This is a genomic window from Thermus sp. KWY1, assembly GCF_057547025.1.
In genome coordinates this window covers 1-54,399 of the sequence record NZ_BAAJPG010000005.1, presented here as the reverse complement: position 1 = coordinate 54,399, position 54,399 = coordinate 1, and the positions used below count along the sequence as shown (strand labels likewise).

54 protein-coding genes, 1 pseudogene and 2 riboswitches (1 of these 57 only partly in view) are annotated in these 54,399 nt (G+C 65.1%); of the genes and pseudogenes, 24 read left to right on the top strand and 31 right to left on the bottom strand.

Annotation, left to right across the window (positions count from 1 at the left end; translation table 11 throughout):
• From paaI to AC27GT_RS01380, 4 genes are all read left to right on the top strand, one after another.
• On the top strand, positions 1-363 hold the 3' portion of the coding sequence (gene paaI / locus AC27GT_RS01395) for a hydroxyphenylacetyl-CoA thioesterase PaaI (RefSeq protein WP_487223416.1). It extends 75 nt beyond the left edge of the window; 363 of the gene's 438 nt are visible here — the last part of the coding sequence; its start codon lies off the left edge, out of view; the stop codon is at positions 361-363.
• 19 nt (positions 364-382) lie between these two features.
• Positions 383-1,720 carry a phenylacetate--CoA ligase family protein gene (locus AC27GT_RS01390; RefSeq protein ID WP_487223415.1) on the top strand — a complete coding sequence of 446 codons (1,338 nt, stop codon included), beginning with the start codon at positions 383-385 and terminating at the stop codon, positions 1,718-1,720.
• Positions 1,721-1,722: 2 nt separating this feature from the next.
• A complete protein-coding gene (locus AC27GT_RS01385) occupies positions 1,723-2,145 on the top strand; it encodes a thioesterase family protein (RefSeq protein WP_287930011.1) in 423 nt (140 codons plus the stop codon).
• A 96-nt stretch (positions 2,146-2,241) separates the two neighbouring features.
• A complete protein-coding gene (locus AC27GT_RS01380; protein ID WP_487223414.1) occupies positions 2,242-3,039 on the top strand; it encodes an SDR family NAD(P)-dependent oxidoreductase in 798 nt (265 codons plus the stop codon).
• Here AC27GT_RS01380 and AC27GT_RS01375 read toward each other — a convergent pair.
• The 3 genes from AC27GT_RS01375 to AC27GT_RS01365 all read right to left on the bottom strand — a co-directional run bounded on the left by AC27GT_RS01375 (position 3,036) and on the right by AC27GT_RS01365 (position 7,312).
• Complete coding sequence (locus AC27GT_RS01375) at positions 3,036-4,949, bottom strand: cobyric acid synthase (protein ID WP_015716955.1); 1,914 nt, start codon at positions 4,947-4,949, stop codon at positions 3,036-3,038. The genes AC27GT_RS01380 and AC27GT_RS01375 overlap by 4 nt on opposite strands.
• A gap of 180 nt (positions 4,950-5,129) precedes the next feature.
• Positions 5,130-6,125 (bottom strand): pyridoxal phosphate-dependent aminotransferase, encoded by a 996-nt coding sequence (locus AC27GT_RS01370; protein WP_054392270.1) that lies wholly within the window; start codon positions 6,123-6,125, stop codon positions 5,130-5,132.
• Positions 6,126-6,172: 47 nt separating this feature from the next.
• The gene (locus AC27GT_RS01365) at positions 6,173-7,312 is read right to left on the bottom strand and encodes an MFS transporter (RefSeq protein ID WP_015716957.1); all 1,140 of its coding nucleotides are present in this window, start codon (positions 7,310-7,312) and stop codon (positions 6,173-6,175) included.
• 108 nt (positions 7,313-7,420) lie between these two features.
• Here AC27GT_RS01365 and ppdK point away from each other — a divergent pair, with 108 nt between their 5' ends.
• Positions 7,421-10,027, top strand: coding sequence for a pyruvate, phosphate dikinase (ppdK, locus tag AC27GT_RS01360; RefSeq protein WP_041438236.1), 2,607 nt, complete (start codon positions 7,421-7,423; stop codon positions 10,025-10,027).
• Positions 10,028-10,181: 154 nt separating this feature from the next.
• Here the strand turns inward: ppdK and AC27GT_RS01355 are convergent, their stop codons facing one another.
• Genes AC27GT_RS01355 through AC27GT_RS01295 form a run of 13 tightly spaced genes read right to left on the bottom strand, consistent with a single transcriptional unit; the run spans position 10,182 to position 22,099 of the window.
• Entirely contained in the window at positions 10,182-10,934 is a 753-nt protein-coding gene (locus AC27GT_RS01355) for a LamB/YcsF family protein (RefSeq protein ID WP_015716959.1), read from the bottom strand.
• A gap of 50 nt (positions 10,935-10,984) precedes the next feature.
• Positions 10,985-12,286 (bottom strand): TRAP transporter large permease, encoded by a 1,302-nt coding sequence (locus AC27GT_RS01350; RefSeq protein ID WP_015716960.1) that lies wholly within the window; start codon positions 12,284-12,286, stop codon positions 10,985-10,987.
• Positions 12,283-12,768: a TRAP transporter small permease gene (locus tag AC27GT_RS01345; protein WP_015716961.1), complete on the bottom strand. Its 486-nt coding sequence runs from the start codon at positions 12,766-12,768 to the stop codon at positions 12,283-12,285. Before AC27GT_RS01345 ends, AC27GT_RS01350 begins: the two co-directional genes overlap by 4 nt.
• Positions 12,765-13,721, bottom strand: coding sequence for a TRAP transporter substrate-binding protein (locus tag AC27GT_RS01340; protein WP_015716962.1), 957 nt, complete (start codon positions 13,719-13,721; stop codon positions 12,765-12,767). Before AC27GT_RS01340 ends, AC27GT_RS01345 begins: the two co-directional genes overlap by 4 nt.
• 24 nt (positions 13,722-13,745) lie before the next feature.
• Entirely contained in the window at positions 13,746-14,735 is a 990-nt protein-coding gene (locus AC27GT_RS01335; protein ID WP_487223413.1) for an ABC transporter substrate-binding protein, read from the bottom strand.
• A gap of 25 nt (positions 14,736-14,760) precedes the next feature.
• Complete coding sequence (locus tag AC27GT_RS01330) at positions 14,761-15,528, bottom strand: ABC transporter permease (RefSeq protein ID WP_015716964.1); 768 nt, start codon at positions 15,526-15,528, stop codon at positions 14,761-14,763.
• Entirely contained in the window at positions 15,515-16,288 is a 774-nt protein-coding gene (locus AC27GT_RS01325) for an ABC transporter ATP-binding protein (protein WP_015716965.1), read from the bottom strand. Before AC27GT_RS01325 ends, AC27GT_RS01330 begins: the two co-directional genes overlap by 14 nt.
• On the bottom strand, positions 16,285-16,833 hold the full coding sequence (locus tag AC27GT_RS01320; protein WP_015716966.1) for a peroxidase-related enzyme: 549 nt from the start codon (positions 16,831-16,833) through the stop codon (positions 16,285-16,287). Before AC27GT_RS01320 ends, AC27GT_RS01325 begins: the two co-directional genes overlap by 4 nt.
• Complete coding sequence (locus tag AC27GT_RS01315; protein ID WP_015716967.1) at positions 16,827-17,636, bottom strand: cyclase family protein; 810 nt, start codon at positions 17,634-17,636, stop codon at positions 16,827-16,829. Before AC27GT_RS01315 ends, AC27GT_RS01320 begins: the two co-directional genes overlap by 7 nt.
• Positions 17,637-17,692: 56 nt before the next feature.
• The gene (locus tag AC27GT_RS01310; protein ID WP_015716968.1) at positions 17,693-18,490 is read right to left on the bottom strand and encodes an ABC transporter permease; all 798 of its coding nucleotides are present in this window, start codon (positions 18,488-18,490) and stop codon (positions 17,693-17,695) included.
• Positions 18,483-19,418 (bottom strand): ABC transporter permease, encoded by a 936-nt coding sequence (locus AC27GT_RS01305; RefSeq protein WP_015716969.1) that lies wholly within the window; start codon positions 19,416-19,418, stop codon positions 18,483-18,485. Before AC27GT_RS01305 ends, AC27GT_RS01310 begins: the two co-directional genes overlap by 8 nt.
• Entirely contained in the window at positions 19,419-20,903 is a 1,485-nt protein-coding gene (locus AC27GT_RS01300; RefSeq protein ID WP_015716970.1) for an ABC transporter substrate-binding protein, read from the bottom strand. It abuts the gene before it with no gap.
• A 38-nt stretch (positions 20,904-20,941) separates the two neighbouring features.
• Positions 20,942-22,099: a M20 family metallopeptidase gene (locus tag AC27GT_RS01295; protein ID WP_487223412.1), complete on the bottom strand. Its 1,158-nt coding sequence runs from the start codon at positions 22,097-22,099 to the stop codon at positions 20,942-20,944.
• A 60-nt stretch (positions 22,100-22,159) separates the two neighbouring features.
• On the opposite strand from AC27GT_RS01295, the gene AC27GT_RS01290 reads away from it, so the two are divergent.
• On the top strand, positions 22,160-22,951 hold the full coding sequence (locus AC27GT_RS01290) for an SDR family NAD(P)-dependent oxidoreductase (protein ID WP_487223411.1): 792 nt from the start codon (positions 22,160-22,162) through the stop codon (positions 22,949-22,951).
• A 12-nt stretch (positions 22,952-22,963) separates the two neighbouring features.
• Here AC27GT_RS01290 and AC27GT_RS01285 read toward each other — a convergent pair whose 3' ends face one another.
• Complete coding sequence (locus AC27GT_RS01285) at positions 22,964-23,734, bottom strand: class I SAM-dependent methyltransferase (RefSeq protein WP_487223410.1); 771 nt, start codon at positions 23,732-23,734, stop codon at positions 22,964-22,966.
• A gap of 88 nt (positions 23,735-23,822) precedes the next feature.
• Here AC27GT_RS01285 and AC27GT_RS01280 point away from each other — a divergent pair, with 88 nt between their 5' ends.
• The 3 genes from AC27GT_RS01280 to nikC are packed head-to-tail and all read left to right on the top strand — an operon-like array spanning position 23,823 to position 27,260.
• Positions 23,823-25,385, top strand: coding sequence for an ABC transporter substrate-binding protein (locus AC27GT_RS01280; protein ID WP_487223409.1), 1,563 nt, complete (start codon positions 23,823-23,825; stop codon positions 25,383-25,385).
• A 50-nt stretch (positions 25,386-25,435) separates the two neighbouring features.
• Positions 25,436-26,443: an ABC transporter permease gene (locus AC27GT_RS01275; RefSeq protein ID WP_015716975.1), complete on the top strand. Its 1,008-nt coding sequence runs from the start codon at positions 25,436-25,438 to the stop codon at positions 26,441-26,443.
• On the top strand, positions 26,436-27,260 hold the full coding sequence (gene nikC / locus AC27GT_RS01270) for a nickel transporter permease (RefSeq protein ID WP_015716976.1): 825 nt from the start codon (positions 26,436-26,438) through the stop codon (positions 27,258-27,260). Before AC27GT_RS01275 ends, nikC begins: the two co-directional genes overlap by 8 nt.
• Here nikC and nagA read toward each other — a convergent pair.
• Genes nagA through AC27GT_RS01255 form a run of 3 tightly spaced genes read right to left on the bottom strand, consistent with a single transcriptional unit; the run spans position 27,257 to position 30,049 of the window.
• A complete protein-coding gene (gene nagA / locus AC27GT_RS01265) occupies positions 27,257-28,330 on the bottom strand; it encodes an N-acetylglucosamine-6-phosphate deacetylase (RefSeq protein ID WP_148228646.1) in 1,074 nt (357 codons plus the stop codon). The two genes, nikC and nagA, sit on opposite strands and share 4 nt — an antisense overlap.
• 4 nt (positions 28,331-28,334) lie before the next feature.
• Complete coding sequence (locus AC27GT_RS01260; RefSeq protein ID WP_054391774.1) at positions 28,335-29,375, bottom strand: anhydro-N-acetylmuramic acid kinase; 1,041 nt, start codon at positions 29,373-29,375, stop codon at positions 28,335-28,337.
• Positions 29,372-30,049, bottom strand: coding sequence for a GntR family transcriptional regulator (locus AC27GT_RS01255; protein ID WP_015716979.1), 678 nt, complete (start codon positions 30,047-30,049; stop codon positions 29,372-29,374). Before AC27GT_RS01255 ends, AC27GT_RS01260 begins: the two co-directional genes overlap by 4 nt.
• A 53-nt stretch (positions 30,050-30,102) precedes the next feature.
• Between AC27GT_RS01255 and AC27GT_RS01250 the strand changes: the two genes are divergently transcribed.
• The 7 genes from AC27GT_RS01250 to lysA are packed head-to-tail and all read left to right on the top strand — an operon-like array spanning position 30,103 to position 37,690.
• A complete protein-coding gene (locus AC27GT_RS01250) occupies positions 30,103-31,080 on the top strand; it encodes a serine hydrolase domain-containing protein (protein ID WP_015716980.1) in 978 nt (325 codons plus the stop codon).
• Entirely contained in the window at positions 31,077-31,937 is an 861-nt protein-coding gene (locus tag AC27GT_RS01245) for an N-acetylmuramic acid 6-phosphate etherase (protein WP_015716981.1), read from the top strand. Before AC27GT_RS01250 ends, AC27GT_RS01245 begins: the two co-directional genes overlap by 4 nt.
• Complete coding sequence (locus tag AC27GT_RS01240; protein ID WP_054391775.1) at positions 31,934-33,445, top strand: glycoside hydrolase family 3 N-terminal domain-containing protein; 1,512 nt, start codon at positions 31,934-31,936, stop codon at positions 33,443-33,445. The genes AC27GT_RS01245 and AC27GT_RS01240 overlap by 4 nt, the downstream gene beginning before the upstream one ends.
• Positions 33,442-34,716 (top strand): ABC transporter substrate-binding protein, encoded by a 1,275-nt coding sequence (locus tag AC27GT_RS01235; protein WP_015716983.1) that lies wholly within the window; start codon positions 33,442-33,444, stop codon positions 34,714-34,716. Before AC27GT_RS01240 ends, AC27GT_RS01235 begins: the two co-directional genes overlap by 4 nt.
• Before the next feature lie 22 nt (positions 34,717-34,738).
• Positions 34,739-35,701 (top strand): carbohydrate ABC transporter permease, encoded by a 963-nt coding sequence (locus AC27GT_RS01230; RefSeq protein WP_015716984.1) that lies wholly within the window; start codon positions 34,739-34,741, stop codon positions 35,699-35,701.
• A complete protein-coding gene (locus tag AC27GT_RS01225; protein ID WP_015716985.1) occupies positions 35,698-36,525 on the top strand; it encodes a carbohydrate ABC transporter permease in 828 nt (275 codons plus the stop codon). The genes AC27GT_RS01230 and AC27GT_RS01225 overlap by 4 nt, the downstream gene beginning before the upstream one ends.
• 1 nt (position 36,526) lies before the next feature.
• Positions 36,527-37,690: a diaminopimelate decarboxylase gene (lysA, locus tag AC27GT_RS01220; RefSeq protein WP_487223408.1), complete on the top strand. Its 1,164-nt coding sequence runs from the start codon at positions 36,527-36,529 to the stop codon at positions 37,688-37,690.
• 5 nt (positions 37,691-37,695) lie between these two features.
• On the opposite strand, the gene AC27GT_RS01215 is transcribed toward lysA, so the two are convergent.
• The 8 genes from AC27GT_RS01215 to AC27GT_RS01180 all read right to left on the bottom strand — a co-directional run bounded on the left by AC27GT_RS01215 (position 37,696) and on the right by AC27GT_RS01180 (position 44,234).
• Entirely contained in the window at positions 37,696-38,259 is a 564-nt protein-coding gene (locus AC27GT_RS01215; protein WP_267260919.1) for a hypothetical protein, read from the bottom strand.
• On the bottom strand, positions 38,234-39,535 hold the full coding sequence (locus AC27GT_RS01210; protein WP_015716988.1) for a HAMP domain-containing sensor histidine kinase: 1,302 nt from the start codon (positions 39,533-39,535) through the stop codon (positions 38,234-38,236). The genes AC27GT_RS01215 and AC27GT_RS01210 overlap by 26 nt, the downstream gene beginning before the upstream one ends.
• Positions 39,532-40,188 carry a response regulator transcription factor gene (locus AC27GT_RS01205; RefSeq protein WP_487223407.1) on the bottom strand — a complete coding sequence of 219 codons (657 nt, stop codon included), beginning with the start codon at positions 40,186-40,188 and terminating at the stop codon, positions 39,532-39,534. The genes AC27GT_RS01210 and AC27GT_RS01205 overlap by 4 nt, the downstream gene beginning before the upstream one ends.
• Complete coding sequence (locus tag AC27GT_RS01200) at positions 40,185-40,625, bottom strand: hypothetical protein (protein WP_487223406.1); 441 nt, start codon at positions 40,623-40,625, stop codon at positions 40,185-40,187. The genes AC27GT_RS01205 and AC27GT_RS01200 overlap by 4 nt, the downstream gene beginning before the upstream one ends.
• Positions 40,626-40,636: 11 nt before the next feature.
• Positions 40,637-41,428, bottom strand: coding sequence for a cytochrome c3 family protein (locus tag AC27GT_RS01195; protein ID WP_487223405.1), 792 nt, complete (start codon positions 41,426-41,428; stop codon positions 40,637-40,639).
• The gene (locus AC27GT_RS01190; RefSeq protein WP_487223404.1) at positions 41,425-41,943 is read right to left on the bottom strand and encodes a YceI family protein; all 519 of its coding nucleotides are present in this window, start codon (positions 41,941-41,943) and stop codon (positions 41,425-41,427) included. Before AC27GT_RS01190 ends, AC27GT_RS01195 begins: the two co-directional genes overlap by 4 nt.
• A gap of 92 nt (positions 41,944-42,035) precedes the next feature.
• Positions 42,036-43,472 (bottom strand): DUF5666 domain-containing protein, encoded by a 1,437-nt coding sequence (locus AC27GT_RS01185; RefSeq protein WP_015716992.1) that lies wholly within the window; start codon positions 43,470-43,472, stop codon positions 42,036-42,038.
• A 75-nt stretch (positions 43,473-43,547) separates the two neighbouring features.
• A complete protein-coding gene (locus tag AC27GT_RS01180) occupies positions 43,548-44,234 on the bottom strand; it encodes a gamma-glutamyl-gamma-aminobutyrate hydrolase family protein (RefSeq protein ID WP_126205022.1) in 687 nt (228 codons plus the stop codon).
• Positions 44,235-44,324: 90 nt separating this feature from the next.
• On the opposite strand from AC27GT_RS01180, the gene AC27GT_RS01175 reads away from it, so the two are divergent.
• The 8 genes from AC27GT_RS01175 to AC27GT_RS01140 all read left to right on the top strand — a co-directional run bounded on the left by AC27GT_RS01175 (position 44,325) and on the right by AC27GT_RS01140 (position 51,040).
• Positions 44,325-46,463: an alpha-amylase family glycosyl hydrolase gene (locus AC27GT_RS01175; protein ID WP_287930335.1), complete on the top strand. Its 2,139-nt coding sequence runs from the start codon at positions 44,325-44,327 to the stop codon at positions 46,461-46,463.
• Positions 46,464-46,570: 107 nt separating this feature from the next.
• Positions 46,571-46,633: riboswitch (Fluoride riboswitch) on the top strand.
• A gap of 43 nt (positions 46,634-46,676) precedes the next feature.
• Positions 46,677-47,846 (top strand): cation:proton antiporter, encoded by a 1,170-nt coding sequence (locus AC27GT_RS01170; protein ID WP_015716995.1) that lies wholly within the window; start codon positions 46,677-46,679, stop codon positions 47,844-47,846.
• Between the two features lie 32 nt (positions 47,847-47,878).
• Positions 47,879-48,298, top strand: coding sequence for a universal stress protein (locus AC27GT_RS01165; protein WP_015716996.1), 420 nt, complete (start codon positions 47,879-47,881; stop codon positions 48,296-48,298).
• Complete coding sequence (locus AC27GT_RS01160) at positions 48,298-48,699, top strand: hypothetical protein (RefSeq protein WP_015716997.1); 402 nt, start codon at positions 48,298-48,300, stop codon at positions 48,697-48,699. Before AC27GT_RS01165 ends, AC27GT_RS01160 begins: the two co-directional genes overlap by 1 nt.
• Before the next feature lie 71 nt (positions 48,700-48,770).
• Positions 48,771-48,971: a hypothetical protein gene (locus tag AC27GT_RS01155; RefSeq protein WP_487223403.1), complete on the top strand. Its 201-nt coding sequence runs from the start codon at positions 48,771-48,773 to the stop codon at positions 48,969-48,971.
• A gap of 4 nt (positions 48,972-48,975) precedes the next feature.
• The gene (locus tag AC27GT_RS01150) at positions 48,976-49,311 is read left to right on the top strand and encodes a DUF190 domain-containing protein (protein ID WP_038071658.1); all 336 of its coding nucleotides are present in this window, start codon (positions 48,976-48,978) and stop codon (positions 49,309-49,311) included.
• The gene (locus AC27GT_RS01145) at positions 49,308-50,426 is read left to right on the top strand and encodes an MFS transporter (protein ID WP_015717000.1); all 1,119 of its coding nucleotides are present in this window, start codon (positions 49,308-49,310) and stop codon (positions 50,424-50,426) included. Before AC27GT_RS01150 ends, AC27GT_RS01145 begins: the two co-directional genes overlap by 4 nt.
• A 5-nt stretch (positions 50,427-50,431) precedes the next feature.
• Positions 50,432-51,040 carry a hypothetical protein gene (locus tag AC27GT_RS01140; protein WP_015717001.1) on the top strand — a complete coding sequence of 203 codons (609 nt, stop codon included), beginning with the start codon at positions 50,432-50,434 and terminating at the stop codon, positions 51,038-51,040.
• A 7-nt stretch (positions 51,041-51,047) separates the two neighbouring features.
• On the opposite strand, the gene AC27GT_RS01135 is transcribed toward AC27GT_RS01140, so the two are convergent.
• From AC27GT_RS01135 to AC27GT_RS01125, 3 genes and pseudogenes are all read right to left on the bottom strand, one after another.
• Positions 51,048-52,508 carry a MutS-related protein gene (locus AC27GT_RS01135; RefSeq protein WP_015717002.1) on the bottom strand — a complete coding sequence of 487 codons (1,461 nt, stop codon included), beginning with the start codon at positions 52,506-52,508 and terminating at the stop codon, positions 51,048-51,050.
• A complete protein-coding gene (locus AC27GT_RS01130; protein WP_126205294.1) occupies positions 52,505-54,052 on the bottom strand; it encodes a MutS-related protein in 1,548 nt (515 codons plus the stop codon). The genes AC27GT_RS01135 and AC27GT_RS01130 overlap by 4 nt, the downstream gene beginning before the upstream one ends.
• A gap of 32 nt (positions 54,053-54,084) precedes the next feature.
• Positions 54,085-54,147, bottom strand: a riboswitch (Fluoride riboswitch).
• 56 nt (positions 54,148-54,203) lie between these two features.
• Positions 54,204-54,399, bottom strand: a pseudogene (locus AC27GT_RS01125) (transposase); the annotation flags it as partial.

Here is a 54,399-nt window from a genome sequence, read left to right as displayed (position 1 = left end):
CTGGCCCCGGGGGAGGCGGTGGTGGCCGGGGTGGTGGGGGAGGCGCACTTAAACCTCCACGGCACCGCGCATGGAGGATTCCTCTATGCCCTCGCCGATAGCGCCTTCGCCCTGGCCTCCAACTCCCGGGGGCCTGCCGTGGCCCTATCCTGCCGCATGGATTACTTCCGTCCCCTTTCCGCCGGGGCGCGGGTGGAGGCGAGGGCCCAGGAGGTCAACCTCTCCCGGCGCACCGCCACCTACCGGGTGGAGGTGGTGTCCGAAGGGAAGCTGGTGGCCTTATTCACGGGAACGGTGTTTCGCCTGGGAGGAGATGCCTTTCCCGGTGCAGGGGAAGGGCTACCTTCCGGGCAGAACCCTTGATGCAAGGAGGTGGAGGGAGATGTACCAACCGGAATTGGAAACCCTGTCCAGGGAAAAGCTCAGGGCTTTGCAGGAGGAAAGGCTTAGCAACATCGTGGCCTACGTGTACGAGAGGGTGCCCTTCTACCGGCGGCTTCTGGACGAGGCAGGGGTGGACCCGAAGGGAGTGCGGACCCTCGAGGACCTCCCTAAGCTCCCCTTTACCAAGAAGGACCACCTCAGGGAAAACTACCCCTTTGGCCTCTTTGCCGTGCCCCGGGAAAAGCTGGCGCGCATCCACGCCAGCAGCGGCACCACCGGCAAGCCCACCGTGGTGGGCTACACCAAAAACGACCTCCAGGTCTTTGCGGAGGTGGTGGCCCGCTCCCTGGCCGCGGCGGGGGCTAGGCCGGGGATGATGCTCCACAACGCGTATGGCTACGGGCTTTTCACCGGGGGCTTGGGTCTGCACGGGGGGGCGGAGGCCTTGGGAATGACGGTGGTCCCCGTTTCCGGCGGCATGACGGAGCGGCAGCTCATGCTCATTCAGGACTTCCGCCCGGAGGTGATCTCCTGCACCCCCTCCTACGCCCAGACCCTGGCGGAGGAGTTCAGGAAGCGGGGGGTTTCCCCGAAGGAGCTCTCCCTGGAATACGCCGTGCTGGGCGCTGAGCCCTGGACCGAGACCATCCGGAAGCAGGTGGACGAGGGGCTTGGGGTGAGGAGCACCAACATCTACGGGCTTTCCGAGATCATCGGTCCCGGGGTTGCCAACGAGTGCGTGGAGGAACGGCAGGGGAGCCACATCTGGGAGGACCACTTCCTGCCCGAGGTGGTGGACCCGGATAGCGGCGAGCCCCTTCCCGAGGGCAAGGTGGGGGTTTTGGTCTTCACCACCCTCACCAAGGAGGCCATGCCCCTCTTGCGGTACTGGACCGGGGACCTCACCTTCCTCACCTACGAGGCCTGCTCCTGCGGCCGCACGCACGTGCGCATGGGCCCCATCCTGGGCCGCACCGACGACATGCTCATCATCCGCGGGGTCAACGTGTACCCCACGCAGGTGGAGGCGGTGCTTTCGGGCATACCCGAGGTGGAGCCCTACTACCAGATCGTGGTGCGGCGGGAGGGTACCCTGGACGAGGCCGAGCTCAAGGTGGAGGTTTCCGAAGCCTTCTTCCAGGAGATCGGGCGCAAAGCCCTTTCCGATGAGGTCATCGAGGCGGACCACCGCCTCCACGCCCTCAGGGAGAAGGTGGCCCACAAGATCAAGGACAGCATCGGGGTGAGCATGAAGGTGACCCTCCTGGCCCCGGGGGAGGCCCCGAGGAGCGAGGGGGGGAAGCTGAGGCGGGTTGTGGATCTGAGAAAGAAGTAGCCATGCGTCCCATTCCCCCTGGCTTCCAGGCGGTTTTTGAGACCGTGGTCACCCCCGAGATGACCGTGAACTTCGAGGAGCTCGGCCCAGTCCATCCCGTTTACGCCACCTACTGGATGGCCAAGCACATGGAGCTGGCCGGACGCAAGATCATCCTCCCCTTCCTGGAGGAGGGGGAGGAGGGAATCGGCAGCTACGTGGAGGTGCGCCACCTGGCCTCGGCGCTTCCGGGAATGCGGGTGAGGATCGTCGCTTACCACGAGCGCACGGAGGGGAACCGGGTTTACGCCAACATGGAGGCCTACAACGAGCTTGGGGACCTGATTGGCCGGGGGCGCACGGAACAGGTGATCCTCCCCAAGGAGAAGGTGGAGGCCCTCTTCGCCCGGCTGCGGGAGAGGTGGGAGGCTAGGGGAAGGGTCTAGCTGCCTAGATCTGGTCCAAGAGGTCCCCGGGATACCCCCGGGATGCCCCGAGCCCTTTCGGAGGGCTCGGGGTGTACCCTGGAAATAGGGGTTCAGATGAGGTTGGCAGGCAAGGTGATGGTGGTCACTGGGGCGGGAAGTGGCTTAGGGCAGGCGCTCACCCTGGAGCTGCTATACCGGGGTGCCCGGGTGGCGGCGGTGGACCTAAGGCGGGAGGGCCTCGAGGCCACCAGGGAGCAGGCAGGGGCCAAAGGGGCCAGTTTAAGCCTTCACCAGCTGGATATCACCGATAGGGAACGGGTGGAAGCCCTTCCCCAGGAGGTGGTGGCCATACATGGAGCCGTGGATGGCCTCATCAACAATGCAGGCATCATCCAGCCTTTCAAGCGCTTGCAGGACCTGGACTACGCCACCATAGAACGGGTGATGCGGGTAAACTTCTACGGTACCCTCTACATGATAAAGGCCTTTTTACCCCTGCTTTTGGCCCGGCCTGAGGCCCATCTGGTCAACGTGTCCAGCATGGGGGGATTTCTGCCCGTACCGGGGCAGACAGTCTATGGAGTCTCTAAGGCTGCCCTCAAGCTGCTCACCGAGGGGCTTTGGGCGGAGCTCCAAGGTACCTCCGTGCGGGTTACCCTGGTTTTGCCGGGGGCCATGCGCACGGCTATTGCCGAGCACTCGGGGGTTGAGGCACCGAGGGTGGGTGGGGAAGCCAGGATCCCTATCCTGGAGCCAGCGAAGGCGGCGAAGATGCTACTGGATGGAGTGGAGCGGGATGCCTTCCGCATACTCCTGGGCCAGGATGCCAGGAGCATGGATGTGCTTTACCGGATCAACCCCCTTTGGGCTACCCGGGTGATCCAAAAACGCATGCGCCACCTGCTCTCCTAAAGCTTCAGGGGTCTGCCTGCAATAAGCAGGTAGACCTCCTGGGCCGCCTTCGCCAGCAGGGCGTTCACCTCTCCCAAGAGGTCCCGGTAGCGCCGGGCCAGGGGGTTTGTGGGAACGATCCCCATCCCCACCTCGTTGGAGATGACGATGACCCGCTTGCCGCTGGAGGAGACCGCTTCCAGGAACTGCCGGGCTTCCGCGAGAGGATCGCGGTCCCTCTCCAGAAGGTTGGAAACCCAAAGGGTGACGCAGTCCACCACCACCGTGGGGTAACGGGCCCTCTTAAGGGCTTCCACCAGGTCCAAAGGTTCTTCCAGGGTTTCCCAGGTGGGGGGACGTTCCGCCTGGTGGCGGGCGATCCTCTCCGCCATCTCCCCATCCCGGGCCTCCGCGGTGGCGATGAGGGTGGCCCAGGGGCCGGCAAGCCTTTGGGCGTGGCGGCTTTTCCCGCTCCTGGCCCCGCCCAGGAGGAGGATGAGGCCGGGGGGAGGTGGGGGGTCAAGGGATTCCGCTTTCCCCCTGGGCGCTGGGGAAGGGTTTGGCCTAAGCCCTAGGTGGCGGTGGAGGTGCTCGAGGTCCAGGTGCTCCTCTAAGGCGTCGGCCAGCTGGTCCAGGACTGCCTCCAGGGCCTTGGCCTCCTGGCCGAAGAGGGCCCGCTGCACCCCAGGATTTTCCAAAAGGCCGTGAAGCCAGGTGGCGAGAAGGGGCCCCTCCTGGTGCGCCAAGGGGATCCCCTGGCCGTGGTGGATCTCGTAGCCCTGGGCCCTCAGGCCGTTCAACCTGGCCCAGAAGCCGGAAAGCCCCCGGAAGACCACCCCGGCCGGGCGTACGGTTTTCTCCCTGAGCATCCGCACCTGGAAGGGAAGGAGGCCTAGGCCTGGGAAAACCCCCTTGGCCTCCACCCCCTCCTCGTCAAGGATGGCCTGGGCCAGCATCTCCGCTCCCCCGCAGATGGCCAGCACAGGTTTTCCCGCCTCGAGGTGGGCCCGCAGGAGGGGTAGGAAGCCCTGGAGCCAGGCCAGGTCCTTGGCGGGCAGGCGGCTTCCCGGCAGGATTAGGAGCTCGGCTCCCTGGGCCTCCTCGGGGGTACGGGCGTGCACAGGCTGGGCGAGTTCCGAAAGAGGCCAGAACTCGTCCAGGTTGGAGGCATGGGGGTAGCGGAGGATGGCCACCTTTGGGCCCAGGCTCTTTCTCGGGTGGTGGCGGAATCCATCCTCCTCGGGCAACTCCAGGGGAAGCATGGGCAGCGTGCCTAGGACCGGGATTCCCGTCCAGCCCTCCAGGAGGCGGTAGGCGGGTTCCAGCAAGCGGATGTCCCCCCGGAACTTGTTGAGGACGAAGCCAAGGAGCCTCTCGCGGTGCTCCCCCAGCAGGGCCCAGGTGCCGTAGAGGGCGGCCAGGGACCCTCCCTGGTCCACGTCGGCCACCAGGAGGGCCTGGGCCCCCGCCCACTCCGCCACCTGAAGGTTGGGGAGGTCCGGCCAAAGGTTCCGCTCCACCGGGCTTCCTGCCCCCTCGAGGACCAGGACGTCGAACTCCTTCCCCAAGGCCTCCAGGGCTTCCCGTACGGGAGCCTCCAGATGGGGTCTACGCTCCTTCCACGAAAGCCGGGAAAGAAGGGGGTCCACCCGGCCCAGGACCACCACCTGGCTTCCCTCGAGGCCCATGGGCTTGATGAGGATGGGATTCATGCGAGGATCGGGTTCGGTCCCTGCCGCCACCGCCTGGAGCCACTGGGCGCTGGCCATCTCCCCGCCCGCCACCACCCGGGAGTGGTTGGACATGTTCTGGGCCTTAAAGGGAGCTGCCCGGAGGCCCATGCGCTTAAAGTGCCTGAGGAGCCCAGCGGTGATGAGGCTTTTTCCCACCCCGCTTCCCGTCCCCCAGATGATGAGCGCCTTAGCCTTCACCCTGAACCTCCAGAACCGGTACGAAGGAGGTCTTGGCCAACGTGCAAGCCTTCGCTGTTCCCTCCCAGCCGTTCTGGGCCTTCAGGCTTGGCCCAGTGGGCCGAGGTGCCCTAGGCGAGGGGAACCAGGGCCATGTTTTAAGCCACCCCTTTTCCACGCTCATCAGGGTTCTGTCCTCCATCAGATCCTCGCGGCCAGGGCCTCGGCGAGGGCTGCCAGGAGCGCCTCTATAGCCTCCTCTCTTTGGGCGGAAAGCCTTAGCCACCCGGGCAGGCCAAAGCTGGTGGCGTCCCTTACCCGTATGCCCCTTTCCCTTAGCCTCCTGGCCACCTCCGTGGCCTGCTGCCCCACCCGCGCCAGGAGGAAGTTGGCCGGGCTTTCCCGCACCGGTAGGCCTAGCTCCCGTAGGCCCTGGGCCAGGAGACGGCGCAGGCGGATGAGTTCCCTTTTGCTCTCCTCCAACCACCCCTGGGCCTCTGGGTCCAGGTGGCCTAAGAGGAGGGCCTCCCCGTAGACGGAAACCGGCCAGGAAGGAGCCAGATGGCGGAAGGAAGTGAGGTCCATGGGGGCCAAAAGGTACCCGGCCCGTATCCCAGTGAGGCCATGAGCCTTGTTGGGGCTGTACAGGCGCCAAGCTCCTTGGGGCAGGGGAAAGGGCTTTTCCATAAGGGGGTAATAGGCCAAATCCAACACCAAGGCCCCCCCGGCCCGTTGTGCGGCCTCCTCCAGGAAGGGGTACACCTCCCCCGTGGGGTTGTTGGGCACGCAGAGGAAGGCCAAGGAGCTCTGGGGTAGAAGCCTCAGGAACTCCTCCGGGCTTCCCGCTTCAAAAAGGGGCAGATCCAGGGCCCGCGCAGCCCTGGCGTACTCGCTGAAGGTGGGCTTAAGGAGGAGGATGGGGCCCCTGAGGGGGTTCCAGCGGGCCAGGCGGTGGATGAGTTCGCTGGTGCCCGTGCCCACGGCCACGTGGCTTTCCGGAACCCCGTGGGCCTCGGCCAGGAGGCGGTGGGTTCTGCGGTAGAGGGGGTCCGGGTAGCGGCTTGGATCGGCCTGCCTGAGGTACTCCAGGATCACCGGGTTGGGCCCCAGGGCGTTGGCGTTGGTGGAGAAGTCGTAGAGGGGCTCAGGACCCCCATCGGGCCCACCGTGGATGGGCCTCAGCGCATCGTCCAGCATGGCTACATGCTACGCTCCTTTTGCTCCTCCGGAGCGTGGCCTGGCCCTTAACCCCTGGCCCGCACCAGCCAGGCGGAAAGGCCCATGAGGCCTGTGAGGAGCAAGAGGGTGGCGGCGAAGGCCAGGCGGTGGTTGGGAAGGACGGCGTAGAAGAAGGCCAGGGAACCCCCGGCCAGGGCGCTTCCCAGGGCTTGGCCCAGGGCCCGGGCCACGGACAGGGCACCCGAGGCCAGCCCCTCGAGGCCCCCAGGCGCCAGGGAAAGCACCAGGGCGTTGTTGGCCGCTTGAAAAAGGGCCCGCCCTATCCCCAGGAGGAGGAGCCCCAAGGCCGAGCCCCAGAGGGGATGCCAAAGGGGCAAGAGGGCGAAGCCCACGCCCGCGGCCACCAGGAGGTAGGCCCCAAGAAGGGCCATGCGGTTGTACCCCAGGCGGTCCGCGGTGCGGCCGGCCCAGGCACCCAGGAGGAGAAGTTGCAAGGGGTTGAGGAGGAGAAGGGTGCCGATGGCGCTGGGGGAGAACCCCTCTGCCCCCAGGTGGAAGGCCAAGGCCACGGTGGTGCCCAGGGTGTGGAGGAAGTACAGGGAGGTGGCCGCGAGGGCCTGAAGGAACCCAGAGGCCTCGAGCAAGCGCCTTAGAGAGCCTTCCTGCCTGGGAAGTTCCGGAAGGTTGCCTGAGAGCAAGAGGGCGAGAAGCCCCACGGGAAGGGGGAGGAGAAAGACATAGGAAAGGCCCCAGGTGGCGGCCAAGCCTCCAAGGGCAGGGCCCAAGAGGGTGCCGGTGGCCACGGTGCTGGCCACCATGCCCATGGCGTAACCCCGGGCCTGGGGAAAGGCGCTGGTGGCCAGGCCGGGCACCAGGCCCACCACCATGGCGGTGGCCACTCCCTGGGCCAGGCGGAGGAGGATGAGGTAGGGAAGGCTCGAGGCCAGGGCTAGGGCCAAGGCCAAGGCGGCGTGCAGGATCAGGCCCAGGCGGAAAAGCCGTGCGGCACCCAGGTGGCGGGCCAGCCAGGCCACGGGCAAATAGGCCAAGGCCGCTCCCAAAAGCCCAGCGGAAACCGCCTGCTGGGCGGTATCCGGACCTACCCCGTAGATCCGGGCCAGGAGGGGGAGGGCAGGGGCCAGGCTGCTTTCGCTCACCGTTCCGAGGAGCACGCCAAAGAGGAGGGCCACGAGCCTCGAGTCCACGGGAAAAGCCTACCCATAACCGGGTCGGGGTGGGTAGGGCACGAAGCGGTGTAGACCTCCGGACCTTACACCTTTCCACGTTTCCATGCCCCGAGGGAAACTGGGGGCGTGGGTACGCACACGCAGGTGTATCTGCTTTCCGAGGCCCGGGGCCTTTCCCGGGATCTCTTGGGCGGCAAGGGGTTTGGGCTGGTGGAGATGGCCCAGGCGGGGCTTCCCGTTCCCCCGGCCCTCATCATCACCACGGAGGCTTGCCGCCGCTTCCTCAAGGAGGGGACGGTGCCGGGCCTGTGGGAGGAGGTCCGGGCCAAGCTGGCGGCCCTCGAGGGCCTAGTAGGCAAGCGCTTCGGCACAGGGGAGGGGAGCACCCCTCCCCTTTTGGTTTCCGTGCGGAGCGGGGCCCCGGTGTCCATGCCCGGGATGATGGACACCATCCTCAACCTGGGCCTCTCCTTGGAAGGAGTGGAAAGCCTGGCCCGGGCCACGGGGAATCCCCGCTTCGCTTGGGATGCCTTCAGAAGGCTCCTTTCCATGTACGGGGAGGTGGTCTTGGGGGAGAGGGCGGAGGTTTTTGAGGGCATGCTCTCCGCCTTGAAGGAGAAGCGGGGTGTGCAAAGCGACACGGAGCTTTCCCCCGAGGACCTCGAGGCCCTTTCCTTCCAATACCTGCGCCACCTGCAAGAGCGGGGCACGCCCTTCCCCATGGACCCCTGGCTTCAGCTGCAAGGGGCCATCGAGGCGGTCTTCCGCAGCTGGCTGAATCCCCGGGCCAAAACCTACCGCCGCATCTACGGCATCCCGGAGGACCTGGGCACGGCGGTGGTGGTCCAGGCCATGGTCTACGGGAACCTGGGGGAGGACTCGGGGACCGGGGTGGGCTTTACCCGCAACCCCGCCACCGGGGAGAAGGGCCTCTACGGGGAATACCTGCGGAACGCCCAGGGTGAGGATGTGGTGGCGGGTATCCGCACCCCTGAGCCCCTTTCCCGCCTCAAGGAGTACGCCCCCGAGCTCTATAGGGAAATTGAGCGGGTGGCCCACCTCTTGGAGCGCCACTTCCGCGACATGCAGGATTTTGAGTTCACCGTGGAACGGGGGAGGCTCTACCTGCTCCAAACCCGCTCCGGCAAGCGCACCGCCCAGGCCGCGGTACGCATCGCCGTGGAGATGGCGGAGGAGGGCCTGATCAGCAAGGAGGAGGCCGTGCTCCGGGTGGAGGCCAACGCCCTGCCCGGCCTCCTCAAGCCCACCGTGGACCGGGAGAAGGCTCCCAAACCCATTCTGCGGGGCCTTCCCGCAAGCCCAGGGGCGGCGTTCGGCCATGCGGTCTTCAGCAACGAGGCGGCGGAGCGCTACGCCGCCCAAGGGCTTCCCACCATCCTGGTGCGCCCGGAAACCACCCCCGAGGACATCACCGGCATGTACCTTTCCAAGGGAATCCTCACCGCCCGGGGGGGCTTGACCTCCCATGCGGCGGTGGTGGCCCGGGGCCTGGGGGTGCCGGCGGTGGTGGGGGCGGAAGCCTTGAGGGTGGTTCCCGAGGAAGGTCGGGCCTGGGTGGACGGCCTGGAGATCCGGGAGGGGGAGCTGCTTACCCTGGACGGGAGCACCGGGGAGGTTTACCTGGGAGCGGTGCCCCTGGCTGAAGCGGCCGAGGAGGAGCTTTTGCATAAGCTTCTTTCCTGGGCGGAGCCTCACCGTTCCCTGGGGGTCAGGGCCAACGCCGATACCCCCCTGGACGCCGAAAGGGCCCGGGCTTTCGGCGCCGAGGGGATCGGGCTTTGCCGTACCGAGCACATGTTTTTCCAGGAGGAACGCCTGCCTTGGGTTCGGCGGTTGATCCTGGCCCGCACCCCGGAGGAGGAAGCCGAGGCCTTGGAGCGGCTTTTCGTCTTCCAAAAGGAGGACTTCAAGGGCATCCTCAGGGCCATGGATGGCCTCCCGGTGACCGTACGCCTCCTGGATCCTCCCCTCCACGAGTTCCTGCCCTCCCTCGAGGAACTGAAGGCGCAGGCGGAGGCCGGGGACGAGGAGGCCAAGGCCCTTTGGGAGCGGGCCAAGGCCCTGGCGGAGCAGAACCCCATGCTGGGCTTTCGGGGCATCCGGCTTTTGCTCCTCAGGCCGGGCATCTTCCGCATGCAGCTTCGGGCCCTCCTGGAAGCGGCCAAAGAGCTAAGGGAAGAGGGTTTTGATCCCCGCCCGGAGGTCATGGTTCCCCTGGTGGCAGATCCCAAGGAGGTGGAAAGGGCCAAGGCCCTGGCGGAGGAGCTTTTCCGGGAGTACGGCCCCATTCCCTTCGGCACCATGGTCGAGACTCCAAGGGCGGCCCTTCTGGCTTCGGAGATCGCTCCCCTGGTGGACTTTTTCAGCTTTGGCACCAACGACCTCACCCAGATGGCCTTTGGTCTTTCCCGGGACGATGCCGGGAAGTTCCTGCCCCAGTATGTGGAGGAAGGGCTTTTCCCCTTCGACCCCACGGAGCGCCTGGACGAGAAGGGGGTGGGAAGGCTTCTTCGGCTTGCGGTGCAGGAAGGGAAGCGGGCTAACCCCAGGCTTAAGGTAGGGCTTTGCGGGGAACATGGGGGCGAGGCCCGCAGCGTGGCCTTTGTGGCCGACCTCCTGGATTACACCTCGGCGAGCCCCTTCAGGGTGCTTACCGCCCGGCTTGCCGCAGCCCAGGCGGGGCTTCGGGCCTCGAGGTACGCTGGCACCTGACCGAAACCTGAAGGAAGCCCAGGGGGGTCAGCCCCCCTGGGCTTAACGCTTTAAACTGGAATGGTTTACAGGATTAGCGGACTTAAGAAGAGGGCTATGAGGGAAGTCTACGCCTTTGTGGAGAAAAGGGACCTGGCGATGAGCCGACTGCTTTCTAGAAGGGTCTCACCTCTATCCCTGCTTCCTCCAGCGCCTTGCGCACCGCCAGTGCCACCTCGGGGGCGTTGGGGTTGTCCCCGTGGATGCAAAGGGTTTCCGCCTTGACCTCCACTTCCCCGCCATCCAGGGCCTCGACTTTTCCTTCTAGAACCATCCTGAGGGCCCGCCTGGCTGCCTCCTTGGGATCGCTGATCCAGCTTCCCGGGAGGGAGCGGGGGGCCAGCTGGCCGTTTTTCAGATACGCCCGTTCGGGAAAAGCCTCGAGGACCACCCTTAGCCCTGCCCTCCGGGCCTCCTCCTCGTACACCGTGCTGGGAAGCACCACCAAGGGCACTTCGGGGTCAAAGGCCTTCACCGCCTCGGCGATGGCCCGGGCGGTTTCCCGGTCGCGACAGGCTCTGAGGTAGAGGGCCCCGTGGGGCTTCACGTGGTGAAGGCTTAACCCTTCCGTCTTCAGGAAGGCGTAGAGGGCTCCTATCTGGTAGAGGACGTCCGCATAGACTTCCTCGGGGCTCAGGGCCATATCCCTGCGACCAAAACCCACCAGGTCGGGGAAGCCCGGGTGGGCTCCCACCGCCACCCCATGGGCCTTGGCAAGAGTCACCGCCTCCCTTATGCGGGTGGGGCTTCCCCCATGAAAGCCGCAGGCCAGGTTCACCGAGGTCACCAGGGGGAAGATCTCCCGGTCGTGACCGTAGGTGAAGGCTCCATAGGACTCCCCAGCGTCGGCGTTGAGGTCTATGAACATGGCCACCCCCTTACAGGGAAAGCTTAACCCCAAACGGAATGACCTGCATGTTATCCCCCGGTCATGGTTCGGGGTAGCCACGTGGCCATTTCCGGGAACAGCATGAGGAGGACCACCATGAGAAGCAGCACCCCCATGAAGGGAAGGGCATAGCGAGCGATGTGGAAGAGGTCCTCCCCGGTTAAGGACTGGATGACGAAGAGGTTGAAGCCCACAGGGGGAGTGATCTGGGCCAGTTCCACCATGATCACCAGATACACGCCGAACCACAAGGGGTCCACGCCGATGGCCTTCACCACGGGAAGGATCACGCTGATGGTGAGGACCACGATGGAGATCCCATCCAGAAACCAGCCCAGAACGATGTAAACCAGGCTCAAGAAGAAGATGAGGGCCACGGGGGAGATCCCAGCTTCCACCGCCCAGGTGGCCAAGGCCCTGGGGATGCCGGTGAACCCCATGGCCAGGGTCAGAACCCCGGCTCCTGCCAGGATCAGGCCGATCATGCTGGTGGTGCGTATGGCCCCCATCAAGCTTTCAAAGAACATCCTGGGGGATAGCTCCCGGTTTAGCCCCGCCAGGAGGAGGGACCCCGCTACCCCTATGGCCGCCGCCTCCGTGGGGGTGGCTACCCCCAGGTAGATGGAGCCCAGGACCAGGAGGATGAGGAAAAGCACCGGGAAAACGGATAGAAGGCCGACCAAGCTTTGGTAGAGGGGCTTCCGGGGTTCCCGAGGTAGTTGGTGGCGGTAGAGGAAGGCCAGAAGGGCCACCAGGAGCATGAAGAGCAAGGTTAAAACCGCTCCTGGCACCACTCCAGCCATGAAAAGCCGGGCTACGGAAACCTCGGCCATGACCCCGTAGACGATCATGATGACGCTAGGGGGGATGAGGAAGCCTAGGGTTCCCGCCCCGGCTAAGGAGCCCAGGGCCAGGGGCTTGGGGTAGCCGCGGCGCAACAGCTCAGGCAGGGTAAAGCGGCCCACGGTGGCGGTGGTGGCAGCGGAGGAGCCGATGACGGCGGCGAAGAGGGCGCTGGCCACCACGTTCACATGAAGGAGTCCCCCAGGAAGGCGGGAAAGAAGGGGGCTAAGCCCCTGGAAGAGCCCCTGGGCCAGCCGGGAACGGTAGAGAACCTCCCCCATCCAGACGAAAAGGGGCAGGGCGGCCAGGCTCCAGCCGGAGGTGGTGGACCATAGGGCGGTGGCCAGGTTGGCTCCCGGAGGAGCGGTGGTGAACAAGGCCAGGCCAGCGAGGCCCACCAGGAGGAGGGCTAGGCCCACGTAGACCCCCAGGGCCAGGAGGAGGAAAAGAAGGCCCACCAGGATAAGGCTTTCCCATAGGAGGCTCATTCCTTTCCCTCCTTCCAGGTTTTCAGTCCCGCCTCGAGGAGGGCCAGGGCGAAGGTGCTGAGGCCCACCGCCAGGAAGCTTTGGGGTAGCCAAAGGGGAAGAGGAAGAAGCCCTGGGGCCAGGTCTCCGTAGCGGAAGCTCTCCGCCACCCTAAGCCAGGTTTGAACCGAGGCATAAAGGGTGGTTAGGAATCCGAGTCCCAGGGCGAAGGTTTCCAGCGGGCGACGGGCCTTGGGGGGAAGCTTTTGCAAAAGAAGCCGCATCTGGATGTGCCCCCCAGCCCTCAGGGTGGGAGCAAGGCCCAGGAAGATGAGCCCGGCGGTGGCGAAGCCGGCCATCTCTAGGGCGGAGGGCACCACGAAGCCCAGGTACCGTCCTGCCACCTGGGCCAGGATCACCAGGAGGATGAAGAGGCCCATGAGGGCCGCCAGGAACTCGGATAGACGGTAGAGGCCCTCGAGGGCCTTCTCCAGGAGGTTCATCGTCCAAGGTACTGACGGTAGATCTTGACCCCTGTGGCTCCCGCCTGCTTTTGCCACTCCAGGATCATGGTTTGCCCCACCTTCTTGAGGTCGGCCAGGAGGGTGGGGGAGGGCTTGACCACCTGCATGCCCCGGCTCGCCAGGGTTTGGATGGCCTTTTCCTCCTGTTCCTGGCTCAGCCGCCAGCCCCGCTCCTCTGCCCGCTTGGCCGCCTGCAACAGGGCTTCCCGATCCTGGGGGGAGAGGCTTTCAAAGGCCCGTCGGCCGACGACCACCATGTTCTTGGGGATCCAGGCCTTCACGTCATAGAAGTAACGGGCGAAGTCCCAGGCCTGGCTGTCCACCCCGGTGACCGGGGAGGTGATCATCGCCTCCACAATCCCCGTGGCGAAGGCCTGGGGAATGTCTGCGGCCTCCACCTGAACCGGGTGCATGCCGAGTAGCTCCGCCAGCCGGGCGGTGGCGGGGTTGTAGGCCCGGAACCGCATGCCCTTTAAATCCGCCCCTGTATTCACGGGCCGCTTGGTGTAGAGCCCTTGAGGCGGCCAGGGAACGGCGTAGAGAAAGACCACTCCCCTTTGGGCCAGCCACTTTTCCACCTCAGGGCGCTGAGCCTGGTAAAGCCGACGGGCCTCTTCGTAGCTGGTGGCCACGAAGGGGATGGAGTCCAGGTTGAAGAGGGGGTTTTCGTTGGCGAGAAGGGACATGAGCACCTCCCCCATCTGCACCTGCCCGTTCCTCACCGCGGGCAGGATCTGGGGATGGGGGAAGAGGGAGCCTCCAGGGTGGACGGTGATCTTGAGCCGGCCTCCCGTGGCCTCCTCCACTTCCTTTACAAACTGCTGAATGTTTTGCGTGTGGAAGTTGGCCGGAGGATACGGGGTGGCCATGTTCCAGGTCTGGGCTTGGGCTACTAGGGCCAATGGGAAAAGCCAGAAAAGGAGCTTACGCATAACCATGCACCTCCAAGGATTATGTTACCGCTTGGGCACCCGGTCCACGAACTCATTGGTGTACGTGCGCTTGAGATCGATCCGGGCCCGGGCCACGTTGGGATCAAAGGCGGAAAGCACCGTGAGGGGCCTCAGGGGAGCGGTGTCGCTGAAGCGCCCCGTGGGAGAGAAGGACTCCAGGGAGTTCCTGAGGACCTTGAGGTACAGGGCCCGGTCGCCCAGGAAGTACTCCTCCGGTAAGATGGCGGCGATTTCCTCAGGGGTTTTGCCCTGCATCCACCTCAGACCCCGCACCATGGCGTTCACCAGGCGCTGGGCGGTGTCGGGGTTCCGCTCCAACCAGGCCCGGGTGGTATAGAGGACGGCGGCCGGGTACTCCCCGCCCAAAACCTCCCGGGTTCCCTTGGTGGAGCGGGTGTCCGCCAGTACCTTGATGAGGCCTCTTTCCTCCAGGAGGGTGATGGCGGGTTCCACGTTGGAGATGGCGTCCACCTGGCGGTTTTGCACCGCGGCCACCGCTTGGGTCCCCACGGAAACCCCGATCGCGGACACATCCGTGGGCTTGAGGCCGTTTTTCACCAGGAGGTAGTTGAGGAAGAAATGGGTGGAGCTTCCCGGAGCGGTGACCCCCACCTTCCGCCCCTTGAGGTCGGCGATGCTCCGCACCTGGTCTGCCAGGTCCGAGCGCACTCCCAGCACGATGGCCGGGTAACGCCCCACCTGCACGAAGGCCACGATGTCTCTCCCCTGGGCCTGCATCTGGATGGTGTGGTCGTAGAAGCCCATCACCACCTCCACGCTTCCCCCCACCAGGGCCTGGAGGGCCCTCGAGCCCGCCTGCAGGTCCTGGATCACCACGTCCAGGCCTTCTTCCTTGAAGTATCCCAGGCGCTCCACCACAGTGAGGGGCAGGTAGACCACGGCCGTCTTTCCCCCTACCCCCAGCACCACCCGCTTCTGGGCTAAGCCCGCCGCCAAAAGTAACACCAAAAGCGCTACAACCAGCCTCCTCATATCCCCTCCTTTCCTCCATTGACCGCTATTCCGCCTCCATTTTAGGGCGCCAACGGACTAAACGCCCTTCCACTTGGCCCACCACGGCATCCAACAGCAACACGAAGACCATGAGCACCACCATGCCGGCGAAGACCCCGGTGGTGTCAAAGACCCCTTCCGCCTGGGCGATGACGTAACCCAGCCCAGCGGCGCTTCCCAGATATTCCCCCACCACGGCCCCGATCACCGCGAAGCCGATGGAGGTCCTTAAGCTGGAGAAGATCCAGCTGGCTGCGGAGGGCAGGTATACGTGGCGGAGAAGGTGACCGGGCCTGGCTCCCAAGAGCCTGGCGTTTTGCAGGACCACAGGGCTTACCTCCTTAACCCCCTGGTAGGTGTTGAAGAAGGCCACAAAGAAGACCAGGGTGACCCCTAGGGCTACCTTGGAGAGCACCCCCAGGCCGAACCAGAGGGTGAAGATGGGAGCCAAGACCACCCGAGGGATGGCGTTTAGGGCCTTGATGTAGGGGTCCAAGACCGCCGCCACGCTGGGGGCCAGGGCCAGCCAAAGTCCCAGGACTACCCCGAGCAGGGTTCCGAGGAAAAAGGCCAGGAGCATCTCCAGGGTGGTGATGTAAAGGTGCGGGTAGATCTCCCCGGTGCTGAACCAGCGCCAGACCCTCCCGGCGATCTCGGAGGGTTGGGAGAAGAAGAAGGGGTCCAGGCGGCCGGTCCTCGAGGCCCACTCCCACCAGGCGAGGAAGAGAAGGAGCAACCCCACCTGCCAAAGCCGTAGCCTAAGCCCCCGCATGGGCCCGCATCACCTCCCCCCTTAGGAGCTCCCAGATCTCCCGGTGCAGGCGCAAGAACTCCGGGGTGAGCCGGATCTCCGCCACATCCCGGGGCCGGGGGAGGGGGATGGGGAACTCCCCGATGACCCGGGAGCGGGGCCCCGCCGACATGACCACCACCCGGTCGGAAAGGGCAATGGCTTCCTCCAGATCGTGGGTGACGAAGAGCACGGTCTTGCGATCCTCCTGCCAGAGCCTGAGGAGCTCGTTTTCCATGAGCTGCCGCGTCTGCACGTCCAGGGCGGAAAAGGGCTCGTCCATGAGGAGGAGCCGGGGGTTGGCGATGAGCACCTGGGCCAGCCCCACCCGCTTGCGCATCCCCCCGGAAAGCTGGTGGGGATAGTGGCGGGGAAACCACCCCAGCCCCACCTTCTCCAGCCAGGCCTGGGCCCTTTCCCGAGCCTCCCTCAAGCCCACGCCCCGGAAGACCAAGGGCAGGGCCACGTTGTCCAGGGCGGTCTTCCAGGGCAGGATGGCGTCCTGCTGGAAAAGGTAGCCCGCCACCGGGTTCAACCCCCTAAGGGGCTTCCCTTCCAGGAGGACCTCCCCCTGGGTGGGGGCGAGAAGGCCTGCCGCCACGTTCAGGAGGGTGCTTTTCCCGCATCCCGTGGGGCCCACCAGGCTCACGAACTCCCCTGAGGCCAGGCGGAGGCTTACCCCTTCCACGGCCACATAGGAGCCAAAGGCCACGGAGACCTGCTTAAATTCCAGGAAGTTCATGCGTAGTACTCGAGGTTGGGCTTAATGCCTAAAGCGTTGAGCAGGCGGTTGGTGAAGTTGAACATGGCTGCCACCTCGGCCGCCTCGAGGATGGCCTCATCGCTGAGACCCGCTTCCCTCAAGGGGGCGAGGTCCTCCTCGGTCATGGCGTGGTGCTGGTGCGTGACCTTGAGGGCAAACTCCACCAGGGCCCGCATCCTTTTAGGCATCTCCGCGCGGCGGGGGTTGGCGGCCAAAACCTCCGGGAGCACCCCATCCCCGGTGAGGTCCTTGAGGTAGCGCTTGTGGCTGGCCACGCAGTACTCGCACCGGTTCTCCCCGCTGATGGCCACGGCCATGGCTTCCCGCTCCTCCCGGGAGAGGAGGCCTTCCCCCCGCATAAGGGTGTCGTAGTACCGGAACCAGAGGAGAAACCTGGGGCTCAGGGCAAAGGCCCGGGCCACATTGGGAACAAAGCCCGTCTTCTCCCGGAACCGGGCGAAAAGCTCCTGGACCTCCGGGCTCAACTCCTCTTCGCCCGGTATGCGGAGCCAGGAGATCACCATACCGCCACCGCCCGCACGGGCCCTCCGGAGGCCCCCCGGTGCTTGGGGGCTCCCACGAAGATGAGGGCCCCGGCGGGAGGCACCTGGGCCAGGTTGGCCAGGTTTTCCAGGCCGTATTTCCCCGCGCCCAGGAGGGTCACGTGGGCCTTGAAGTCCTTGGAGGGGCCAAAGTCCAGGGAGAGGGTATCCACCCCTACCCCCACGATCTCCCGCTCCCGCACCAGAAACTCTGCCGCCTCCGGGGAGAAGCCGGGGAAGTGAAGGGTGCCCGTGGCGTCCTGGTTCAAAAAAGCCTTGGGGTCGCGCCAGCGGGCTTCCCAGCCGGAGTGCATGGCCACCAGGGCTCCTTTGGGCAGGCGGCCGTGCTGGCGCTCGTAGGCCAGGATGTCGTCTACGGTCACCTGGGCATCGGGGTTGCGGGCGGCCTTCTCGTGGATGTGGATCACGGCCAGGGGAGCGATGAGGGTTTCCACGGGCAGTTTTTCCGCGGTGAGCCCCCCTTCGGCGAAGTGGGCGGGGGCGTCCATATGGGTTCCCGAGTGCTCCCAGAAATCGATGCGGTTGCCGTAGTACCCGTTCTGCCGTACCGTGACCAGGGTGGTGATGCGCATGGGTTCAGCCCCGGGGAAGAGGGGGATCTCCGGGGAGAGCTCGTGGGTGAGGTCCACCGCCCGGCTAAAGGCCTTGCCCTGTACCTGCGCCTGGGCCACGGCCCGGCTGGCAAGAAGCCCCAGGCCCGCGCCCAACAGGGCCCTGCGGGAAATCTGCTTGGCCACTTCCTCCATCACCAGAGGGGCACACATGGTTTCCTCCTTTGTCAGGGGCAAGTTACCACGGGCCTGCAAAGGTATGCAAGCCCCTAACGCCGGGGGTCCAGGCGGTCCCGGAGGCCGTCTCCCAGGAGATTGAAGCCCAAGACGGCCAGGGAAAGGGCCAACCCGGGAACCAGGGCGGGATAGGGGGAAAGGGGAAGGAAGCTTTGGGCTTCCCGGAGCATCCGGCCGAGGCTTGGGTTTGGGGGCTGAACGCCAAGGCCCAGGTAGGAGAGGGCGGCCTCGGCCAGGAGGGCGGCGGCGAAGGCCAGGCTGGCCTGGACCAGGAGGGGTCCCAGGAGGTTGGGGAGGAGGTGGCGGCGCATCACCCAGCCCGGAGGGGCTCCCAGGGCCAAAGCGGCTTCCACAAAGGGGGCGGTCTTAAGGGCCATGGCCCCGGCCCGGGCCACCCGGAAGAAGGCGGGAACCATGGAAAGCCCCACGGCCAGCATGCTGCTGTAGATCCCGGGGCCCATGAGGGCGGCGAGAAGAAGGGCAAGGAGCAGGCCCGGAAGGGCATAGAGGGCCTCCATGAGGAGGCTTAACGCCCCGTCCCAGTGCCGGCCCAGGTATCCGGCAAGAAGGCCTGCGGCCACGCCCAGGGTAAAACCCACGGAAACAGCGATGCTCCCCACCAGTAGGGCGTTTCTTGCTCCGTGAAGGAGACGGGCCAGGAGGTCCCGGCCCAAGGGATCGGTCCCCAGGGGATGGGTGGGGGAAGGAGGGGCGAGGCGGTGGAGGAAGTCGGGGGCGTTGGGGTCCAGGGGATAGAGGAAGGAGGCCAGGGCCATGAGGAGGAAGAGGCCCACCAGGAGGCTTCCCAAGAGGAGGCTTGGGCTACGCATACGCCACCCGCGGGTCCAAAAGGCCGTAGAGGAGGTCCACCAGGAGGTTGAAGAGGACGATGAGGGCGGCCATGACCAGCACCAGGCCCTGGAGGAGAGGGTAGTCGCGGGCCTCGAGGGCGGTCAGGGCCAGGCTTCCCATGCCCGGCAGGGCGAAGACCACCTCCACCACCACCGCCCCGGTAAGGAGGAACCCTCCCTCCAAGCCCAGCACGGTGATCAGGGGAAGGCTTGCGGGCTTTAAGGCGTGCTTGATGAGCACCCAGGTCTCGGGGACCCCCTTGGCCCGGGCGGTGCGGATGTAGTCCTGGCCCATCACCTCTAGGAGGCTTCCCCGGGCCATGCGGAAAAGGATGGCTGCCCGGGAAAGGGCCAGGGTGAGGGCGGGGAGGAAAAGGTGGCGGAGGGCTTCCCATGGATGGGAAAACCCCGGGAAGCCGCTGGCGGGGAAAAGGGGCAGGTGCACCGCCAGGGCGTAGAGGAGGACCACCCCCAGAAAGAAGGTGGGCACGGATTGCAAAAAGGCCATAAGGCCGCTTAGGGCTAGGTCGCAAAGGGGAAACCTAAGGGCTAGAAGGGCCAGGGGCAAGGCCAGGAAAAGGGCGCCGCCAAGCCCCAGGAAGACGAGGCCCAGGGTGAGGGGGATCCGCTCGCCCAGGAGTTCGCCCACGGGCTTTCCGTAGCGGATGGACTCCCCCAGGTCGAAGCGGAGGGTGCGGGTGAGCCAGTCCGCATAGCGTTCCCAGGGAGGCTTGTCCAGGCCGAGGGCGCGTTCCAGGGCCTGCCGGGCAGCTGGCGAAGCCTCGAGGCCCAGGATGGCCTGCACCGGGTCCCCCGGGAGAAGGAGGAGGAAGGCGAAGACCAGGCTGGAGGCCAGCCAAAGTGTAGCCAGGGCCAGGAGGACCCGCCTCAGGAGGAAGCTTCGCATCTAGCGGTTCAAGTACACCCGGGTCACGTTGAGGCTCGGGGTGGGCTGGTTCTGCCACCAGCCCATGACCTCCTTCCGCATGGCGGCGATGTAGGGGGCGTTCATCACCCAGAGGTTCACCGCATCCTGGGCGAGGAGGTGCTGCATTTCCTTCATGATCTCGCAGGCCCGCTTGGGGTCGGGGGTGCGCAGGTACCTGGTGTAGAGGTCGCGGAAGCGGGGGGAGTCGTAACGGAAGTAATAATTGGGGTTGGCGTAGATGCCGATGTCGTGAGGCTCGGAGTGGCCGATGATGGTCATCTGGTAGTCGGCTCCCCGGAAGACCCTGGAAAGCCAGGTGGCCCACTCCACCACCTCCAGCCGCGCCTGGACCCCGATCTGGGAAAGCTGGGCAGCGATGGCTTCCCCAAGCCGCCTCTCGTAGGGGTAGGGGGCGGCTAGGGTGAAGGTGAAGCGCAAGGGGTTATTGGGTCCGTAGCCGGCCTCTTGCAAAAGGGCCCGGGCCTTGGCGGGGTCGTAGGGGTAGTAGCCGGAAAGATCCTCGTAGCAACTCTCCCCTGGGGAGCGGTGGCTGCCGATGGGGGTGCCAAAGCCCAGCATCACCCCCTCCACCAGGGCCTTTTTGTCCACGGCATGCTGGATGGCCCGCCGTACCCGGATGTCGTTGAAGGGGGGGCGGCTGTTGTTCATGCCCACGGTGATCTCCGTGGTGGTAAAGCCCGTGATCACCTTGAAGTTGGGGTCCCGCTTTAGCACCAGGGCGTTTTCCGGGCTCACCCCGAGGCCGATCACCTGGATGTCCCCCGCCCGCAAGGCGGCAAGCTGGGCGTTTGGATCCGGCAGGAAACGGAAGAAGACCCGATCCAGATAGGGAAGGCCGGGCTCATAGTATCCTTCAAACCGCTCCAGCCTCACCCCAACCCCCCGCTCCCAGGCCACGAAGCGGAAGGGTCCGGTTCCAATGGGCTGGGTTTTCTGTTCCTCCACCCTGCCCTTGGGGCCGATCACGGAATCGGGGCGGGCCAGGTTGAAGAGGAAGTCCTGGTTGGGCTGGCGCAGGCGGAAGACCACGGTGTAGGGATCCTTGGCCTCCACGCTCTGGATGTCCTGGTAGTACTCGGGGTGGGTGTGGCCGGACTTGGGATCCCGGGCGCGGTTGAACTTGAAGACCACGTCCTCGGCGGTGAAAGGGGCACCGTTGTGGAAACGAACCCCCCGGCGCAGATAGAAGGTCCAGGTGAGGCTGGAAGGGCTTCCTTGCCAGCGCTCGGCCAAGGCGGGGACGATCTCCCCCTTCTCGTTGAACTTCACCAGCCCCTGGAGGACGTTGTCGTAGAGCATGCGGGGAATCTCCTGGCTGGTGGAGGCCGTGGGATCCAGGACAGGAGGCTCGGCCAGGATCGCCACCCTAAGCTCTCCTCCTTTGGGCTGGGCCAGGGCAAAGCTGAGGCCCAAAAGAAGGAACCACGCCAACCGCTTCTTCATGTCTTCCCTCCCTTTCCCCATACTATGCCCAAGGGCATTTACCCCAGATAGAGCACCGCCAAGGCGGCGTAAACCCGCGCTGCCTGGACCACTTCCCCTAGGTCCACCCACTCGTCCACTTGATGGGGCAGGGTTTTCCCCCCAGGGCCCATGACCACCACGGGAAGACCCGCCCATGCCTGGAGGAAGGTGCCGTCCGTGGCCCCGGGTACCCCGCCGTGGCGCACGGGAAGGCCGAGAAGCCTTAGGGCTTCCTCCGCTGCCTGCACCAAAGGATCCTCCCTGGGGGTCTCCACGGGGGGGCGGTCCTCCAGGACCTCCACCTGGGTTCCCGCCAGGGTCTGGATCCTGGCCACCAACTCCCCGTGGTCCAACCCCGGTACGGTGCGCACGTCCATGGCCACCTCCGCTTCGGCGGGGATAACGTTGAGCTGCCCCTCCCCGGCGGTGGCCAGGATGCGGGTGGGGGTGAGGTAGGGAAGGCCCAGGAAGGGGTGGGAATGGACTTCCTGAAGCTCCCGTTGGAGGCCTTCCAGCTCCAGGATGAAGCGAGCCGCCTTGGGTATAGGGTTTTCCCCGGCGTAGGGCATGGCCCCGTGGGCCATGCGTCCGGGGAAGCGGAGGGATAGGCGCATGGCTCCTTTCTGCCAGAGGCAGACCTCCATGGCCTCAGGCTCGGCCACCAAGGCACCACGGAAGCCTCGCGCCAGCCCTCCTCTCACGAAGGCCTTCACCCCCAGCATCATTCCCTCCTCATCGGCCAAAGCGGCGAGGCGTAGGGGGTACCGGGGATGGCCTAGGGTTCGCTTCACCGCCAGCAGGGCTCCTATCAAGGCGGCGAGGCCTCCCTTCATGTCGCAGGCTCCTCGGCCGTACAGCCGGCCTCCCTCCACCACCCCTTCGTAGGGAGGGTAGCGCCATAGGCTTTCTGGGCCGGGGGTGACCACATCGGTGTGCCCCTCGAGGATCAACCCTCCTTCCCCCTCCCCCAGGTCCGCCACCAGATTGGGCCGGCCCAAAGCCGCTTCCTGCCGGAAGGGGCGGAAACCCCGCTCCCTCAGGTACTCCTCCAGGAAGGCCACCACCCCTTCCTCCCCGGGCCCCGGGTAGTGGCTGGGGATCCGCACCAGGGCCTTCAGGAGGTCCACCACCTCCTTCTCGTCCACCGCCTCCGCCGCTAGCAGGGCCTTTTCCATAAGGGGGTCCCCTGGGGGATTATACTGCGATTGGCTGGCCTAAACGAAAGGAGGTGGCGGGTGAACTACCGGCAACTTTTCGACCTAGGAGGGCAGGTGGCTTTGGTGGTGGGGGCGGCTTCCGGAATCGGGCGGGCCTCCGCGGAGGCCTTGGCGGCCTTCGGGGCCAAGGTGGTGCTGGCAGACCGGGATGAAAAGGGTCTGGAGGAGGTCCTCGAGGCCATCCGCAGGCAAGGCGGGGTGGCGGAGGCCCACCTCCTCGACCTGGCAGCCAGGGGCCAGGCCGAGGCGTTGGTGGAGAGGGTGCACCGGGCCCATGGCCGGTTGGACACCTTGGTGTCCACCCCGGCCATCAACGTGCGCAAACCCCTTCTGGACTACACCGACGAGGAGATCGACCGCGTGGTGGACCTGAACCTGAAGGGGACCTTGCGGCTTTTGAGGGCTGGCGGGCGGGTGATGCGGGAGCAAAGGGGGGGAAGCCTCATCGCCTTTGCCTCCATAAGGGCCCTGGTGGTGGAACCAGGGCAGGGGGTTTATGCGGCCACCAAGGCGGGGATCCTCCAGATCATGCGTACCCTGGCCGCGGAGCTTGGGCCCTATGGGGTGCGGGCCAACGCCATCGCCCCTGGGCCCATCGAAACCCCCCTCACCGCTCCCATCCAAACCCATCCCGATTGGTACCGGGCCTATGCGGAGAAAACCGCCCTCTTGCGCTGGGGAAAGCCCGAGGAAGTGGCCATGGCGGTGGTGTTCCTGGCCTCGCCGGCTTCCAGCTACGTGACCGGCACCCTCTTCCTGGTGGATGGGGGTTGGACGGCGGTGGACGGGCGGTTTACCCCGCCCCTTTAGCCAAGCTGGGCCCTAGCCCTTCAGGGCCACCAGGACCATCCGGCGCTTGATGAGGATGCGGTCCCCTGGCCCTTCCTGGACCACCAGGGGGCGGATTCCGGGGGAAGCCTGGGCCAAAACCTCCTCCACCCGCTTCGCTTCCCACCCTTTTGGGTCCAGGGGATAGAGCCACTCAGGCCAGGTCACTTCCTCCTCAAACGCCTCCAGGTGGAGGAGGCTTAAGCCCACCTCTTGAATGAGCCCTTGCCATTCCTCCACGGTGTACGCCTGCACGTGGGAGTTATCCCGGGCTGCCTCGAGGGCGTTGAAGAGTTGGGCGGCTTCTGGGTTTTCCGGGGCCACCATGTCGGCGATTCCCAGACGGCCTCCTGGCTTCAGCACCCTGGCCATCTCGGCTAAGGCCCTGGCGATGCGGGGAAAGTGATGGGCGGCCCTCCGGGTGGTGACCAGATGGAACTCCCCCTCAGGAAAGGGCAGGGACTCGGCGTCTCCCACCAGGAAGCGGACATTGCGCAAGCCCCGTTCGCGGGCCGCCTGGCTGAAAGGTATGGCCATTTCTGGGGTCAGGTCGATCCCGATGACTTCCCGCACAAAAGGGGCCAGGGCCAAAGCCGTGTGGCCGGGACCCGTGGCCACATCCAGGGCTCTTTCCGAGGACCTGGGTTCTAAAAGCTCCAGCAACCTCTTCAGATCGCGGCCCCCGGCGTGGCTGATGCTTTGGGCATACCCCTGGGCGTGGCGGGAGAAAAAGCTCCGGGCCAGCTCCTTCTGTTTTTTGTCCACGGCTTCCTCCGGGTTTCATTTTACGTCCGGATGTTGACGAGGGCCTGGTGGCCCCTTAGGCTGAAGGTTGAACGGGAAGGAGGAGCGTATGAAGCGATGGGCGGTTTGGCTGTTGGCGTTCCTGGGCTTGGCCGTAGCCCAGGACCGGACCCAGGTGCTGGTTTACGGCGGGGATTGGACGGACCTGATCACCCTGGATCCCCAGGTGGTCTACGAGTTCAGCGGGGTGATGATCGCCGATAACCTCTATGAAACCCTGGTGCGCTTTGAGGGGAACGACCTCTCCACCCTGCGCCCAGGGCTGGCGGAAAGCTGGAAGGTGGAGCGGGGCACCAGCGACTGGATCCTCACCTTCAAGCTCCGTAAGGGGAGCCGGTTCTCCACCGGACGGGAGGTCACAGCCAAGGACGTGGTCTTTAGCTTTGAACGGGCTTTAGCCCTTAAGGGGCCCGGCTCGTTCCTGTTCACCGAGATCGCCCAGCTCAAGCCGGGGGCGACCAAGGCCCTGGACCCCTACACGGTGGAGGTGCGCATCCCCAAGACCGCTTCGCCACAGTCCTTCCTCTCCATCCTTACCTTTACCCTGGGGGGCATTGTGGACTCGGAGGAGGCCCAGAAAAACGCTAAGGGGAACGATTACGGCAAGGATTTCCTCACCAACAACTCCGCCGGGTCCGGCCCTTACCGCCTGGTGCGCTGGGACCGGGGAAACCAGGTGATCCTCGAGGCCAACCCCTACGCCCGCATCAAGCCCAAGGTCCAGCGGGTGGTTCTGCGCTACATCCAGGAGCCCGCGGTTCTCCGCACGGCCTTGGAGTCCGGGGAGATCGACATCGCCGAGGGCCTCACCCCGGAGGGTTTGCGGGCCATCGCCAACAACCCCCGCTTCAAGGTGGTCCGGGCGGAAACCCTGCGCCTTCAGTACCTGGGCATGAACATGAAGCCAGGAAGCCCCTTCGCTAACCCGAAGGTGCGGGAGGCGGTGCGCTATGCGGTGAACCAGGATGAGCTCATCCAGGGTCTCCTCCAAGGCAATGCCGTGAAGATCCAGACCTTCATCCCCAAGGGCCTTCTGGGATATAACCCTATCGCTCCCTACACCTATGACCCAGCGCGGGCGAGGAAGCTTCTGGCGGAGGCGGGTTACCCCCAGGGCCTGGAGTTTGAACTTCTTACCAGCACCGGGATCTGCGGCGGTGGGGTACCTTGCCCGGATGTGGCCGCCAAGCTGCAGGCCGACATGGCCAGGGCAGGCCTGAAGGCCAGGATCCGCGCCATTGCCAATGCTGAAGTGCTCAACATCTACCGGGCCCAGAACCATCAGATGGTCCTGGCCGGTTGGAGCCCGGACTTCCCCGATCCCGACGGCAACGCCACCCCCTGGGCGGACTATGGGGCCCGCTCCTTGGCCTGGCGCAACAGCTACAACGACGAGGTGGCGGCCAAGCTGGCCCGGCAAGCGGCCCTCGAGGCAGACCCCACCAAGCGCAAGGCCCTGTACAAGGTGCTCACAGAAAAGGTCCTGCGGGAGGGCCCCTACGTGGTCCTCTACCAGCCTGCCTTGCCCATCGGCCTTTCGGCCAAGGTGGAGGGATTTGTGAAGAACCCCATGATGTCCGTACCCCTCTGGCAGGTGAGCAAGCAACCCTAAAGGGATGGGGTATAGTTAGGCCCGCAGGCGCTGGCTTGCGGGCTTCTGCTATGGGCGCTTACATCCTGAGGCGGCTTTTCATGGTGGTCTTCGTGGGGGTGGGCATCACCTTCATCACCTTCTTCATCGCCCAGGTGATCCCCATAGATCCGGCGGCAGCGGCTTTGGGCGAGAATGCCAGGGAGGAGCAGATCCGTGAGTTTCGGGAGCGCTACGGCCTGGACAAGCCCCTGCTGGTTCAGTATGGCATCTATCTGCAACGGCTTTTGCACCTGGACCTAGGGCGCTCCCTGCGCACGGGGCGCCCGGTGGCCGAGGACCTCCGGGAGTTTTTCCCCGCCACCTTGGAGCTGGCCCTGGCCGCCTTTTGGGTGGCTATCCTCCTGGGTATACCCGCCGGGGTGTGGGCGGCCTTAAGGCAGAACCGGGTGCCGGACCTCCTGGTACGGCTTATGGCCCTTCTCCTCGGCTCCACCCCTGTTTTTTTCCTGGCCATCCTCCTTCTGGATCTCCTGCACCGTAGGCTTGGGGTTTTGCCGGGTCCAGGAAGGCTGGATCCCTACCTCATCCCTCCTCCGCCGGTTACGGGCATGGTGACCGTGGACGCCCTCCTGGCCCGCGACTTCGCAGCCTTTCAGGATGCCCTGGCCCACCTTTTCCTGCCGGCCTTCGTCCTGGGCTCCGCCTCGGCCGCCTTGCTGGCCCGCATGGTGCGGGCGGCCATGCTGGAGGTGCTTTCCCAGGACTATGTGCGTACCGCCTGGGCTAAGGGGCTTTCTGAGCGCCAGGTGGTGCTCCGCCACGCCTTGAAAAACGCTGCCCTGCCCGTTCTTACCCTTCTGGGCGGGCTCATGGGTGGGCTTTTGTCGGGAGCGGTGCTCACGGAAACCATCTTTTCCTGGCCCGGCCTAGGCCGTTACGTGACCCAGTCGGCCACCAGCCTAGACTTTCCTGCGGTTATGGGGGTGACCCTCCTGGTAGGGGTCATCTACTCGCTGCTGAACCTGGTGGTGGACCTCCTTTACGCTCTTCTGGACCCGAGGATCCGGTATGCGTAAGTTCCTGCGCCGGTTTTTCCGCAACCCTGGGGCCGTTTTGGGCCTCGCCTTGCTGATTCTTCTCATTCTTGTGGCCCTTTTGGGACCCATTGTGGCCGGGGATCCTTTGGAACAGAACCTGCTGGAGCGGTTAAAGCCCCCGGGTCCTGGGCATCCCCTGGGCACCGACCAGCTTGGGCGGGATGTCTGGGCCCGGGTGGTTCATGGGACCAGGATTAGCCTTGGGGTAGGCTTCGGGGTGGTCCTTCTGGCCAGCTTTTTGGGCGTGAGCGTGGGCCTCTTGGCGGGCGGGCTTGGCGGGGTGTGGGACAACCTCCTCATGCGCCTCACCGACATCTTCTTTGCCTTTCCCTCCCTGATTCTGGCCATGGCCATCGCCGCCGCCTTGGGCCCGAACCTTACCAACACCGTCATCGCTGTGGCCCTGGTTACCTGGCCCATCTACGCCAGGTTGGTGCGGGCCCAGGTGCTGGCCTTGCGGGAGCGGGAGTTCGTGGAGGCAGCCAGGGCCTTGGGGGCAGGCCAAGGCCGGATTCTTTTCCGGCACCTCCTTCCCAATGCCCTTACCCCCGTGCTGGTGCAGGCCAGCTACGAGGTGGGGGCCGCCATTCTGACCGCTGCGGGACTTTCCTTTATCGGCTTTGGCGCCCAGCCCCCCACCCCGGAGTGGGGGGCCATGGTGGCGGAAACCCGCAACTACATGGCCGAGGCTCCCTGGGCGGCCACAGCCCCGGCGGTGGGGATTCTGCTCACGGTTTTGGCCTTTAACCTCCTGGGGGATGGGCTTAGGGATGTGCTGGACCCCAGGGGACACTAGGCCAGCTGTTCCCCTTCCAGGTACACCTCCAGCACCCTTAGGGCCTTGTCCAGCACCACGAGATCCGCCCGCTTCCCCAAGGCGATCTCCCCCCGGTCCGAAAGGCCCAGGTACCGGGCCGGGTACAGGGATAGCCGCTTGGCCGCCTCCTCCAGGGGCACGCCCCAGGCCACCAGGTTCCTTAAGGCCTGGTCCAGGGTAAGGGTGCTCCCCGCCAGGGACTCCCCCAGCCACACCCCCTCCTTTCGCTTCTCCACCCGATGGGCCCCCAGGGGATAGGTGCCCTCCGGCATCCCCGCCGCGGCCACGGCGTCGCTCACAAAGTACAGCCCGGGAATGGCCTTCAGAGCCAGTCGGATGGCGGCCGGGTGCACATGCAGGCCATCGGGGATGATCTCGGCCCATTCCCCCCGTTCCAGGGCCAGGCCCACCACCCCCGGGGCCCGGTGGTGCAGGCCGGTCATGGCGTTATAGAGGTGGGTGAAGCCCACCGCCCCTGCCTCCAGGGCGGATAGGGCCTCCTCGTAGCGGGCTTCCGTGTGCCCGAGCTGGACCCGAATGCCCTTTTCCGCCAGGAAGCGGATGAGTTCTAGGGCCCCGGGAAGCTCGGGGGCCAGGGTAATGACCCGCACGGGAGCCAGGGAGAGAAGATGGCTGGCTATTTCCCTATCCGGGGGAAGGGGGAAGGGGGGCTGGGCTCCCAGGCGGTTTGGGCTGATGAAAGGACCCTCCAGGTGAACGCCCAGAAGGGCCTTTCCCCAAGGGCCTTCCATGGCCGCCTGCGCTCCTTTGAGGGCTCTTTCCAGGTCGGCCAGGGGGGCGGTGACGGTGGTGGCGAGGAGGCCCGTGGTGCCGTGCTGGAGGTGGAAGCGCAAGGTGGCTTCTATTCCCTCCTGGCCTTCCATCACCTCCCTTCCGCCTCCCCCGTGCACGTGGAGGTCCAGGAAGCCCGGGAGGATGTAGGGGCCCTCCACGGGAGCCTCCTCTATGGCCTCGATGCGCTCGCCGAAGTGGAGCCTGCCCCGTACGAAGCCTTGGGGAGTCAGGATGGAGCCTGCTAGCACAACCACCTCCTTATCCGGGTTCCACCCGTTGCCCGGCCCTAAGGTCCCGGCCACCTGTGGCCCGGCCCAGTACGTTCACCTCACCTATGGCGTGGAGGTAGCCCAATAGGGCGAAGGCCAGGGCTTCCCGCACCTTGGGGTTTTCCATCACGGATACGGGGAGATGTTGGGAAAGAAGCGCCACCAAAACCCGATTTCTCGCTCCACCCCCGGCCAGGAGGACCTCGTCCACCTGGCCCACAAAGCGCCGGTAGGCCTCGAGGATGCTCCGGGCGGTGAGTTCCAAGAGGCTACGGAGAAGGCGGCCGGGATCCTGGGGCAAGGGCGAGAGGTGCGCAAGCCGCCAGACCTCCCGGCCCGTGGTCTTGGGTGGGGGAGCCTGGAAGTAGGGATGGGAAAGCCAGGTCTTAAGGGCCTCCTCATCGGGCTTGGCTTTCTCGGCCAGGGCCGTGGCTTCTTCCCAGATGAGCCCCAGGATACCAGCAGCCTCATCAAAAAAGCAGACCCCAGGCCCGGTATCAAAGGCCAGCAGGGAGCTGGGATCCTTTCCGTGGAAATAGGTTAGGTTGGAGATGCCCCCGAGGTTGTGAACGGCCTTGCGCTTTCCCGCCTCTCCGTAAAGAAGGAGGTCTGGATAGGCCACCAGGGGAGCCCCCTGGCCTCCTGCGGCCAGGTCCATGCTCCGGAAGCCGTAGACCACCGGCACCTCGAGGCCCAGGGCCAGGTGGCTGGGTTCCCCAAGTTGGAAGGTGGCCCTGGGTGGCTCATGCCAGATGGTCTGGCCCGAAAGGGCCACCAGCTCAGCACTTCCCCTGAAGGGGAGCGCAGCCTCCAGATAGAACCGCCCCAGGTCGTGGTGGAGGAGAGCGATCTCCCGGGTGTCCGCGTGGCGCATGGCCCGGAGTACCCGCATCCTTAGCTCCTCCGGGTAGGCCACCTCCCGGTGGGCCAGGACCCGGTGAGCCACCTCCGGAGGGGAGCCTGTGAACTCCGCCAGGACCAGGTCCACCCCGTCGGCGCTGGTTCCCGACATGAGGCCCAGTACCCTCATGAGAGCTCCACCAAAAGCTCGTACCGGTCCGCCCGGTACCAGCTCTTCACCCGTTCTACTGGCCTTCCGTCCTGGAGGTAGCTTATCCGCTCCAGGTGAAGGAGGGGGCTTCCCGGCTCCACCCCAAGCAGCCTGGCCTCTTCCCGGGCGGCCACGGCCCGGAGGCGTTGCAGGGCGCGCACGGGCCTCAAGCCCTTGGCCTCGAGGGCCTGGTAGAGGGAACCTGGGGGGACCTCATCCAGAGCCCAGGCGGGCAGGGTGGCCCGTTCCAGGGCCATGGGCTCTCCGTCCGCAAGCCTAAGGCGCACCAGGCGGAGCACCTCCTCCCCCGGGGAAAGCCCCAGGGCCATGGCCTCCTCTGGGGTGGCAGGGCCTTTCTCCACGCCCAGGATCCTGGTGCTGGGCTTCATGCCCAGGGCCTCCATTTCCTCGCTGAAACCCCTGAGCCGGGTGCGGAAGGTGGCCCTTTTGGCCACAAAGGTGCCGCTTCCTTGCCGGCGGACCACCAAGCCTTCCTCCTCCAGAAGGTCCAAGGCCTTGCGCACGCTATCCCGGGATACCCCGAAGGCCTCGGACAAGGCCCGTTCCGGGGGGAGGGCGTCCTGGAAGTTGCCCTGAAGGATGCCCTCCCTGAGCCGTCGGGCCAGTTCCAGGTAAAGGGGGCCGTGGGCCATGGCGATATTCTACCACTTGCCTACCAATGGCAGGCCGTTATACACTTGGGGCCATGCGGGCCAGGGCCCTTTTGGAGGAGGCGGTGGCCAGGGGTGTGGTTCCTGGGGCGGCCCTTGGGATAGTCCATGCGGATGGCCGTAAGGAGGTCTTCCACCTGGGGTTGGCCCAAAGGATACCCGAACCGGTTCCCCTGGAGGAGGGCTTTTACTTTGACCTGGCGAGCCTTACCAAACCGCTTTTCACCTTGCGGGAGGTGCTGAGGGCGGTGGAGGAGGGCCTTTTGGATCTGGATGACCCCCTCTCCCAGCACCTCCCCGAGATGCTCTGGCTTCAGGACCATCCCCTTAAGGGGGTAAGCGTGCGGGCTCTTTTGGCCCATACAGCGGGCCTCCCCGCCTGGGAGGCTTTGTACACCTGGGGGGAAGGGGAGGTTTTAAAGGCCCGGGTGCTCCAGCACCCCTGGCCCTTGGGCGAACCTCAGTACTCGGATATCGGCTACATTCTCCTGGGCCTTCTCCTGGAACGCCTAAGGGGTAAGCCCCTTGGGGCGTTTCCCTTGCCCCCTGGCCTTAGCTTCTCCCCGCCTCCGGAGCGGAGCGTGGCCACGGAGCTTTGCCCCTGGAGGAAGCGGGTGCTCCGGGGAGAGGTGCATGATGAAAACGCCTTTGCCCTTGGGGGGGCGGCCGGGCATGCAGGGCTTTTCGGCACCCTGGAGGGCGTTCTGGACCAGCTTGCGGCTATCCTGGGGGGCACCTGGCTTTCGCGGGCAGCCCTGGAGGAAATGCAGAGGCCCCACGGGGAAAGGCTTTTGGGTTGGGAGAGGAAGAGGCCTGGCTGGCAAGGGGGGAGCCTGGCTTCGGAAAAGGCTTTCGGCCACACGGGCTTCACCGGGGTGGGGGTGTGGGTGGACCCGGAGCGGGGGTACGCCTGGGCTCTTCTGACCAACGCCGTGCACCCGACCCGGCACCGGTCCTCCCTGGCCCCCCTGCGCCGGGCGGTGGGAAATGCCCTGGCTGCGGAGGTGGTATGACGGAAGGCGTGGCCCAGCGCTACCGGGACCTGGACCTCTGGCCCGCAGGGGAGGTCCTCGAGGCCCTTTACGAGGCCCAGCTCCGGGCCGTGGCCGCCCTTAAGGAGGCCCTTCCTGCCCTGGAGAAAGCCGCCGGGGCCGCGGTGGAGCGTCTACGGGCAGGGGGCTACCTGGCCTACGCCGGGGCAGGGACCAGCGGGCGGCTGGCGGTGCTGGATGGGGTGGAGCTCCTGCCCACCTTTGGCTTCAGCCGGGTGCGCTTCCTCTTGGCCGGTGGGGAAAGGGCCTTTTCCGAGGCGGTGGAGGGCGCGGAGGACGACCTGGAGGGGGGGCTAACCCTGGGAAGGAGTGTGGCTCCTAAGGATGTCCTCCTGGCGGTGGCGGCCAGCGGCCAGACTCCCTTTACCCTCGGGGTGCTGCGGGGGGCCAAGGAACAGGGAGCCCTGACCGTGGCCCTGGCCAACAACCCGGGAACTCCCCTCCTTCTGGAGGCGGACCATCCCATCCTTCTCAACACCGGGCCCGAGCCCATCGCCGGGAGCACCCGCCTGGGGGCAGGCACGGCCCAGAAGGTGGCCCTGAACCTTTTTTCCACCTTGGTGATGGTGCGTTTGGGCCGGGTGTATGGGAACCGCATGGCCCGCATGCGGGTGCAAAACGCCAAGCTCCGGACCCGGGCCGCGGAGATGGTGAAGGAGATGGCGGGGGTTTCGGGGGAGGAAGCGAAGAGGCTTCTGGAAGTCTACCGGGACCCCGCCTTGGCGGCCTTGGTGGCCTTGGGCCTGGGGGCGGAGGAAGCCTTGGCCCTCCTGGAGGAAAAGGGGGTCAGGGGGGCTTTGGCGGAGGTGAGGAGGTGAGGCTTTTGGCCATCCTGGCGGGAATGGGCATGGCGGCGGCCCAGGCGGGAAACTTTCTCATCGTGAGCTTCAAGGGGGAAGAGGTGCCGGTGGCCCTTCTCAAGGAGATCCGTCCCGCCGGGGTCATCCTTTACCCCTCCAACCTCCGCCGGGATCCCCAGGGGGTGGTGGCCCGTCTCAGGGCCTTGGATCCCAAGCTTCTTCTCCTGGTGGACCAGGAGGGGGGACCCTTTACCTCCTACCGGGAGGGGGTGGTGCGCTTCCCCTCGGCCATGGCCCTTTCCGCCAGCGGGGATGAGGGCCTGGTGGAGCGGGTGGGCTGGGCCCTGGGGTGCCAGGTGCGGCGGCTTGGGGCGGATGTGAACCTGGCGCCGGTTCTGGACGTGAACACCAACCCCGACAACCCCATCATTGGCCTCCGCTCCTTCGGCGCCGACCCCGAGCGGGTGGCCCGCATGGGCCTGGCCTTTGCCCGGGGGGTTTTGCGCTCCGGGGCGAAGCCCGTGGGCAAGCACTTCCCCGGGCATGGGGACACGGGGGTGGACTCCCACCTGGACCTGCCCCGGGTGGATAAGCCCAAGGAGGCCCTGGAGGGAGCGGAGCTCCTTCCCTTCCGCCGCTATGTGGCCGCGGGGATGCCGGCCCTCATGACCGCCCACATCCTCTTTCCCGCCTTGGATCCCAAATACCCCGCCACCCTTTCGGCCAAAATCCTCACAGGCTTGCTCCGGAGGGAGATGGGCTTTACCGGGGCCATCCTTACCGATGACATGGCTATGGGGGCCATCAAGCGCCACTACGGGGCGGGGGAGGCGGCGGTTCTGGCCGTGAAGGCCGGGGCCGATTTGCTCCTGCTGGAACCCGATGAGGCGGCCATCCGGGAGGTGCACGCCCGGCTCTCCCAGGCCCTGGGCCAGGAGATTCCCCTTTCCCGGGCGGAGGAGGCCAGAAGGCGGGCCCAGGGCCTTAAGGCAGGCCAGGGGGAATGCCCTTTCACCCCGAAGGAGGAGGAGGCTTTGGCCCTCGAGGCGGCCCGGCGGGGCGTGGTGCACCGCTTTGGCCCCCTGCCCATACCCGGTCAGGGAACCTTGGTCTTGGGCCTGAGGATCTCCGACCGCTACGGGGTGGAACCCACCCTGGCGGACCTTGCCCCCCAGTACCTTCCCGGAAGCCGGGGGCTCATCCTTTCGGAGGATCCCACCCCGGTGGAGATCCAGAAGGCCTTGGCGGAGGCCAGGAAGGCGGAGCGCCTGGTGGCCTCCACCTACCGCTGGCTTGGCGGTTTCAAGGAGGGGCAAAGGACCTTGGTGAAGGAGCTCCTGGCCCTGGGCAAACCCCTATACCTGGTGGCCTTGGGCAACCCCGACGACCTTCGCTTCCTTCCAGGGAAGCCCACGGGCTATCTGGCTACCCACGGCTACCGCGCGGTCCAGGTCCGGGCCGCGTTGGAGGCCCTCGCAGGGGTGTATGCCCCTACGGGGCAATGGGTCTTTGGAGGTGAACCATGAGAAGGTGGGTTGTGGTTGTTTTGGCGGTGCTCCTAGGGCTTGCGTCTGCCCAGAAGCTGGTCCTGGCCAGCTGGGGGAGCCAGGAGGAGATCAAGGCATACCAGGAGGTGCTTAAGGTCTTCCAGGAGAGGAACCCGGGTATCCAGGTGGAGTACATCAACATCCCCTCCGGGGAGTACCTGGCCAAGATCACCGCCATGATGGCGGCCGGTACCCCGCCGGATGTCTTCTTCCTCAACAACATAGACTTCCCGGGGATGGCCTCGAGGGGCGTGCTGGCTCCCCTGGACGCCTTTATCCAGCGGGACAAGTACCCCACCGCCGACATCTTCCCGGGCATCCTCAAGGCCTTCCAGTGGGAGGGGAAGCAGTATGGCCTGCCCCGGGATGTGTCCAACCTGGTGGTCTTCTATAACCGCACCCTCCTCCGGAAGGCGGGCCTGCCCGATCCCAAGCCCGACTGGACCTGGGAGGATTTCCTCCGCTACGCCAAGGCCCTCACCGTGGAAAAGGATGGCAAAAGGGTCCAGTGGGGGGTTTCCTTCCAGACCTTCTACCTCTTCTGGGAACCCTGGGTCTGGAGTGCGGGCGGGCGGTTTTATGCCCCTGACCACAGCCGGTTCCTGCTGAATAGCCCGGCGTCCCTGGAGGGCTTGCAGTTTTATCTGGACCTCCGCTACAAGCACCACGTGGCCCCCACTCCCGAGGAGGCCCAGGACCGCGGGGCCTTCACCATGTTCCTGAACGGACAGACGGGGATGATCGTGGACGGGCGCTGGCGGGTACCCACCCTTAAGGCCCGGGCCAAGTTCGACTTCGACGTGGTGCCCTTCCCCCGGGGCAAGGCCGGAAGCATCGTGGACATAGACGGCTCCGGCTGGGTGATGGCGGCCGGTTCCAGGAACCCGGAGGCCGCCTGGAAGCTCCTTTCCTTCCTGGCCGGCCCTGAGGCCAGCCGCATCTTCACCAGGACCGGGCTCATCATCCCCGCCCGGGGGGTAGATGTGAAGAATGTGGACCGCAGCATCCAAAGCCTCAAGGACTTCTTCGTGCCTCCGCCTCCCAAGAACCAGCAATACTTCCTCACGGTAAACCGCACGGCAAGGCCCACGGAAACCTTCGAGCGCTGGAACGAGGCCCTGCAACTCATCAACAAGGCCTTGGAACCCGTGTGGCAGGGTAAGGCGGAGCTGAAGGCAGCCCTGGACGGCGTGGCCCCCCAGGTGCAGAAGATTCTGGACGAGGTCCAGGCGGAGCGCAAGAAGCGCTAGACCCTAAGGCCAGGAGGCCCCCATGCGCGCCTATTACCGATTCCCCCTCCTCTTCCTCCTGCCCTCCTTGGTGGGCTTCCTGGCCTTCAACCTGGGGCCCATCCTCACCAGCCTCCTCCTTTCCTTCGTCGCCTACGATGGGTTAAGACCCCTTGGCCTGGCCACCTTCCGGGAGAGCTGGGTGGGCTTGGAGAACTACCGCCGGCTCCTCGAGGACCCCGTCTTCCACAAGGCTTTCTTCAACACCCTTTTCTACGTGGCGGTGGCGGTGCCCTTGGAGATCGTGTTGGCCTTGCTCCTGGCTTTGGGCTTGAACCGCCCTTGGCCCGGGGTGCGGTTCATCCGCACCCTCTACCTCCTGCCCACGGTGACCAGCGTGGTGGCGGTGGGCCTCCTTTGGCGCTGGATCCTGAACCCCACCGTGGGGCCAGTGAACCTCTTCCTGCGCTGGGTGGGGGAGAGGATGGAGGGTGCCTATGGCCTCTTGGGGTTAACCCCTCCCTCGTGGGTGGCGTGGCTGGCCCGGGAGGGACCCGGATGGCTTTCCGATCCAGCCTGGGCCATGTGGGGGGTGATCCTGGCCTCGGTGTGGGCGGGGGTAGGGTTAAGGATGCTGATCTTCCTGGCGGGACTGCAGAACATCAACAAGGAATACCTGGAGGCGGCCAGCCTGGACGGGGCCAACAACCTGCAGCGCTTCTTCTACATGGTTTTGCCCCTCCTTTCCCCCACGGTGTTTCTGAACACCCTTCTCGCCATGATCGGCGGTTTCCAGATGTTCGGCCTGGTGTACACCATGACCGGAGGAGGGCCCTTGGATTCCACCAACGTGCTGATGCTTTACCTGTACCGCAAGGCCTTCGGCGTCTTTCCCTTCGAGATGGGGTATGCTTCGGCCATCGCCTGGGTCCTCTTCCTCATCCTGTTTGCCCTCACCTACCTGCAGTGGACCCTGCGCAAGCGGTGGGTGGTGGAGGAAGCATGAGGCTTTTGGGGAGGCTCTGGGATTCCCTCGTCTACCTGGTCCTCCTGGCCGGGGGACTGAGCATGCTGGTGCCCTTCTTCTGGATGGTCTCCACCAGTCTGAAGGCGCCGGGGGCGGTTTTTGACCTCCCTGTGGAGGTCTGGCCCAAGGAGCTCCACTGGGAAAACTACCAGCGGGTCCTCACCAGCGTGCCTTTCGGCCGCTGGTACCTGAACTCCTTGGTGGTGGCCTTGGGCCTCACCTTCTTAAACCTGACCAGCGGGGCTATGGCGGGTTATGCCTTCGCCCGCTTCCGTTTTAGGGGGCAGGGGGCCTTGTTCCTCCTCTTCCTCGCCACCTTGATGATCCCCGTGCACGTGCTCATCATCCCCCTTTTCATCCTCATGCGGAACCTGGGCTGGGTGGACACCTACTACGCCCTTATTCTTCCCGGCCTCTTCGATGCCTTCGCTATCTTCCTCATGCGCCAGCACTTCCTGCACCTGCCCAGGGAGCTGGAGGAGGCGGCCATCATGGACGGGGCTACTCCCTGGCAGGTGTACTGGAAGGTGGCCCTGCCCCTGGCAGCCCCCGCCTTGGCCACCTTGGGCACCTTCACCTTTTTGGCGGGCTGGAACAGCTTCCTCTGGCCCCTTATCGTCACCAACTCCTTGGAGATGCGCCCCCTAACCGTGGGCTTGGCGGTCTTCCAGGGACAGTTTTCCACGGAGTGGACGGTACTCATGGCCGGGCTTACCCTGGGCACCATTCCGCCCATCCTGGTCTTTCTCCTGGCCCAGCGCTACTTCATCCAGGGCCTTACCCTGGGAAGCCTGAAGGGGTAGCATGCTGGATCCAACCTTTCAAGAAGCCTTGCTGGAAGCCCTGGATCGGTATCCCACGCCCTTTTACGCCTACGACTGGGGGCGGGTCCGGGCCCAGCTGGCGCGCCTGAGGGAGGCCTTCCCCTTTGCCCGTTTTTTCTACGCACTGAAGGCCAACCCCCGTCTTGGGCTTCTTCGGCGCCTCAGGGACCTTGGCCTCGGGGCCGAGGCGGTTTCCCTGGGGGAGGTGCTCCGGGCCTACCGGTCGGGCTTTGGCCCGGACCAGGTGGTGTGGAACGGCCCGGTTAAGACCCCGGAGGCCCTTACCGCCCTAAAGGGGCGGGAACCCCTTGTGGTCCTGGACTCCGAAGGGGATGTGGGGCGGGTGGCCCGGTACCTTCCCGGGGCCAGGGTGTTGTTGCGGGTGAACCCGGACCTCCCGGTGAACACCCACGGGCACCTGGCCACGGGCAGGGGGGAAAGCCAGTTTGGGGTGTTGCCAGAGGCGGTGCCGGGGCTGGTGAGAACTATCCGGGAAAAGGGGTTAACCTTTTTGGGCCTTCACCTGCACCTGGGTTCGGCCTTGAGCCGGGTGGAGGATTTCCTGGAAGGCTACGGGGTCCTCGAGGCTCTTTATCCCCAGGTGGGGCCGGTGGAGGTCTTGAACCTGGGAGGGGGCTTCGGCTTGGACCTCCCCCTGGAGGCTCTCCAAGGACCCATGAAGAGCCTGGCCCGGCTTTATGGGGCCCAGGTTTGGCTGGAGCCGGGAAGGTACCTGGTGGCCGAGGCAGGGGTCCTGGTGTCCAGGGTGGTGGGCCTGAAGGAAACCCGCAGGCGGTATGTGCTCCTGGATGCCGGGATGACCAGTCTCATCCGGCCTGCCCTTTACGGGGCCCGCCACCCCATCCTGCCCCTTTACCCTCGGGAAGGCCGGGAGGAAGGGATTTTTGACCTGGCGGGTCCCGCCTGCGAGGCAGGCGACATCCTGGAGCGGGAGGTGCGCCTGCCCGTGCCCCAGGAGGGGGAAGCCTTGGCTATCCTCGAGGCTGGAGCCTACGGGGCCAGCATGAGCCTTACCTACCTGGACACTCCAAGGCCCTTGGAGCTCCTTTGGACCGGGGCGGGGTGGGAGGTGCTTCGGACACGGGAGCCCTGGGAGCGGCTTTGGGAGGGGGAGGAGGCTTAGCCCCTTCACTCCAGCCGCCGGATCAACTTTCCTGTTTTGCCCTCCAGGGCTAAAAGCCACCATCCCTCCTGCGGAGGGCGGGGGAGGCTTAGGCCCTTGGGCACCGCTTGCCAGGTTCCTTGCCGGTACCGGGCCACCAGCGAGGCCTGTCCGTTATACCCGGGCAGAACCCGCCAGAGTACTCCGCCCTCCCCCCACCAGGCCCGCACCGGTCCCTGGCCCAGGCCCACCAGGTTTCCAGGACCCTGGTAGTAGGCCCAGGTGGCCGGGCTCAACACGGCGAGGCCTTCCGGGCCCACCTCCACCACCATGCCAGGAGCCAAGTAGGGAAGAAGGGAGGTGCGCACCCGCAGGGCCCGGCCGCCAACCCATAGGGTGTCCTCCTCAACCCCCTCCACCTGGCCGTAGTAACGGAGGGTGGGCCGGTTCTCCTCCTTGGCCTCGTCCCTGCGCTTTCTCCCCTCCTCGCCCTTCTTTTTCTCCCCTTCCTTCTCCTCTTCTCCCCACACCGGGGCCAAGAAGGCCACGGCCAGGAGGAGGAGCTTAACGAGAAAGGTTCGCCGCTTCACCGCGCCACCTCGGAAGCCTCAAGCGTACCCGTAAGCCCGGGCGGGCATTTTCCAGTTCCAGCTTCCCGCCCAGCCGCTTCACCCCTTGCTCCACCAAGGCCAAGCCCAGGCCTAGCCCTTCGCGCTCTTTACGCTCCCGGAAAAAGGGCCGGGTCAGGTGGGGCAGGGCTTCTTCCGTGACTCCGGGCCCATGATCCCTCACCTCTATGACCACCTCCTCCTTTCCCCCACCAAGCCCGATCTCCACGGGGGGTGCCCCGTGGCGAAGGGCGTTTTCCAAGAGGTTATCCAGCATCCTTTCCAGCAGAAGGGGATGGGCCAGGATCCAGGCTTGCTCGGCAGGTCCTGGGTCCATCTGGCCTGGCCCTGGGCCGCCTTCCTTGGAGGGAAGGCGCCGAAACCGCACTCCCGCCTGACCTTTCAGGTAGTCCCTCAGAAAGCTCGTAAGCTCCAGGGGCAGCAGGTCCACCTCCAGGTCCCCCTCCGCCCGGCTCAAGGCCAGGAGTCCCTCGAGGGTCCCTTCCATGCGGGCCAAGGCGCCTTCCAGGTGGGGGAGAACCTGTTCCAGGGGAAGAAGGCCTCCCTTGAGTGCCTCCACCTGGCTCCGTAGCACCGCCAGGGGGCTCCGAAGCTCGTGGGATGCGTAGCGGGTGAGGAGCTTTTCCCGTTCCAGCGCTCCCCGCACCGCTTCCACCAGGCGGTTGAAGCTATGGATGACCCGGGCGAGTTCCCGCTCCCGGACCGGGGCCAGGGGCTTGGGAAAGCGCAGGGCAGAGAGGCTTTCCACCGCTTGGGCCAGCTCCTGGAGAGGCCTGGAAAGAACCCCGGCGAAGTAGGACCCGAGAAGGGCGGCTAGGAGCAGCAGGGGCAAGAGGAGGCTCAGGCTTGCCCTGAGGTAGGTGCCAAGGGCTCGCCGGTACTCCTCAACCCGGAGGTGGACCTCCAGCACGTACTCCTTCCAGGGGACCTTGGCCGTGCGCCAGGCCTCTCCTTCCTTGGGGGCGAAGCCTCCTTCCAGAACGGGCACTCCATCCCGGGAAAGACGGAAGCCGAAGACGTAGTGGGTTCCCAGGAAGACATCCCCCTGCCTGAGCCTGGGGCCTGTTTCGGTGATTTCCAACGCTTTCAGGACCCGCCCCGTGACCTCCGAGAGATCCAAGGCGATGTCCCGCTCCACCAGGTTACGAAAGACCAGGTACCCCAGCAGGAGGGAGAGGAGGCCGATGGCGGCGGCCAAAAGGAAGAAGGCATAGGCTAAGCGCGCCCTCAGGCTCATGGCTTCCCCAGGCGGTAGCCCCCGGGTACCCGTTCCACCACCCAGGGGGCAAGGCTTTGACGGAGCTTTTGCACGTACACCCGGAGCACCGCATCCGTTTCGGCTCCCGGGAAGAGGCGCTCGAGGAGTTCCTCGCGGCTAAAAGTTCTGTCGGGGTGTTGCGCCAGAAGCTCCAGGAGGGCAAAGGCCTTGGGGGAAAGGGTCACCTCCCTCCCACCCAGGATCACCCGCCTGGCCACCAGGTCCACCTCGAGGGAACCCCTTCGCAGGATGCGCCCCTTGAAGTCGGCATGCCTGCGGGCGAGGGCCTTGATTCGGGCCAGGAGCTCCTCCAGGTGGAAGGGTTTTACCAGGTAGTCGTCCCCGCCCAGCTCCAGGCCATGGATTCGGTCCTCGAGGGCATCCCTGGCGGTGAGGAATAGGATGCCCCCGCGGAAGCCCCCTTGGCGCAGGGCCTCGGCGAAGCGGAAGCCCGCGTCCTCCCCCTCGGGCAGCATGATGTCCAGGATGAGGACATCGGGTTCCCCCTCGGCCAAGAGGCTCCAGGCTTCCTCCAGGCTCCTGGCCCCGAGGGCCTCGTACCGCTCCCGCCGCAAGAGGGCCAGGATGGGCTCCAGAATGCCTGGCTCGTCTTCCACCACCAAGATCCTCATGGCTTCCGGGCGTGAAGGGCTAAGGCTCCAAGAAGCCCAAGCCCACTCAAGGCTAGGGGGGCCAGGGGTGGGGGAGAGCCTTCCTTTTCCCCTTCCCTCAAAGGCCCGGGGTAGGCGGGGTATTCCCACCCCTCCTCGTCCACCAGCCGGACCACGGAAGGGGAGGAGGCCTCCAGGGCTTCCTGTATGTGCTCTACCAGGCCCAAAAGCCCTATGCCCCCCACCAGGAGGAGAAGCCCCGTGGCCCAGACCCTTCCTCTCGGGAACCCGAGGCCGAGGGGGATCGCCCCTGCTCCCATCCCGGCGGCCAGGGGTGCCAGAATGCGGATACCCTCCGTGTGGTCCGTCAGAACCAGCTCTGCTAAGACGGTGAGGAAACCCAAGCCGGTGAAAAGGGCCACCATATCGGGAAATCGCTTTTGCAGCACTTCGCCCATGACCTTCCTCCCTAGTCTCGCTTGCCCCAGGCTTTTCCGTCCAGCCCGTGGCAATAGGCGCAGAAGTTGGGGGGCAGGGTGACGTTAAAGGCCTTTTCGTCCTCCGGATTTTGGATCAGGGCCAGCTGGGCCCGCTGGAAGGCCTGGACCTTCAGGGCCTCTTGGGACGAAAGGCTTGAAGCTCCCCGGTGACAGGTGGCGCACTCCCTGGCCCCTCCTTCCTCGGCCCACTCTCCGTGGCTTGAGGTGAAGTCCCGGCCGTGGCTTTTGGGAGCGTGGCACTGGGAGCAGGAGGCGTCGCCCTTGCGGCCCCATGCGGTGAAGATGGGGTCCTTAAGGGAGGTTTGGCTTCCCCGTATGGCGGCGGGCTGGGTCTTACCGTCGTGGCAGGTGGCGCAGAACCGCCCTAGGGAGGTAGCCCCGTGGGGCTCGAGGGCTGGGACCTGGGCCCCGCTCTTCCATACCTTGTTCTCGTCCAGGACGGTGTGGCAGGTTTCGCAGGTGCTTCCCTTGGCCCCCAGGGCTGCGAAGTGGCGTTCGTGGCTGAAGACCACGCGGCCCACCTCCCGGGGCAGGTAGACCTTGACCAGGTCCTGGGGTGGCTGCCACTGCCTCTTGGGCTTGATCCGTCCCTGCTCCAGCTCCACGTACTGTCCAGGCACCACCGCAAGGCCAGGGGGAAGGGGAGAGCCATCCGAGAGGAAGGCCCTGTTCTGGTCTGCGTCCCAGCGCACATAGAGGTAGCGCTCTCCCTCGCTGGCCAGGGCTAAGCCCAAAAGGAGAAGAAGCCAGAGCCGCTTCACCTTGCCACCCCCTGGCCCTTGACCCGCACCACCACCCGGTCCTGGACCCGCATGCCCATGAAGCTGGGGGCCTTGAGCCCATAGTCGCTGAGGAGGAGCTCGAACTCGGCCTCAAAGCGCAGGGTTTGCCCCCCTTGTTCCAAAGTGTAGCGGACGGGAACCGCTACCTTGCGCTCCACGCCGTGAAGGCTCAGGGTACCCTGGACCAGGCTCTGACCAGGATCAAAGCCCTGAATGTTCAGGCAGGCCCGGGGGTACCGGTCCACCTGGAACATTTCCCGGGTATGCCGGTCCCTTAAGGGTTCTTTGGAATCCCAGGCGGAAAGATCCAGGGAGACCCGTCCCTGTAGGAATCCTTTGGTAGGCTCAAAAACCACCTGCCCCTCGAGGGTGGGGTTGACCCCACGGAAAGCCCCCAGGGGAGCCCGGGCCTCGTAGGTGGCCTCGCCGCCTACCTGATAGGTGGCAGCCACCGCCCATCCCAGGAGGAAAAGAAGCGCTATTCCCCGCAACATCGCCTTACCTCCCACCTCGAGGTTAGAAGGAAAGCGTAAACGGGTCGTAAACAAGGGGCGGGGCTCAAGGCCCCGCCCCCAGGCCCTTATGCCTAGCGGCCCTTAAGCTCCACCTTCTCCGCGGCGATGGTGGTTCCCGAAAGAGTCCCTTTTACCTCCACGCGGTCTCCGTTCTGCAAGAGGGCGAAGAAGTCCGCCCGGCTATAGGCTTGGTCGCGCCACTCAAAGCGGGTAGCCTCTGTGGTGGTCACGGTATATCCCAGTAGCTGGAAGGTGTAACTGGTGGCATCCAGGTGGGAAACTGGGCCCTCCCACTCCTCCATCCCCTCGCCGTCCTGGCTGGTTTTCACCTCCACCTTGACGGCATAGTAGCGCATATCGGCATCGGTCCGGGTGGGGTCGTACTGCACCTCCACGTAGTCCCCCACCTGGATGTCGGTGAAGGCGATGGGGCCGTCGGGGTCATCGCGTTTGAGGACGGTGTTGGCGTCCACGTAGAAGCCAAGGCTCCCCAGGGAGAAGGTATTGCCCTGGTGATCTATGGCGCTTACCGTTCCCTTGGCCTCCGCCTTGGCCGGGTAGCTCTTGGGGTACTTTACCTTCACCAGTTGGGCGTGGAAGAGGGTAGGGTCGTTGGCATCCACCTGGCCCTTGGCCTCCACGTAGGCCCCGTCAACCAAAGTGCCCACCACGTTGGCGGCGCTATAGTCCACGGTGTAGCCAAGGAGCTGGAAGGTCTTTTGGGTGGGATCGAGCCCGAGGATGGGTCCTTCCAGCTCCACCCGCCTCGAGGCTCCGAACTGGTTGTTCCCCGAGGTCTTGAACACCACCTTTGTAGCCTGAATGAGGGTACCGGAAAGGGTTCCCTTCACCTCCACCCACGCCCCCTCCCTGGGGGTTCCCACCACATGGGCTTGGCCGTAGTCCACCGTGTAGCCGTTCAGGGTGAAGTGCTTGGCCGGCTCATCCAGGTTGGTGGCCCGGCCTTCCAGCTCCACCTCGTTGTTTCCCCTGGGGTGGCGTTCAATATAAGTGGCGAGGATGCCGGTTTCTGTAGTGGTTCCCTGGACCTCCACCACATCTCCTATTGCGAGATCGGCAAGGAGCAGGGTGCGGTAGGAACCCCCCACCTTTTCATAAATCCGGGTGTTGGCATCGGTGAGGACCTGTTGGCCAAGGACCGTGAGGGTTCCGGCGTTCACGTCCAGGGCAGCGATGGGGCCTTTGAGTTCTACCTGCACCTCGAGGCTCTGGAGGCGGAGGGTGTTTCCTTGGTCAGTGCCCTGAGCCACCACCACCATACCCGGCAGGACCGAGCCGCCATAGGGTTCCCCCTCCTTGGTCAGGGATGTTCCTTGCAGGTCCAAGGGCTTCCCCAGAAGGGTGGGCTTGGTTTCCGTGCCCCCCACCACCCCCGCCACCTGGACTGCCTGGGGAATGGACCCCGAGGGGTTCAGCTGGCAGGATGCCAGGATGGCTAGGCCCAGCGCCAGCCAGACCAGCCGCGAAAAGCGCACCTCCTTAGCCATGGTTCACCTCCGGTAGCCACCCTAACCCATTCCCGTAAACGGATCGTAAACGCCCGGTACCCCACCCACCTGGGCCTAGACCTTCAGAAGGCCAAAAAGGGGCCAGTGCTCCTTGATTAGCTCCGGGTGCCACTGGACCCCCAGGAAAAGGGGATGCCCATCCAGGGCTACCGCCTCCACCAGGCCGTCCGGGGCCAGGGCGATGGGCTTTAAGCCCTCTCCCAGGTCCTTGATTCCCTGGTGGTGGTAGGAGTTCACCCGGAAGCTAGGGGGGAAGAGGCGGGCGAGGGGGCTTTCGGCCACCAGCTTCATCCCGTGGGCCAGGGCAGGAGGGGGACTTTTTTCGGTGTGCTGGATCTCCCGGAAGCCCTGGGCCTCGAGGTCCTGGTAAAGGGTTCCCCCCATGGCCACGTTCATCACCTGGATTCCCCGGCATATCCCCAGGGTGGGAAGCCCCTTCTCCGCCGCGTAGCGGGCCAGGAAGAGCTCGTGTTCGTCCCGCTCGGGGCTGACCTCGCCCAGCTTTGGATGGGGTTCCTCCCTGTAGCGATCCGGGTCCACGTCGCCCCCTCCGGGAAGAAGGAGCCCATCCAGGTGGGGAAGGATTCTTTCCAAGGCCTCCGGGCCCTGGGGTGGAAGGAGCACATAGGCCAGGCCCTGGGAGGAGAGGGCTTCCAGATAGAACTCCAAAAGGCCCCAGAATCTTTTCGCCAGGAGGCCCTCGGCCATGCGGTACTGGGTGGCGACACCGATGAAGCGCATGGCTTCATGCTACGCCAGGTGGAGGGTTGCCTGCCGGGGTGGAGGCAGTATGATGGAAGCGCTTCTATGCGGGTAGGCAAAGGAGGCAATATGGGAAGAATCCTGGCGGTGTGGGTATGGCTTAGCCTGGCCCTGGCGGTCCCGGTGACCTTCCGCTACACACCTCCTTCGGGCCTCGAGGTGCGCTCGGTAAGCCTCCGGGGCTCCTTCAACAGCTGGGGGGAAACCCCCATGCAGAAGGAGGACGGGTCCTGGGCGGTAACCGTGGACCTGGATCCAGGGGAGCACCAGTACAAGTTCTTCATCAACGGCCAGTGGCCCAGGGACATGTGCAACGATCCCACCTTCGGCACGCCCATGGTGGACCCGAAGGCGGCAGGGTGTGTGGACGATGGCTTTGGGGGTCAGAACGCCGTGATCGTGGTCCAGGCCCCGGTAGCCCCCACCCCTCCTGCGGGGCCCGTGGCCCTGGACTTCACCCATGATCCGTTGGACGCCCAGTATGTGTCCCATGCCGACGGCAAGCTTTCCGTGCGCTTCCGGGCAGGGGAGGGGGCGGTGGCGGCCGCCTGGGTCGAGGTGCAGGGAAAGAGGCTCCCCATGCACCTGCAGCTGAGTTTTCCGGGAAGCGAGGTTTGGCGTGGGACCTTACCTGGAGGCGTGGGAGCCTACCGCATCCTGGTGCGGACCCAGGATGGCAAGGAGGAGGTGTTCGGCCCCTTTAACCCTCCCGAAAGGCCCTTCGCCGAGGTGGCATGGGTGGGCGAGGGGGTGGGTTATCAGATCTTCCCCGAGCGCTTCTACAACGGGGATTCCAGCAACGACGCCTTGGCCCTGGAAACCGACGAGTACCGCTTTAACCAGGTGTGGCAGCGCTCCTCTGGGCCCAAGCCCCATCTTTCCCGCTGGGGCGATCCCCCCTCGCCCCTGCACTGCTGCCACCAGTACTTCGGGGGGGATCTTGCCGGGGTGCTGGCCAAGCTTCCTTACCTGAAGGCCCTGGGGGTTAGCGTCCTCTACCTGAATCCCATCTTTGATTCCGGGTCGGCCCACGGCTACGACACCCACGACTACCTCAAGGTTTCCCCCAAGTTCGGCGACAAACCCCTCTTGCGCAAGCTGCTGGACGAGGCCCACCGCCTCGGCATGCGGGTGATCTTTGACTTCGTCCCCAACCACACTGGCCTGGGCTTTTGGGCTTTTCAGGATGTGGTAAAGAGGGGTCCCCGTTCCCCTTACTGGAACTGGTACTTCATCAAGCGGTGGCCCTTTGTGCCGGGTGACGGATCGGCCTACGAGGGATGGTGGGGGTTAGGGAGCCTGCCCAAGCTGAACACCGCAAACCCCGGGGTGAAGCGCTACCTGATCGAGGTGACCAAGTACTGGGTACGCTTCGGCTTTGACGGGGTGCGGGTGGATGTGCCCGGGGATGTGCTAAATCCTCACGCTTTCTTTAAGGAAATGCGGGCCGAACTGAAGGCCATCAAGCCCGACGCCTACCTGGTGGCGGAGATCTGGCAGAGGGATCCTAGCTGGCTTCGGGGGGATGAGTTTGACTCCCTGATGAACTACGCCATCGGCCGGGATATCCTCCTCCGCTTTGCTAAGGGGGGAAGCCTGGCCCTGTACAACGCCCGCCGAGCCTTGGCGGACCTAGCCCGGGTTTACGCCCTTTACCCGGAGGCGGTGGCCGGGATGGGCTTCAACTTGATCACCTCCCACGATACGGCCCGCCTCCTTACCGAGCTTGGGGGCGGGGGCCTGAAGGACGTTCCCAGCCCGGAAGCCAGGGCCCGGCAGCGGCTTGCGGCGGCCATGCTCTACGCCCTTCCCGGCCTCCCCGTAACCTTCCAGGGGGATGAGTGCGGTTTCACCGGGGAAAGGCCGGCCGACCCCCCTCACGAGCTCAACCGGTATCCCTTCCAGTGGGAGAAATGCCATGGGGAAACCCTAGCCTTTTACCAGGAGCTGGCGGGGCTGCGCCGGGAGCTTGCGGCCCTCAGGAGCGCCGTGTTCCGGACCTACTTCGGAGAGGGCCATCTTCTGGCCTTCTTCCGGGGTGAGCCGGGAGAAGGGGAGGTGCTTGCCGCCTTCAATAACGGGGTGGAGGCCGTCACCTTGCCCTTGCCTCCTGGGGGCTGGCGGGATCCCCTCGAGGGGCGCACCTACCGGAAGGAAGTGAGCCTGCCCCCCCTGGGCTTCCGGTACCTGGTCCACCTGGGGCGGTAGGGGGTTTGGCGGTAGCCCGTTGGCCAGGGCGGCTGAACGTAGGTCTTGCCACGGGGTATGGGCTCTTCGCTTTCCTTCACCTCGCTTTCAGCCTCGCCTCCGTATAATGTCCTCGAGGCGATGGGGCCCGCCTGAAACCGCCCAGCCGGGCTGATGGCTCCTACCCAGAAGGGGTAGGGGCCTTTTCTCCTACCCCGGAAAGGAGGAAACCCCATGGACTGGAGTGCGGCGGCAATCTGGATGGGCTTGGCGGTGGTGGCGGCCCTGCTTTCCATCTGGTTCCGGGTCTCCGTGGCCCTAACGGAGATCCTGGTGGGGGTAGCCGCAGGAGCCCTTATAGGCAAGGAGGCCCTTCACACCATGGCATCCTGGGTAACCTTTCTGGCAGGGGTGGGAAGCGTTGTCCTCACCTTTCTGGCTGGGGCTGAGCTGGATCCGGAAACCCTGAAGCGAAGCTGGAAGGAGGCCTTTGCCATAGGGCTCGCGGGCTTCTTTGCCCCGTTTCTTGGGTCAGCCTTCGTGGCCCATGCCCTCCTGGGCTGGGATCCCCGGGCCAGCTGGCTTGCTGGTGTGGCCCTGTCCACCACCAGCGTGGCCGTGGTCTATGCGGTGATGCTGGAGCTGGGGCTGAACCAGACTCCCTTTGGCAAGGTGATTTTAGCCGCTTGTTTCGTCAACGACCTGGGGACGGTTCTGGCCTTGGGCCTCCTATTCGCCCCCTTTGGGACGGCCACCTGGGTGTTTGCCCTAGGCCTTGGGGTAGGGTTGTACCTGCTCATCCGGGCTACCCCATGGCTGTTCGCTCGCTACGGCGGCAGCACCCATGAACTGGAGGCCAAGTTTCTCCTCTTCGCCCTCTTCGCCCTGGGGGCCTTAGCTGCCTGGAGCGGCTCGGAGGCGGTGCTTCCCGCCTACCTGGTGGGTATGGTTTTGGCCGGAAGTGTGGGCAAGGACCACGCGTTGATCCGCCGCCTGCGTACCCTTACCTTGGGGCTTCTCACGCCCTTCTATTTCATCAGGGCGGGTAGCCTGGTGAGCCTTCCCGCCCTCCTGCTCGGCCTGGGGGGTTTTTTCGTTTTGTTGCTGACCAAGATGGTAAGCAAGGTTCTTGGGGTCTATCCCATCACCCTGGTCTTTCGCTACCGGAGAAGGGATGCCGCCTACACCACCCTCCTCATGTCCACAGGGCTCACCTTCGGCACCATCAGCAGCCTTTACGGGTTAACCCATGGAATCATCAGTGAAGACCAGTATTCCCTGCTGGTGGCTGCGGTCATCGCCAGCGCCGTGGTGCCCACCTGGATCGCCAACCGCTTCTTCCTGCCCCACCATCACATTCAGGCAGCGCGGATTGGCCTCGAGGAGGTGCGGAATGAAGGATAGGTTGGGGCTGAGGGAAGAGGAGGTGAGAAGGCATGTTTCGTAGGATTTTGGTAGGATACGATGGATCGGAGCCTGCTAAGAAGGCCTTAATCGCTGCCCTGGAGCTGGCCCAGGCCTTCCGGGGGGAGGTATTGGCGTTGGCGGTGGTCCGGCCACCGGAGTTCGCAGAGCTGGGGATCGAGCTGGAAGGGGTACTGGAGGAGGCCAAAGGGCCCTTGGCCGAGGCCTTTCGCTTTGCCCAGCGCGAGGCCGCACGGCGGGGGGTGGTCCTGAGAACCCGAAGCCAGGTGGGGCATCCGGCGGAGACCCTGGTGCGGGTGGCGGAAGAGGAAGGCTTCGACCTCATCGTACTGGGGCGGCGGGGCCTAACCCCGGTCCAGCGCTGGATGCTGGGCTCGGTCTCGGAGAGGGTGTTGCGCTACGCCCCCTCTGCCGTGATGGTGGTGCACTGATGGAACTGCCTCCCTGCCCCTACCGTCAGGAGGGCCGCTGTAGCGCCGAAGAGGACCGACCCATCACCCCGGAGGACTGCTGGCGTTGCCCGATTCCCGAGGCCTTGGCCCATCCACAGGCGTGCCTGTACCTGGTTCCCTTCCGCATGGAAGGAACGGCTCTATTCGCCTGCCGTTTCACCTTCACCTGGGCCAGGGAACCTGCGGTGGCGGACTGGAGGTGCCTTTGCCCCTGCCCCTACTGGTTCCCCCGGGCCCCGGAGGAGGCATGGATCCGCGACCTCCGCTCCCTCCAAGACCGCTACCGCCGGGTGCTTAAGGGCGAGGAGCCCCGGTATCCTCCCTTGGTGCCCCCGAAAACCGACTCCCGAAGAAGGAGGTGGCCGTGGTCCAAAGGCTAGTCTTGGTGGGGCCCGAAGACCTCCACCGTACCCTACTTTTCCTGTCCCCACACCCCCAGCCACTTCCCCAGGTGCTGGAAGTTCTGCGTAGGTCCGTGGATGAACCCATGGACGGGGATCCCAGGGCCAGCTTTGTCCTTTACGAGGAGGGGCGTGCGCAACTTTACCGTGTACAGTACGACCTTCAGGGGCTTCTCGGGGCCCTGGAAGGTTTGCCGTTAGGCAAAGAGCAAAGGGCGGAGCTTCGCCGACTATATGAACGGGCTGGGTGAAAGCATGCGGGGGCATGAGGAAGCCGTGCTCTTGAGGATCTTTGTGAGTGAATCGGATCGCTACGAGGGTCGGCCCCTTTACCAGGCTATAATCCTAGAAGCCAGGAATCGGGGTCTGGCGGGAGCCACAGCCTTTAAGGGGTTTCTGGGATACGGGGTCCACTCCCGCATCCACAGCGCTAGATTTATTCGTTCCGAGGACTTGCCGGTTATGGTGGAGGTAGTGGATACGCAGGAGAAGATCCTCTTCTTCCTGAACGTCCTGAAGGGGATGCTGGCGGAGGGCTTGGCCACCCTGGAGCGGGTGGAGGTGATCAGATCTTCGCCGGAGGCGAGATGAACCCCGCCTGGCGTTTCGTGGTGGCCATCGGCTTGGTGAGCCTTTTTGCTGATCTTACCTACGAGGGAGGGCGCAGTATTGCTGGAGCCTTCCTGGAAACCCTCGGCTCCTCTGCAGCCCTGGTAGGCTTTGTTGCCGGGTTTGGGGAATTTCTAGGCTACTTGGTGCGCTTGGTTTCCGGAGGGCTTGCAGACCGGTTTCGGTTTCACTGGCCCCTTCTCTACCTGGGCTACGGGGTGAACCTGCTCTCGGTGCCGGCTCTGGCCTTGGCCCAAGGTCCTGTGGGGGCGGGCCTGCTTCTTTTTCTGGAACGCCTCGGGAAAGGTCTGCGCACTCCTGCCCGCGATGCCCTTCTGGCTAGGGCCGGGAAGGAGGTGGGTCACGGTAGGGTCTTTGGCCTGCACGAGACGGTGGACCAGATAGGTGCCTTTCTGGGCCCCTTGCTGGTGGCCTTGGGGGTAGCCCTGGGAGGCTACCGTCTCGGTTTTGCCTTCCTTCTTCTTCCCGCCCTCCTGGCCTTAGGCTTCCTCCTTCGGGCGCGCGGCCTCGAGCTCCAGGAGGAGAGGGTCCTTCAGGTCCAGCCCCTGCCCTCGGGCTTTTCCCTTTACCTGCTTTACAGCGCTCTCTTCGCCTTGGGATTCGTGCACTTTCAGCTTCTGGCCTTTCATCTGGAAAAGCTGGGGGCCGGGCCGGTACATATCCCCCTTTTCTACGCTTTAGCCATGGGTGCGGATGCCCTTTTTGCCCTCCTGGGTGGCCTGGCTTTTGACCGCTTGGGCCTAAGAAGCTTGTTCTTTGCTCCCCCTTTCGCCCTCGCAGCCCCCCTCCTCCTCCTGGGGAATAACCCGGCCCTTTGGTGGACGGGCAGCTTCCTTTGGGGAGGGGCTCTGGGGCTGCAGGAAAGCGTCCTGCGGGCCGGGGTGGGCCACCTAGGGGGTTCGGCCTTTGCCTACGGGGTTTTCGACACGGCCTTCGGCTTTGCCTGGTTCTTGGGAAGCGTGGCCATGGGTTTCCTTTACGAGACCTCGCCGGTTCGTGCGATGGCCTTCGTAGGCGGCAGCGAGGTCTTTGCCCTCCTTGCCCTCCTTGCCCTTCTGGCTCGCATACGGAGGTAGAGACCATGGGGTTTTTCAGCCGGAATCGTCCGAAACCCAAGGATGCGGAAAGCGACCGCATGGTGGAGGAACTCAGGGCCAGCCTGGCCAAAGCGCAGGAGGAAATCGCCTTTCTGCGCTCGCAAAACGATCGTCTAAGCCAGGAAGCGGCGCCCGCCTTGAAGGAAAACGCGGTGTTGCGTTACGAACTCTTCAAGTGCCAAACGGACCGTCAGGTGTTGGAGTTCCACCTCTTTGGCCTGCGCGCCGAGCTGGGAGGGGCTCTGGCCCTTTTAGCCCGCTTGGCTCCGGGCGAACCCCCGAAGGAGCAGGCTGTGCTCCAGGCCTTTTTGGATCTGATGGAGGTGGGGCGGCGCCTGGGGGTGGAGGTCAGGGAACTCTACGAAGCGGAAGCGCTGGCCAAGCGCTCCCTGGATGGGCCGCAGGGGTTTGATCCGGAGCGCTTTCTCCGTCTGCGCCTTGTCGGCATCCTGGTAGCTGTGGAGCGGATCCTAGGGGAGGAAATCCGGAGGGCGGAGCGGCCCGGGGAAGCCCTTGCCGGGTTCCCCGAGCATCTTCAGGAACTCCGTCAGCTCCTGGCCAAGGCCCTCTCCTCTTGGGCGGGGGCCAATTAGGCCTTGCCTAGCCGAAGATCCGGCGCAGAAGGTCGAGGCCGTAGGCGGTGGGCTCGGGAGGTGCCTCCTTGAGGCGGTAGGTGCGCCGGCCGTCGGGGAGGCGCTCGGCTCTTAGAAAAAGGGCCTTGGCGTTGCCTAAGAAAGCTGCCGCCAGGGTGTAGAAATGGGTGACGAACACCACCCGTATCCCCCGTTCCACCAGGGCTTGGATCACCTGTGCCCCCAGTTCCGATCCCTCGGGCTCGCTGGTGGCCGCGAAGCTCTCGTTGAAGAGAAAGAGCGGCCGGGCGGTCAGGTGGTCCACCAGGTCGCTAAGCCGCCTGAGCTCCTCCTCAAACCTCCCCGCCTCGAGGGATGGGTCCTCTTCCCGTTTGAAGTGCGTGAATAGGCCGTCCACCAGCCCGCTTTCAAAGAACTCGGCTCCCACGAAAAGCCCGGCCTGCATCATGATTTGGGCTAGGCCTAGGCTACGCAAACAGGTGGTCTTGCCCCCGCGGTTTGCCCCAGTGATCAGAATCGGGTTCTTGCCGTGGGCTTCCAGATGGTTGCCCACCGCATACCCTTGCCGAAGGGCAAGGCCCACATCGTAGAGGTTGCGGAAGGCTAGGCGAACCCCTTCGGCAGGAACGGGAAAGGCTAAAGGCAGGCCTAGTGCCCGAAGCCTGTTGGCCAGCCGGATGGCTCCCAGGAGAAAGCCCACCTCGGCTCGGAGAGCCTCGAAGAACCGGGTGACTTCTTCCACCGCCAGCGCCAAGGCGCGTGCGGCGGCAAACACCCCTCTCTCCCGAAACTCCCCCAGGATCCTTGCCCCAGCCTCGTCCCGGGGGTGAAGGGTGAGGGTGAAGGCCTTCGGCCTGCTGCCGAAGGGCCAGGGGATGGGGTTTCTTTTCGGGAGCAAGAGGGTGTAGTCCCGGCTCCTTCCCCCTGGGCCCAAGGAAGCCGTCATCCAGATTCCTTGTGGAAAGCGCAGGGCTCGAAGGTGCCCTTCCGCTTCCCGGAAAAACTCCGGGGTGAGGTGGGCAGCCAGCTGATCCTTGAGACTCCGAAAGCCCCTCGTGGCCAGGTGAGCCGATTCCAGGAGCTCCCGTACCCCTCGTAAGCCCTTCAGAAGGGCCTCCATCGCCTTGATGCCCCCGTAGAGATCGGGGCGATCCCGCCGGAAAAGACCCCAGGACTCCTTGCGTTTTTCTTGCAGGGTTTGCCCGGCCAGGCGGTAAAGCGCTTCTATGAGCCTGGGATGCTCTAAAGCCTCGCGGAGCACCTCCTGACGGTGGTGGATGACCCGGGCTTCCTGGGATAATCCCTGGGCCAGGACCTGGCGGGCTACGTCTAGCAGGTAGGTGTCGCCCTCCGCCATGGCCTCCAGGACCGTTCCCAACCCGAGGTCGTGTTCCACCTCGGCCCAGGAGTAGGGGAGGGGCTTGGCCAGGCTTAGGTCCTCGTCCGGGTGCAGGAGTCCCACCCTCATGCCCCGCCTCCTAGGCGGCGCTTCAGCGCCTCGTCGGTCAGTCCGTGTCTGGCCGCCAAGGCCAGGGCGTAGGCCTTACCCTCCGCAGGCTTTTCACGGATGTGGAACGTCCGCCTTGAGGGGTCACTGGGATCCACTTCTGCCACCAGGCTCCTGGTTCCGGGAAGACGGGCAAGCTCATCCAAGAACGTGACCACCAGGGCCAAGCTCCCCTTGTCGCGTATCTTTTCCAGCAGAAAGCGGCCTATCATCCTTGCATCCACGAGGGTAGCGGAGGCCAGGGGCTCGTTCAGGATGAGGAGGGAACGAGCCGTGGCCTGCTCAAGGATATCCCTTAGCCTCAACAGGTCTGATTCCAGCTTGCTTCTAAGGTCCTCGGGGTTTTCCCGGACTTCGAAGTGGCTGAGAATCTGGTCGGGTAGAAGGAGGCGGGCCCGTCTTCCGGGCACCGGAAGACCCAGGGAGAAGAGGTGGTGAACCTGGCCTACCATACGGGCAAAGGTGGTCTTTCCCCCCTGGTTGGGCCCGGTGATCACGAGGATGTGCTCCCTTTCCACCCGAAAGTCGTTGGGTATGGGCACTTTTCCCTCGGCCACCAGCTTGGCTGCCAGGACCAGGTCGAAGGCTCCCTCCACGAAAAAGGGCGGGGTGTCCGCAGGTTCCGGGTAGGTAAAGGGAAGCCCCGCGGCACGCAAGGGGGAAAGAAAGTCCAGATAGGCCAGAAAGAAGCGCACTTCCCGCTCCAGCCGGGCCAGAACGGGGTCCAAAAACCCCTGATGGGTTGCAAAAAAGGACTGAAGGCGGGCAAAGGGCCCCGGGAAAAGAAGGGCCAGATGGTCCAGGAGCCACTCCTCTATGTGGTTGAGGATGGGGCCTTCTTCCATCCCGGGCTCTGGGAAGGTGGGGGAAGAAGGGCCGAAGAAGGGCCTGAAGGTGTCCATTATCCTCCGGCCGTAATCCCCTTCCCCCTGGTAGGCGCGAAGGGTAAGCCGCCCCTCGTGCACATGGAGCACGTAACGGAGCCCCTGCAGGTCCTGCCAGACGGTTTCTGCTTCCCGGCGTAGGTTGGAGAAGCCAGGGGATTGTAAGTAGGCCTCGAGGTGGGCGGCGTACGCCCTCAACCCTGGAGAATGGGGGGGAAGGAGGGACCAGTCCCGGCCCAAGGCCCCCACCCCCGCAAGGTAGGCCCGGGCGGCCTGCAGGTGGTAGAGGGCTTTTTGCCAGGGGTGCCGGGCCTTTTGCGAAAGCCCAAGCCGCCCCCGCACCTCCTCCATGGAGCGAAGGAAGCCCCGCAAGGAGGAGGCCTTTCCCTCCAGCTCCCGGCATACCGCCTGGCGGTGGAGCACTGCCGTTTTGTGATTGGGAAGGTTCCGGAAGAAGCTGAGGAGCCCAAAGCCGTCCTGGGAAGCAAGGAAGAGCCCCTCCAACTCGTCCAGAAGCAGATCCTGGAAGTAAGGAGGCGGGGGAACCTCCGGGGGGACCTCTTCCTCCGATCCCAAAAGGCTTGGCCTCCCCATCCATCTTAGAAGTTCCTCCTTGGCCACGGCCACCTCCTAATAGAAAAACTCCTACCGGTTTCCCGGTAGGAGTCATCAGCCCGTTTCGGGCGGTTCAGGCGGACTCCATCGCCCTCTCTTTAGTATACCTCCCCTTAAGGTTTTTTGGGGGCATGGGCTGCCGGTGCAGACTTGACCGCTATGCCGCATAGAGCCCCAGGAAGCGCAGGGCGGAGAGGGGGTTGAAGGAGAAGGCCTCCAAGGCCGCCTTCTTCTCCCTGACCCCTTGGCGGTGAAGCATGGAGACCAGAAAGGCCCGGAGGGCCGCCAAGACCTGTGCCCCCACCCCCCGCACCTGGCAGGCATCCTCGTGGAGGAGAACGTCCCGTACCCAA

Excerpts from the sequence above, each read along its gene's own strand:
- lysA (WP_487223408.1), top strand. The coding sequence starts at position 36,527 with ATGCTGGATCCAACCTTTCAAGAAGCCTTGCTGGAAGCCCTGGATCGG.
- AC27GT_RS01330 (WP_015716964.1), bottom strand. The coding sequence starts at position 15,528 with ATGCGGGGGCTTAGGCTACGGCTTTGGCAGGTGGGGTTGCTCCTTCTC.
- AC27GT_RS01135 (WP_015717002.1), bottom strand. The coding sequence starts at position 52,508 with ATGAGGGTGGGACTCCTGCACCCGGACGAGGACCTAAGCCTGGCCAAG.
- AC27GT_RS01170 (WP_015716995.1), top strand. The coding sequence starts at position 46,677 with ATGGACTGGAGTGCGGCGGCAATCTGGATGGGCTTGGCGGTGGTGGCG.
- AC27GT_RS01345 (WP_015716961.1), bottom strand. The coding sequence starts at position 12,768 with ATGAACCTCCTGGAGAAGGCCCTCGAGGGCCTCTACCGTCTATCCGAG.
- AC27GT_RS01255 (WP_015716979.1), bottom strand. The coding sequence starts at position 30,049 with ATGGCCCACGGCCCCCTTTACCTGGAACTGGCCCGACGGCTCAGGGAG.
- AC27GT_RS01245 (WP_015716981.1), top strand. The coding sequence starts at position 31,077 with ATGACGGAAGGCGTGGCCCAGCGCTACCGGGACCTGGACCTCTGGCCC.
- AC27GT_RS01165 (WP_015716996.1), top strand. The coding sequence starts at position 47,879 with ATGTTTCGTAGGATTTTGGTAGGATACGATGGATCGGAGCCTGCTAAG.
- AC27GT_RS01150 (WP_038071658.1), top strand. The coding sequence starts at position 48,976 with ATGCGGGGGCATGAGGAAGCCGTGCTCTTGAGGATCTTTGTGAGTGAA.
- AC27GT_RS01310 (WP_015716968.1), bottom strand. The coding sequence starts at position 18,490 with ATGCGTAGCCCAAGCCTCCTCTTGGGAAGCCTCCTGGTGGGCCTCTTC.
- AC27GT_RS01355 (WP_015716959.1), bottom strand. The coding sequence starts at position 10,934 with ATGTTCATAGACCTCAACGCCGACGCTGGGGAGTCCTATGGAGCCTTC.
- AC27GT_RS01235 (WP_015716983.1), top strand. The coding sequence starts at position 33,442 with ATGAGAAGGTGGGTTGTGGTTGTTTTGGCGGTGCTCCTAGGGCTTGCG.
- AC27GT_RS01275 (WP_015716975.1), top strand. The coding sequence starts at position 25,436 with ATGGGCGCTTACATCCTGAGGCGGCTTTTCATGGTGGTCTTCGTGGGG.
- AC27GT_RS01300 (WP_015716970.1), bottom strand. The coding sequence starts at position 20,903 with ATGAAGAAGCGGTTGGCGTGGTTCCTTCTTTTGGGCCTCAGCTTTGCC.
- AC27GT_RS01230 (WP_015716984.1), top strand. The coding sequence starts at position 34,739 with ATGCGCGCCTATTACCGATTCCCCCTCCTCTTCCTCCTGCCCTCCTTG.
- AC27GT_RS01210 (WP_015716988.1), bottom strand. The coding sequence starts at position 39,535 with ATGAGCCTGAGGGCGCGCTTAGCCTATGCCTTCTTCCTTTTGGCCGCC.
- AC27GT_RS01175 (WP_287930335.1), top strand. The coding sequence starts at position 44,325 with ATGGGAAGAATCCTGGCGGTGTGGGTATGGCTTAGCCTGGCCCTGGCG.
- AC27GT_RS01250 (WP_015716980.1), top strand. The coding sequence starts at position 30,103 with ATGCGGGCCAGGGCCCTTTTGGAGGAGGCGGTGGCCAGGGGTGTGGTT.
- AC27GT_RS01140 (WP_015717001.1), top strand. The coding sequence starts at position 50,432 with ATGGGGTTTTTCAGCCGGAATCGTCCGAAACCCAAGGATGCGGAAAGC.
- AC27GT_RS01380 (WP_487223414.1), top strand. The coding sequence starts at position 2,242 with ATGAGGTTGGCAGGCAAGGTGATGGTGGTCACTGGGGCGGGAAGTGGC.
- AC27GT_RS01340 (WP_015716962.1), bottom strand. The coding sequence starts at position 13,721 with ATGCGTAAGCTCCTTTTCTGGCTTTTCCCATTGGCCCTAGTAGCCCAA.
- AC27GT_RS01335 (WP_487223413.1), bottom strand. The coding sequence starts at position 14,735 with ATGAGGAGGCTGGTTGTAGCGCTTTTGGTGTTACTTTTGGCGGCGGGC.
- AC27GT_RS01185 (WP_015716992.1), bottom strand. The coding sequence starts at position 43,472 with ATGGCTAAGGAGGTGCGCTTTTCGCGGCTGGTCTGGCTGGCGCTGGGC.
- AC27GT_RS01305 (WP_015716969.1), bottom strand. The coding sequence starts at position 19,418 with ATGCGAAGCTTCCTCCTGAGGCGGGTCCTCCTGGCCCTGGCTACACTT.
- AC27GT_RS01390 (WP_487223415.1), top strand. The coding sequence starts at position 383 with ATGTACCAACCGGAATTGGAAACCCTGTCCAGGGAAAAGCTCAGGGCT.
- AC27GT_RS01205 (WP_487223407.1), bottom strand. The coding sequence starts at position 40,188 with ATGAGGATCTTGGTGGTGGAAGACGAGCCAGGCATTCTGGAGCCCATC.
- AC27GT_RS01325 (WP_015716965.1), bottom strand. The coding sequence starts at position 16,288 with ATGAACTTCCTGGAATTTAAGCAGGTCTCCGTGGCCTTTGGCTCCTAT.
- AC27GT_RS01260 (WP_054391774.1), bottom strand. The coding sequence starts at position 29,375 with ATGAGGGTACTGGGCCTCATGTCGGGAACCAGCGCCGACGGGGTGGAC.
- AC27GT_RS01145 (WP_015717000.1), top strand. The coding sequence starts at position 49,308 with ATGAACCCCGCCTGGCGTTTCGTGGTGGCCATCGGCTTGGTGAGCCTT.
- AC27GT_RS01225 (WP_015716985.1), top strand. The coding sequence starts at position 35,698 with ATGAGGCTTTTGGGGAGGCTCTGGGATTCCCTCGTCTACCTGGTCCTC.
- AC27GT_RS01385 (WP_287930011.1), top strand. The coding sequence starts at position 1,723 with ATGCGTCCCATTCCCCCTGGCTTCCAGGCGGTTTTTGAGACCGTGGTC.
- AC27GT_RS01350 (WP_015716960.1), bottom strand. The coding sequence starts at position 12,286 with ATGAGCCTCCTATGGGAAAGCCTTATCCTGGTGGGCCTTCTTTTCCTC.
- AC27GT_RS01320 (WP_015716966.1), bottom strand. The coding sequence starts at position 16,833 with ATGGTGATCTCCTGGCTCCGCATACCGGGCGAAGAGGAGTTGAGCCCG.
- AC27GT_RS01200 (WP_487223406.1), bottom strand. The coding sequence starts at position 40,625 with ATGGGCGAAGTGCTGCAAAAGCGATTTCCCGATATGGTGGCCCTTTTC.
- AC27GT_RS01295 (WP_487223412.1), bottom strand. The coding sequence starts at position 22,099 with ATGGAAAAGGCCCTGCTAGCGGCGGAGGCGGTGGACGAGAAGGAGGTG.
- AC27GT_RS01190 (WP_487223404.1), bottom strand. The coding sequence starts at position 41,943 with ATGTTGCGGGGAATAGCGCTTCTTTTCCTCCTGGGATGGGCGGTGGCT.
- AC27GT_RS01370 (WP_054392270.1), bottom strand. The coding sequence starts at position 6,125 with ATGCTGGACGATGCGCTGAGGCCCATCCACGGTGGGCCCGATGGGGGT.
- AC27GT_RS01280 (WP_487223409.1), top strand. The coding sequence starts at position 23,823 with ATGAAGCGATGGGCGGTTTGGCTGTTGGCGTTCCTGGGCTTGGCCGTA.
- AC27GT_RS01315 (WP_015716967.1), bottom strand. The coding sequence starts at position 17,636 with ATGTGTGCCCCTCTGGTGATGGAGGAAGTGGCCAAGCAGATTTCCCGC.
- AC27GT_RS01160 (WP_015716997.1), top strand. The coding sequence starts at position 48,298 with ATGGAACTGCCTCCCTGCCCCTACCGTCAGGAGGGCCGCTGTAGCGCC.
- nikC (WP_015716976.1), top strand. The coding sequence starts at position 26,436 with ATGCGTAAGTTCCTGCGCCGGTTTTTCCGCAACCCTGGGGCCGTTTTG.
- AC27GT_RS01180 (WP_126205022.1), bottom strand. The coding sequence starts at position 44,234 with ATGCGCTTCATCGGTGTCGCCACCCAGTACCGCATGGCCGAGGGCCTC.